At 70.9% G+C, this 57,671-nt stretch carries 49 protein-coding genes (2 of these 49 cut by a window edge); 28 read left to right on the forward strand and 21 right to left on the reverse strand.

Annotated elements, in window-relative coordinates; translation table 11 throughout:
* Positions 1-47 carry the final stretch of a D-alanine--D-alanine ligase family protein gene (locus ACVHNB_RS08120; RefSeq protein ID WP_456227704.1) on the forward strand. 1,126 nt of this gene lie to the left of the window's left edge, so 47 of the gene's 1,173 nt are visible here — the last part of the coding sequence; its start codon lies off the left edge, out of view; it ends in the stop codon at positions 45-47.
* A gap of 241 nt (positions 48-288) precedes the next feature.
* Here ACVHNB_RS08120 and ACVHNB_RS08125 read toward each other — a convergent pair whose 3' ends face one another.
* Both ACVHNB_RS08125 and ACVHNB_RS08130 read right to left on the reverse strand, forming a co-directional pair.
* On the reverse strand, positions 289-786 hold the full coding sequence (locus ACVHNB_RS08125; protein WP_428952080.1) for a DUF3515 domain-containing protein: 498 nt from the start codon (positions 784-786) through the stop codon (positions 289-291).
* A gap of 20 nt (positions 787-806) precedes the next feature.
* The gene (locus ACVHNB_RS08130; protein ID WP_016642988.1) at positions 807-1,040 is read right to left on the reverse strand and encodes an Lrp/AsnC family transcriptional regulator; all 234 of its coding nucleotides are present in this window, start codon (positions 1,038-1,040) and stop codon (positions 807-809) included.
* A 244-nt stretch (positions 1,041-1,284) separates the two neighbouring features.
* Here ACVHNB_RS08130 and ACVHNB_RS08135 point away from each other — a divergent pair, with 244 nt between their 5' ends.
* On the forward strand, positions 1,285-2,268 hold the full coding sequence (locus tag ACVHNB_RS08135) for a thiamine-phosphate kinase (protein ID WP_428952079.1): 984 nt from the start codon (positions 1,285-1,287) through the stop codon (positions 2,266-2,268).
* Positions 2,265-3,212, forward strand: a complete 948-nt coding sequence (gene thiD / locus ACVHNB_RS08140) for a bifunctional hydroxymethylpyrimidine kinase/phosphomethylpyrimidine kinase (protein ID WP_428952078.1) — start codon at positions 2,265-2,267, stop codon at positions 3,210-3,212. Before ACVHNB_RS08135 ends, thiD begins: the two co-directional genes overlap by 4 nt.
* Here the strand turns inward: thiD and ACVHNB_RS08145 are convergent.
* The 3 genes from ACVHNB_RS08145 to rpmB all read right to left on the reverse strand — a co-directional run bounded on the left by ACVHNB_RS08145 (position 3,158) and on the right by rpmB (position 8,083).
* Positions 3,158-4,528, reverse strand: a complete 1,371-nt coding sequence (locus ACVHNB_RS08145; protein ID WP_456227705.1) for an FAD-dependent monooxygenase — start codon at positions 4,526-4,528, stop codon at positions 3,158-3,160. The genes thiD and ACVHNB_RS08145 overlap by 55 nt on opposite strands.
* Before the next feature lie 218 nt (positions 4,529-4,746).
* Positions 4,747-7,752, reverse strand: coding sequence for a BTAD domain-containing putative transcriptional regulator (locus ACVHNB_RS08150; protein ID WP_456227706.1), 3,006 nt, complete (start codon positions 7,750-7,752; stop codon positions 4,747-4,749).
* A 145-nt stretch (positions 7,753-7,897) separates the two neighbouring features.
* A complete protein-coding gene (rpmB, locus tag ACVHNB_RS08155; protein WP_003957616.1) occupies positions 7,898-8,083 on the reverse strand; it encodes a 50S ribosomal protein L28 in 186 nt (61 codons plus the stop codon).
* Between the two features lie 154 nt (positions 8,084-8,237).
* Between rpmB and ACVHNB_RS08160 the strand changes: the two genes are divergently transcribed.
* Positions 8,238-10,046 carry a DAK2 domain-containing protein gene (locus tag ACVHNB_RS08160; protein ID WP_456227707.1) on the forward strand — a complete coding sequence of 603 codons (1,809 nt, stop codon included), beginning with the start codon at positions 8,238-8,240 and terminating at the stop codon, positions 10,044-10,046.
* A 12-nt stretch (positions 10,047-10,058) separates the two neighbouring features.
* Here ACVHNB_RS08160 and ACVHNB_RS08165 read toward each other — a convergent pair whose 3' ends face one another.
* Together ACVHNB_RS08165 and ACVHNB_RS08170 are read right to left on the reverse strand one after the other, a co-directional pair.
* Positions 10,059-12,752, reverse strand: coding sequence for a tetratricopeptide repeat protein (locus tag ACVHNB_RS08165; RefSeq protein WP_456227708.1), 2,694 nt, complete (start codon positions 12,750-12,752; stop codon positions 10,059-10,061).
* Positions 12,749-14,560: an HSP90 family protein gene (locus ACVHNB_RS08170; RefSeq protein ID WP_456227709.1), complete on the reverse strand. Its 1,812-nt coding sequence runs from the start codon at positions 14,558-14,560 to the stop codon at positions 12,749-12,751. Before ACVHNB_RS08170 ends, ACVHNB_RS08165 begins: the two co-directional genes overlap by 4 nt.
* Before the next feature lie 162 nt (positions 14,561-14,722).
* On the opposite strand from ACVHNB_RS08170, the gene recG reads away from it, so the two are divergent.
* The 8 genes from recG to mutM all read left to right on the forward strand — a co-directional run bounded on the left by recG (position 14,723) and on the right by mutM (position 22,157).
* A complete protein-coding gene (recG, locus tag ACVHNB_RS08175) occupies positions 14,723-16,942 on the forward strand; it encodes an ATP-dependent DNA helicase RecG (protein ID WP_456227710.1) in 2,220 nt (739 codons plus the stop codon).
* Positions 16,943-17,034: 92 nt separating this feature from the next.
* Positions 17,035-17,631, forward strand: coding sequence for a 16S rRNA (guanine(966)-N(2))-methyltransferase RsmD (gene rsmD / locus ACVHNB_RS08180; RefSeq protein ID WP_428952071.1), 597 nt, complete (start codon positions 17,035-17,037; stop codon positions 17,629-17,631).
* A 26-nt stretch (positions 17,632-17,657) separates the two neighbouring features.
* The gene (gene coaD, locus ACVHNB_RS08185) at positions 17,658-18,137 is read left to right on the forward strand and encodes a pantetheine-phosphate adenylyltransferase (protein WP_428952070.1); all 480 of its coding nucleotides are present in this window, start codon (positions 17,658-17,660) and stop codon (positions 18,135-18,137) included.
* 91 nt (positions 18,138-18,228) lie between these two features.
* Positions 18,229-19,299 carry an ATP synthase F0 subunit B gene (locus tag ACVHNB_RS08190; protein WP_456228853.1) on the forward strand — a complete coding sequence of 357 codons (1,071 nt, stop codon included), beginning with the start codon at positions 18,229-18,231 and terminating at the stop codon, positions 19,297-19,299.
* A 168-nt stretch (positions 19,300-19,467) separates the two neighbouring features.
* Positions 19,468-20,112, forward strand: a complete 645-nt coding sequence (locus ACVHNB_RS08195) for a YceD family protein (RefSeq protein WP_428957532.1) — start codon at positions 19,468-19,470, stop codon at positions 20,110-20,112.
* A 2-nt stretch (positions 20,113-20,114) separates the two neighbouring features.
* Positions 20,115-20,288: a 50S ribosomal protein L32 gene (rpmF, locus tag ACVHNB_RS08200; RefSeq protein ID WP_030361955.1), complete on the forward strand. Its 174-nt coding sequence runs from the start codon at positions 20,115-20,117 to the stop codon at positions 20,286-20,288.
* Between the two features lie 19 nt (positions 20,289-20,307).
* Entirely contained in the window at positions 20,308-21,096 is a 789-nt protein-coding gene (gene rnc, locus ACVHNB_RS08205; protein ID WP_428952069.1) for a ribonuclease III, read from the forward strand.
* A 191-nt stretch (positions 21,097-21,287) separates the two neighbouring features.
* The gene (gene mutM / locus ACVHNB_RS08210; RefSeq protein WP_428952068.1) at positions 21,288-22,157 is read left to right on the forward strand and encodes a bifunctional DNA-formamidopyrimidine glycosylase/DNA-(apurinic or apyrimidinic site) lyase; all 870 of its coding nucleotides are present in this window, start codon (positions 21,288-21,290) and stop codon (positions 22,155-22,157) included.
* Here the strand turns inward: mutM and ACVHNB_RS08215 are convergent.
* Together ACVHNB_RS08215 and ACVHNB_RS08220 are read right to left on the reverse strand one after the other, a co-directional pair.
* A complete protein-coding gene (locus ACVHNB_RS08215; RefSeq protein WP_428952067.1) occupies positions 22,130-22,510 on the reverse strand; it encodes a winged helix-turn-helix transcriptional regulator in 381 nt (126 codons plus the stop codon). The two genes, mutM and ACVHNB_RS08215, sit on opposite strands and share 28 nt — an antisense overlap.
* 84 nt (positions 22,511-22,594) lie before the next feature.
* Positions 22,595-23,704, reverse strand: a complete 1,110-nt coding sequence (locus ACVHNB_RS08220; protein WP_456228854.1) for a CAP domain-containing protein — start codon at positions 23,702-23,704, stop codon at positions 22,595-22,597.
* 134 nt (positions 23,705-23,838) lie between these two features.
* Here ACVHNB_RS08220 and ACVHNB_RS08225 point away from each other — a divergent pair, with 134 nt between their 5' ends.
* The 4 genes from ACVHNB_RS08225 to ACVHNB_RS08240 all read left to right on the forward strand — a co-directional run bounded on the left by ACVHNB_RS08225 (position 23,839) and on the right by ACVHNB_RS08240 (position 30,122).
* Complete coding sequence (locus tag ACVHNB_RS08225; protein WP_428952066.1) at positions 23,839-24,120, forward strand: acylphosphatase; 282 nt, start codon at positions 23,839-23,841, stop codon at positions 24,118-24,120.
* A gap of 381 nt (positions 24,121-24,501) precedes the next feature.
* Positions 24,502-24,705 carry a hypothetical protein gene (locus ACVHNB_RS08230; RefSeq protein ID WP_428952065.1) on the forward strand — a complete coding sequence of 68 codons (204 nt, stop codon included), beginning with the start codon at positions 24,502-24,504 and terminating at the stop codon, positions 24,703-24,705.
* 220 nt (positions 24,706-24,925) lie between these two features.
* Positions 24,926-28,480 carry a chromosome segregation protein SMC gene (gene smc / locus ACVHNB_RS08235; protein WP_456227711.1) on the forward strand — a complete coding sequence of 1,185 codons (3,555 nt, stop codon included), beginning with the start codon at positions 24,926-24,928 and terminating at the stop codon, positions 28,478-28,480.
* 217 nt (positions 28,481-28,697) lie between these two features.
* Positions 28,698-30,122: a sugar porter family MFS transporter gene (locus tag ACVHNB_RS08240; protein ID WP_428952063.1), complete on the forward strand. Its 1,425-nt coding sequence runs from the start codon at positions 28,698-28,700 to the stop codon at positions 30,120-30,122.
* Positions 30,123-30,209: 87 nt separating this feature from the next.
* Here ACVHNB_RS08240 and ACVHNB_RS08245 read toward each other — a convergent pair whose 3' ends face one another.
* Positions 30,210-31,184, reverse strand: a complete 975-nt coding sequence (locus tag ACVHNB_RS08245; RefSeq protein WP_456227712.1) for an LLM class flavin-dependent oxidoreductase — start codon at positions 31,182-31,184, stop codon at positions 30,210-30,212.
* A 57-nt stretch (positions 31,185-31,241) separates the two neighbouring features.
* Entirely contained in the window at positions 31,242-32,690 is a 1,449-nt protein-coding gene (locus ACVHNB_RS08250; RefSeq protein ID WP_428952061.1) for a cytosine permease, read from the reverse strand.
* A gap of 185 nt (positions 32,691-32,875) precedes the next feature.
* Here ACVHNB_RS08250 and ftsY point away from each other — a divergent pair, with 185 nt between their 5' ends.
* Positions 32,876-34,093: a signal recognition particle-docking protein FtsY gene (gene ftsY, locus ACVHNB_RS08255; protein ID WP_428952060.1), complete on the forward strand. Its 1,218-nt coding sequence runs from the start codon at positions 32,876-32,878 to the stop codon at positions 34,091-34,093.
* A gap of 104 nt (positions 34,094-34,197) precedes the next feature.
* Here ftsY and ACVHNB_RS08260 read toward each other — a convergent pair whose 3' ends face one another.
* Positions 34,198-34,866 carry a bifunctional DNA primase/polymerase gene (locus tag ACVHNB_RS08260; RefSeq protein ID WP_456227713.1) on the reverse strand — a complete coding sequence of 223 codons (669 nt, stop codon included), beginning with the start codon at positions 34,864-34,866 and terminating at the stop codon, positions 34,198-34,200.
* A gap of 461 nt (positions 34,867-35,327) precedes the next feature.
* On the opposite strand from ACVHNB_RS08260, the gene nsdA reads away from it, so the two are divergent.
* From nsdA to ffh, 5 genes are all read left to right on the forward strand, one after another.
* Positions 35,328-36,809 carry a transcriptional repressor NsdA gene (gene nsdA / locus ACVHNB_RS08265; RefSeq protein ID WP_428952058.1) on the forward strand — a complete coding sequence of 494 codons (1,482 nt, stop codon included), beginning with the start codon at positions 35,328-35,330 and terminating at the stop codon, positions 36,807-36,809.
* 319 nt (positions 36,810-37,128) lie between these two features.
* Positions 37,129-38,478, forward strand: a complete 1,350-nt coding sequence (locus tag ACVHNB_RS08270) for an ammonium transporter (RefSeq protein ID WP_428952057.1) — start codon at positions 37,129-37,131, stop codon at positions 38,476-38,478.
* Positions 38,475-38,813: a P-II family nitrogen regulator gene (locus tag ACVHNB_RS08275; RefSeq protein ID WP_266596273.1), complete on the forward strand. Its 339-nt coding sequence runs from the start codon at positions 38,475-38,477 to the stop codon at positions 38,811-38,813. The genes ACVHNB_RS08270 and ACVHNB_RS08275 overlap by 4 nt, the downstream gene beginning before the upstream one ends.
* 31 nt (positions 38,814-38,844) lie before the next feature.
* Positions 38,845-41,373: a [protein-PII] uridylyltransferase gene (locus tag ACVHNB_RS08280; RefSeq protein ID WP_456227714.1), complete on the forward strand. Its 2,529-nt coding sequence runs from the start codon at positions 38,845-38,847 to the stop codon at positions 41,371-41,373.
* Between the two features lie 204 nt (positions 41,374-41,577).
* On the forward strand, positions 41,578-43,137 hold the full coding sequence (gene ffh / locus ACVHNB_RS08285; RefSeq protein ID WP_428952055.1) for a signal recognition particle protein: 1,560 nt from the start codon (positions 41,578-41,580) through the stop codon (positions 43,135-43,137).
* Positions 43,138-43,222: 85 nt separating this feature from the next.
* On the opposite strand, the gene ACVHNB_RS08290 is transcribed toward ffh, so the two are convergent.
* From ACVHNB_RS08290 to yhfZ, 8 genes are all read right to left on the reverse strand, one after another.
* On the reverse strand, positions 43,223-44,458 hold the full coding sequence (locus tag ACVHNB_RS08290; RefSeq protein ID WP_428952054.1) for a phosphopentomutase: 1,236 nt from the start codon (positions 44,456-44,458) through the stop codon (positions 43,223-43,225).
* Positions 44,455-45,621, reverse strand: coding sequence for an alanine racemase (locus ACVHNB_RS08295; protein ID WP_428952053.1), 1,167 nt, complete (start codon positions 45,619-45,621; stop codon positions 44,455-44,457). The genes ACVHNB_RS08290 and ACVHNB_RS08295 overlap by 4 nt, the downstream gene beginning before the upstream one ends.
* 6 nt (positions 45,622-45,627) lie before the next feature.
* A complete protein-coding gene (locus ACVHNB_RS08300; RefSeq protein ID WP_456227715.1) occupies positions 45,628-46,758 on the reverse strand; it encodes an aminotransferase class V-fold PLP-dependent enzyme in 1,131 nt (376 codons plus the stop codon).
* Positions 46,759-46,760: 2 nt separating this feature from the next.
* A complete protein-coding gene (locus tag ACVHNB_RS08305) occupies positions 46,761-47,708 on the reverse strand; it encodes a phosphotriesterase family protein (protein ID WP_456227716.1) in 948 nt (315 codons plus the stop codon).
* A 181-nt stretch (positions 47,709-47,889) separates the two neighbouring features.
* The gene (locus tag ACVHNB_RS08310; protein WP_456227717.1) at positions 47,890-49,236 is read right to left on the reverse strand and encodes a YhfT family protein; all 1,347 of its coding nucleotides are present in this window, start codon (positions 49,234-49,236) and stop codon (positions 47,890-47,892) included.
* Positions 49,237-49,253: 17 nt separating this feature from the next.
* Positions 49,254-49,610 carry a DUF2620 domain-containing protein gene (locus ACVHNB_RS08315; protein WP_428952049.1) on the reverse strand — a complete coding sequence of 119 codons (357 nt, stop codon included), beginning with the start codon at positions 49,608-49,610 and terminating at the stop codon, positions 49,254-49,256.
* Positions 49,611-49,642: 32 nt separating this feature from the next.
* Positions 49,643-50,017, reverse strand: coding sequence for a PRD domain-containing protein (locus tag ACVHNB_RS08320; protein ID WP_428952048.1), 375 nt, complete (start codon positions 50,015-50,017; stop codon positions 49,643-49,645).
* A gap of 88 nt (positions 50,018-50,105) precedes the next feature.
* Positions 50,106-51,050 (reverse strand): GntR family transcriptional regulator YhfZ, encoded by a 945-nt coding sequence (gene yhfZ, locus ACVHNB_RS08325; protein WP_428952047.1) that lies wholly within the window; start codon positions 51,048-51,050, stop codon positions 50,106-50,108.
* Positions 51,051-51,173: 123 nt separating this feature from the next.
* On the opposite strand from yhfZ, the gene ftsH reads away from it, so the two are divergent.
* Complete coding sequence (ftsH, locus tag ACVHNB_RS08330; RefSeq protein ID WP_456227718.1) at positions 51,174-53,114, forward strand: ATP-dependent zinc metalloprotease FtsH; 1,941 nt, start codon at positions 51,174-51,176, stop codon at positions 53,112-53,114.
* Positions 53,115-53,150: 36 nt separating this feature from the next.
* Here the strand turns inward: ftsH and ACVHNB_RS08335 are convergent, their stop codons facing one another.
* Complete coding sequence (locus ACVHNB_RS08335; protein ID WP_428952045.1) at positions 53,151-54,014, reverse strand: SAM-dependent methyltransferase; 864 nt, start codon at positions 54,012-54,014, stop codon at positions 53,151-53,153.
* Positions 54,015-54,270: 256 nt separating this feature from the next.
* Here ACVHNB_RS08335 and proS point away from each other — a divergent pair, with 256 nt between their 5' ends.
* From proS to rimM, 5 genes are all read left to right on the forward strand, one after another.
* On the forward strand, positions 54,271-55,686 hold the full coding sequence (proS, locus tag ACVHNB_RS08340; protein ID WP_456227719.1) for a proline--tRNA ligase: 1,416 nt from the start codon (positions 54,271-54,273) through the stop codon (positions 55,684-55,686).
* A 258-nt stretch (positions 55,687-55,944) separates the two neighbouring features.
* Positions 55,945-56,541 carry a hypothetical protein gene (locus ACVHNB_RS08345; protein WP_428952043.1) on the forward strand — a complete coding sequence of 199 codons (597 nt, stop codon included), beginning with the start codon at positions 55,945-55,947 and terminating at the stop codon, positions 56,539-56,541.
* A 199-nt stretch (positions 56,542-56,740) separates the two neighbouring features.
* Positions 56,741-57,163, forward strand: coding sequence for a 30S ribosomal protein S16 (gene rpsP / locus ACVHNB_RS08350; protein ID WP_428952042.1), 423 nt, complete (start codon positions 56,741-56,743; stop codon positions 57,161-57,163).
* A 2-nt stretch (positions 57,164-57,165) separates the two neighbouring features.
* Complete coding sequence (locus ACVHNB_RS08355; protein ID WP_014176063.1) at positions 57,166-57,405, forward strand: RNA-binding protein; 240 nt, start codon at positions 57,166-57,168, stop codon at positions 57,403-57,405.
* An 81-nt stretch (positions 57,406-57,486) separates the two neighbouring features.
* Positions 57,487-57,671 carry the start of a ribosome maturation factor RimM gene (gene rimM, locus ACVHNB_RS08360; RefSeq protein ID WP_428952041.1) on the forward strand. Its footprint extends 373 nt past the window's final position, so the window shows 185 of its 558 coding nt (coding positions 1-185); it begins with the start codon at positions 57,487-57,489; its stop codon lies beyond the right edge, outside the window.

Below are 57,671 nucleotides of genomic sequence, written 5' to 3' on the forward strand. Positions count from 1 at the left end.
ACCGGCTGCTGCAGGCCGCGCTGCGCCGGCCGACCGGGCTTCGGTAGGACTACTTCGCTTCGCGGGCCGCGCCCCGCATCGGTGGCCCGCATTGTCTGGATGCGGGCCGCGCCCCGCATCTTGTGTCCCGAGGCGTGTGCTCAGTCGTGTGCCATGCGTCGGATGCCCCGCGGGTGCGCGCTCTCTGGAGCGCGTGTCGCCGGGCGTGCGCCCTGTCGGGTGCGCGGTGTGTGGGGTGTGTGCGGAGTCTGGGGTGCGTGCGGTGCGCTGCGCGGGGCGCGCGTCGCGTCAGTCGGCGATCCCCTTCGGGATCGCCTTCTTGACGGCCTGCGCCAGATCGACGAGCGGGCCCGCCCCGCCCAGGGAGACCTGCTTCTTGGGGATCGTCAACTCCACATAGGCGAGACGCCCGCCCGTCGTCATGCGCTGCGCGCCGTCGTCGAGCCCCTCCACGACCCACTCCACATCGTCGACCGTCGCGGGCATGCTGCCCTTCTTCAATACCGCGTCCGGCCACGGCACACCGCAGCGCAGTATGATCGCCGGACTTCCCCAGGCCGCGGTCAACTCGGAGTGCGGTTCGGGATCGTTGCGCTCAAGTCCGTCGACCTTCTGCGGCAGCAGTTCGTGCAGATTCCGGCACAGCTTGGTGACCTTCGCGTCCGGGGTGGGAACCGTCGCCGCGGGCGCATCGTCCGTTGAAGCGCAGCCCGAAGCGGCGGCGATCATCAGGGACAGTGCGGGCAACCCGATGGCAAGGCGGAGCCGGTGGCGAAGAGAGTTCACCGGCACAGGGTAGACGGGGGCTAGAGGTGGACGACCGGGCAGGTCAGGGTTCGTGTGATGCCGTCCACTTGCTGGACCTTGGCGACCACCATGCGACCCAGCTCGTCGACCGTGTCGGCCTGCGCACGCACGATCACGTCGTAGGGGCCGGTGACATCCTCGGCCTGTATGACTCCCGGAATCTTTCCGATCAGCTCGGCGACGGTCGACGCCTTGCCTACTTCGGTCTGGATCAGGATGTACGCCTGTACCACGGAACCTCCAGGGCGGCCACGAGGATCATGTGGGGAGAAGGGACGCCACGGTATCGCGTCGCCGCTCGTCGCGGGGAGACCCGGGGTGGCTGTGGCGTACACACCGTGTACACGGCGGCCGCGCAAGGGATCGTGGAGGCACGCCCATGAGGGAAGAAGAGGGCAGGCCCGTGACACAAACCGTACCCATGACAGAGACGGCCCGCGACCGCAAGCAGGCCGGGGCAGAAGGGGCAGTACGCGCATGAAGGGCACCGTCGGCGAGCTGGGGGAGTTCGGACTCATCCGAGAGCTGACCTCGCGGCTCACCACCACCCCGGCCGTACGGATCGGCCCCGGCGACGACGCCGCCGTGGTCGCCGCGCCGGACCGCAGGGTCGTCGCCAGCACGGACGTCCTGCTGGAGAACAGGCACTTCCGGCGCGACTGGTCCACGGCGTACGACGTCGGCCGCAAGGCCGCCGCGCAGAACCTCGCCGACATCGCGGCCATGGGCGCCGTGCCGACGGCCCTGCTGCTCGGCCTCGTGGTGCCCGCAGAGCTGCCCGCGTCCTGGCCTTCGGAGCTGATGGACGGGCTGCGCGACGAGTGCCAGGTGGCCGGCGCCGCGGTGGTCGGCGGCGACGTCGTCCGCGGCGACACCATCACCATCGCGATCACCGCGCTCGGCGATCTGCGCAACCGCGAGCCCGTGACACGCGCCGGCGCGCAGCCCGGCGACGTCGTGGCCGTGACCGGGTGGCTCGGCTGGTCCGCGGCCGGGTACGCCGTGCTCTCCCGCGGCTTCCGCTCGCCGCGCGCCTTCGTCGAGGCGCACCGCCGGCCCGAGCCGCCGTACCACGCGGGCCCCGCCGCGGCCGGGCTCGGCGCGACCGCCATGTGCGACGTGAGCGACGGACTCATCGCCGACCTGGGCCATATCGCCGAGGCCAGCAAGGTCCGCATCGACATCAAGTCCGGGAAGGTGGACGTGCCCTCCCAGATGAACGACATCGGCCAGGCCGTCGGCGTCGACCCGCTGCAGTGGGTCCTGACCGGGGGAGAGGACCACGCGATCGTCGCCACCTTCCCGGCGGACGTGAAGCTGCCCGCCAGATGGAAGGTGATCGGCGAGGTGCTGAACCCCTCGGCCCTGCCCCAGGTCACCGTGGACGGCGCGCCCTGGACCAGCAAGGGCGGCTGGGACCACTTCGGGGACGACTTCCCCGGTGGGGAGATCGAGTCGTGACCGCCTCCACCACCGCGCCGGTACGAGTGCTGACCGTCGCCGGGTCCGACTCCGGCGGTGGCGCCGGGATCCAGGCCGACCTGAAGACCATGCTGGCCCTGGGCACCCACGGCATGAGTGTCGTCACGGCCGTCACCGCCCAGAACTCCCTCGGTGTGCAAGGAGCCTGGGAGCTGCCGGCGGAGGCGGTGCGCGCCCAGTACCGCAGCGTCGTCGACGACATCGGAGTCCAGGCCGTCAAGACGGGCATGCTGGCCTCGCCCGAACTCGTCGAATGCGTCGCCGAGTTGCTCGCGGGCACCGATGCCCCCGTCGTGATCGACCCGGTCGGGGTGTCCAAGCACGGAGACTCGCTGCTCGCCGCGTCGGCCCTGGACTCCGTCCGTACGAAGCTGCTGCCGACCGCCACCGTCGCGACCCCGAACCTCGACGAGGTGGCTCAGCTCACCGGTGTGCAGGTCGAGTCGGAGGACGGGATGCGGCGTGCCGCGGCGGCGATGCTCGCGTACGGGCCGCGCTGGGTGGTGATCAAGGGTGGGCATCTGCGTTCCGATGACGGGCATGCGCGCTCCGGTTCTGCGTCTGCATCTGTGTCTGCTCCTGCACCTGTGTCTGTTTCTGCTTCCGGTCCGGGTGGGGGCGGTTCCGTGGCTGGGGGATCCTCCGAGGCCGTGGATCTGCTGACCGACGGATCCGAGGAGCATTGGCTGCGTGCCCCGCGGCACGACAACCGCCACACCCACGGAACGGGCTGCACCCTCGCCTCCGCGATCGCGGCCCAGCTGGCCAAGGGGCAGTCCGTCCCCGAGGCCGTGCGCGCGGCCAAGGAGTACGTGACCGGGGCGATCGCCGCCGGATTCGCACTCGGCGGTGGGATCGGGCCCGTGGATCACGGCTGGAGGTTCAGGGCGGCCGCCGGCGTCGACTCGCCGGCCAGGCCGTAGTCCTTCAGCGCCAGATTGCTCGCCGCCTTCTCCGTGATGCGCTTGAAGAAGCCCGCCAGGAGACGTGAGCTGAGCATCCGGTACGCCCGGTCGCGGCTGCGGATCTTCTTCTCGGTGGGCGGGGCGAGGAACGGGCCCGCGTTCCCGGAGAGCTTCTGGCAGCCCTTCGCGTACTTCGTTATCCCCGCCTCGAAGGCCGCGAACGCGGTGCGGTGATCGCCGCGCGCCGCCACCAGTTCGCCCGTCAGGACGTAGGCCGACACCAGCGCCGTGCCGGTGCCTATGCCTCCCATGGTGGCGCCGTACCCCGCGTCGCCGAGCAGGACCACCCGGCCCTGCGAGAGCCGGTCCATGTGGACCTGGGCGATGGCGTCGAAGTACAGGTCGTCCGCCGTGTCGAGCGCGTCGAGGATCTGCTCCACATGGGGCCAGGCCATGCCCCGCAGCTTCTCGGCGACGATGCGCTTCTGCTGGTCGACGTCCTTGCGGTCGTACGTGAGCTGCGGTGACCGGAAGACCACGGCGGCGCCCGCCCGGTCGGCGTCGCCGTCGTAGTTGCTGATCATCGCGGTGCGGCCCGGCTCGGTGTACAGCCGGGCGGTACGGTCCAGGCCCAGGTGATTGGGCATGTCGAACCCGGCGACGTAGTGGTCGAAGAACCGCAGGTACCGGGACTCGTCGCCGAAGACCAGTCGCCGTGTGTTCGAGTGCAGGCCGTCCGCGCCGACGATCAGGTCGAAGGCGCGGGGAGCGCCATGGTCGAACGTGACGTCGACGCCCGAGGCCGTCTCCGTCAGGGTGGCGATCGAATCGCCGAAGACGTAGACGACGGTGTCCTTCGTGCGCTCGTAGAGGAGTTTGGACAGGTCGCCGCGCAGGACCTCGACATCACCGCTCATCAGATGCGCGGGCAGGTCCACGCGCTCGCTGTCGTCCGCGTCGACGATGGTCTGGTGGCCCATGTCGGTCCGGATCCTGTGCAACTCGTCCCAGATGCCCATGCGGGTGAGGACGGTGCGGTGGACGTGGCCGCGGAAGTCGACCGCGAAGCCGCCTTCGCGCAGGGCCGGAGCCTTCTCGACGACGGTGACGCGAGCGCCCTGACGGGACAGCCAGAAGGCGATCGCGGGGCCGGCGACGCTGGCGCCGGAGACCAGGACGTCGAGGTGGGCGAGCGCGTCGCCGACGGACTCGGGCTTCGACTCGGGCTTGGGCTCGGACTCGGGCTTGGGCCGGGGCATGGCCTTGTGCGTGGCGGTGGTCGGGAGGCTGTCGGTGGCCCGGTGATTGCCGGTGGTGCGTGTCTGCTTCGTCATGGCAGTGAGCTTGCGGTCCGGCGCTTACCGTTCGCTGACCACTCGCTGACCGGGCCTTACCGGAACGTGCCGGGCCTTGCTGGGGCTTGCCGGGAGTCGGGCGTGTGCCGGGTGAGAGAGGGGGGTGGGGACGGGGCGGGAAGCTGTGAGCGGGGCGGGGCAGGGCGGGATCGAGCTCGAGCTGGGGGAGGTGAGGGCCTCGGCGACCGGTCAGCGCCCTAAGACTCGCGGACGGCGTCCTGCCGCAGGCTCCCGCCCAGCGCGAAGGCCTTCTTGTAGACCTCGGGCGCGAGCATCCGCCGGATCCGGCGCTCGACCGGGGTCACGTCCGGGTCGTCCACGATCAGCTGTCCGCGCAGCGCCGACGCGGCGCCGAGGAGTGTCGCGGCGCGCTCGGGCTCGACCGCCCGGGACGCCAACGCCTCGGCCACCTGCGCGACTTCGAGTCCTTGCGTCTGGGCGCCCGTCGACAGCGTGCGGGCCTGCGCGAACCACTCGTCCGCCTCGTCCGCACGTCCCTCCGCGAGGGCCACGCGCCCCAGTCCCAGGAAGATGTGCACGGTCTGGCCGACGCTGTACCAGGAGCGTGCGCTCGTCTCCAGGGCCGCCTCGTAGTGCTCGCGCGCACGGGCCGTGTCCCCGGACAGACGCGCCGCGTCGCCCATGCCCCACAGTGCCCCCGCCACCTTCTCGGGCGCGCCCGCGACCCGCGCCAGCTCGCCGGCGCGCGTGAAGTCCGCGGTCGCCTCCTCGTACGCACCGCTGCGCAGCAGGACGGCGCCGCGCCGGCACAGCAGGTCGGACGTCTCCTCGGGCGCAGCCAACTCCCGTGCGTAGTGCAGTGCTTCGTCGATCAGTTCCAGTGCGCGGGTCCGCTCGCCGCGCCAGTCGGCGTACATGCCCAGCTGATCGAGGGAGTTGGCCATGCCCCACCGGTCGCCGGTCTCCCGGAAACCGGCCAGGGCCTGGGCGAACAAGGCCTCCGACGCCGCCGGGCGCCCCGCGAACTGCTCCTGGAACCCGAGGCCGACGGCGAGCAGCGCCCGACCCCACGGATCGCTCCCCACCTGGGCGTGCACTCGCTCGTCCCGGGATCGCTCGGGCCCGACGGCGAGCGTCCACAGCACCACCGTGAACGGCAACCTCAGCTGGCGGTCGATCGAGGCCAGCACCCGGTCCGCGCACGCGAGCCGGGCCTCGTCGCCGTCCCCCATGACGGCGTTGAGCCCGCACAACGCGTACTCCTCCTCGATGCCCGGCGGCGGCTCCGGCCCCACCGCGTCCATCAGCTCACGGGCGAGATCCACGCGCTCGCCGGCCAGCCCGTGCAACCGCCAGAACCACGACAGGGCCGCCATGAGGCGCAGCCCGTCGGACGGGGCGGCATCCAGGCAGTGGCGCAGCGCAGCATCGAGATTGCCCCGCTCCGTCGACAGCCGCTCCAGCCAGGGGAGTTGATCGCGCCCGCGCAGCCGTGGCTCGGCCTCCTCCGCGAGCCGCAGGAAATACGCGGCGTGCGCGTCACGCAGCTCCCGCAGAAGGGGATCCGGCAGCTGCTCGGCGCAGAAGGCACGGATCGTCTCCAGCATCCGGTACCGCCCGTCGGACGCCTCCAGGAACGACTTCTCCGCGAGGGAGGCCAACAGATCCTCCGGGTACGGGATGCCGCACACCGCCTCCACCGCGTCCAGCGTCGCGCCCCCGGACAGGCCCCCGCCCGCGAACACCGTCAGGCGGCACGCCAGGTCCCGCTCCTCCTGGTCGAGCAGCTCCCAGCTCCACTCCACGACGGCCCGCAGCGTGCGATGCCGGGGTGCCTTGGTGCGATCCCCGCGCGACAGCACCCGGAAGCGGTCACCGAGCCGCTCGGCCAGTTCGTCGACCGTGAGCGTACGCAGCCGGGCCGCGGCCAGCTCGATCGCCAGTGGCAGCCCGTCGAGGGCCGCGCAGATGCCGTCGATCGCCGCCACGCGCGCGTGCTCGTCCCCGTCGAAACCGGGCCGGACCGCCGCCGCCCGGTCCCGGAACAGCTGGGCCGCCGGGCCCGCCGCGAGGGGCGGCACCGGACACAGCACCTCACCGGTGATGCCGAGCGCCTCCCGGCTCGTCGCCAGGATCCGCAGGCCGGAGCAGGTGCCCAGGAGCAGCCCCGCCACCTGGGCCGCGCCCTCGACCAGGTGCTCACAGTTGTCGAGCACGAGCAGCAGCTCACGGCCTTCGAGCGCGGCCACGAGCCGCTCCGTGGCCTCCTCGCCCTGCGGGCCGCGCAGCCCCTCGCGCACACCGAGCGCGGTGAGGATCGCGTACGGGATCCCCGTGCCAACGGTGAGCGGCGCCAGCTCCACGTAGCAGACGTCCGCGTGGGCCCGCCCCGCCTCGACCGCGAGCCGTGTCTTGCCCGCGCCGCCGGGCCCGGTCAGCGTCACCAGACGAGCGCCGGCCAGCAGCGCGTCGATCCGGGCCAGTTCCTCTGCCCGTCCCACGAAGCGCGTCAACTGCGCGGGCACCCCGCGCTGTCGCACGGGCTCCCGCCCCCGCAGCAGTTCCAAGTGCAGCGCCGACAGCTCCGGCGACGGGTCGGCGCCCAACTCGTCCGCGAGGACGCGCCGCGCCTCTTCGTAGACGCGCAGTGCCTCAGCGGGCCGCCCCGCCGCGTGCAGCGCGCGCATCAGCAGCCCGTACAGGCGCTCGCCGAGCGGATACCGCGCGATCAGCTCGCGCACCTCCGCCACCAGCTCCGCGCCGCCGCCCAGTGCCAGGTCGGCCTCGATCCGGTCCTGCACGGCCCCGAGGCGCAGCTCGTCCAGCTTCGGCAGGTCGTGCGGCGCCGGACCGCGCCACAGGCCGAGCCCCTCCCTCAGAAGCGCCGCCGCGCGCGCGTGGTCTCCCGCGCCCAGCGCCTGCCCGCCCTCGCGCGCGAGGCGCTCGAAGCGGTGCACGTCGACCGAGTCCGGGTCGACGACCAGCCGGTATCCGGCCGGCCCCGTCTCGATCTCCAGGCCGAGCCGCTTGCGCAGCCGGGAGACCTGCGACTGCAACGCGTTGGCCGCGTTGGCCGGCGGGGTCTCGCCGTACAGGCCGTCGATCAGACGCTGCACCGAGACCGTGCGGTCGGCGTCCAGGAGCAGCGCGGTCAGCAGCGCACGCGGCCGTGGCCCCCCGGCGTCCAGGGGGCTGCCGTCAGAGGCCCGCACATCGAGGGGGCCGAGAATGCCGAACCGCATGCGCAGAGTCTGGCAGCCACCACCGACAGTCATGCCCGGGACGGAGATCTTGAGCCCGTCCCGGTCGCGGGCACACGAAAAAGCCGGCCCCCGAGGGGACCGGCTGATTCAAGCAACCAGCGAGGTGGCCGCGCTACGCGAAACGTCAGCGCGAGACCTTGCCGGCCTTGATGCACGAGGTGCAGACGTTGAGCCGCTTCGGCGTCCGCCCGACCACTGCACGCACACGCTGGATGTTCGGGTTCCAGCGACGGGACGTACGGCGGTGCGAGTGCGAAATGTTGTTGCCGAAGCCCGGCCCCTTGCCGCAGACGTCGCAGTTGGCAGCCACGGGTCACTCCAAAGACTTCAGATGCACTTACGGTTGATCCCGGCATGCCGGGATCAAGATCAGAGGATCTGAGTGGCGGTGCCAGGGGAGAGCCCGATGGATATCGGGCAACCGGAGCAGCATACAACGGCTGCTTCGGTACAACGAAACTACCATGGCTGCCCGGGCCGCTGCCCCGGACCCCGGACCAGGCCCCTTTCCTGACGGCCTCCTGGCGGGGTCTACTCTGCGAGGCCAGTCCAGCTGCTCAAGGGAGGCGCAGGTGCCGCATGTGCTCGACGTCGTCGCGGTGCGCGCCTGGTGTTCACTCGCCCTGGAAGCGCTCGGCCGGGACCGTGCGGAGATCGACGCGATCAACGTGTATCCCGTGGCCGACGGGGACACCGGCACCAATCTCTATCTGACCGTCGAGTCCGCGCATCAAGCCGTCGAAGCCGTCTTCGCGGGCCTGGAGGCCGGTCCCGATCCGGTCGTCCCCACGCTGCCCGAAGTGATGCGCGCGATGGCTCACGGCGCGCTCATCGGTGCCCGCGGCAACTCCGGAACGATCCTCGCGCAGCTGTTGAGGGGCATGGCCCAGGTGCTCGCCGACGGTGCGGGCCGTGACGCAGATCACGGCTCCGGGGCCGACGCGGGCGCACTGCGGCTCGCGCTGCGCCGGGCCGCCGAGTCCGCGCGCGAGGCGGTCGCCCACCCCGTCGAAGGCACGGTACTCACCGTCGCGACGGCGGCCGCGGACGCGGCGTCGGACGTCGGTGACGGGGACTGCGGCGCTGTGGCCCGCGCCGCATATGAAGGCGCGTGCGCGGCGCTCGACGCGACGCCCGGGCAGCTGGCGGTGCTGGGCCGCGCCGGCGTCGTGGACGCGGGCGGGCGCGGTCTCGTCGTGATGCTCGGCGCGCTGAGCGAGGCCGTCTCCGGGCACACCACACCACTACGTGGCCGGGAAGACGGAAAGAAGCACGCGCGCGTGGACGCAGCCGTGGCCACCGAGGAAGGCACTGACGGCGTCCCCCTTGAATGTGTGGAGGAGCACGGCGCCGCCGGGCCCGCCTTCGAGGTCATCTACCTTCTCGAAGCCGACGACCGGGCCGTGGCCCGGCTGCGGACCAGGCTCGACGCTCTGGGCGACTCGCTGGTGGTGGTCGGCGGGGACGGTCTGTGGAACGTCCACGTGCACGTCGACGACGCGGGCGCGGCCGTGGAGGCGGGTGTCGAGGCCGGACGGCCCTACCGCATCCGCATCACGCACTTCGGTCTCGGTGACGCCCACGCGGCCTCGGCGCCGCCGCGCGAGCGGGCACAGCGGGCCGTCGTGGCCGTCGTACCGGGCGACGGTCTGGCGGGGCTGTACACGGAGGCGGGCGCGACGACCGTGCCCGACCGGCCGGGCGAACCGCCGGCCAGCGGTGAGCTGGTCGACGCGATCCGGCGTGCCCACGCGCGTGAGGTGGTGCTCCTGCCGAACGACGCGGAGCTGCGGCACACCGCGGCGGCCGCCGCCGAGCAGGCCAGGTCCGAAGGGGTGCGGGTCGCCCTCATCCCGACCCGGTCCGCGGTGCAGGGCATCGCCGCGCTCGCCGTGCACGAACCCGACCGGCGCTTCGACGAGGACGTCGTCGCGATGACCTCGGCCGCCGGAGCGACCCGGTACGCCGAACTGGCCGTCGCCGAGCGCCAGTCCTGGACCATGGCCGGCATCTGCCAGGCGGGCGACGTCCTCGGCCTCATCGACGGCGACGTCGCCGTCATCGGCGGCGAGGTCCCGGCGACCGCCCGCACCGTCCTCGACCGGATGCTCGCGGCCGGCGGCGAACTCGTGACGCTCGTCCTGGGCGACGAGGTTCCCGACGAGGTCGCGGACAGCCTCGAGCAGCACGTCCGCGAGACCTACCTGGCCGTGGACACCGTGGTGTACCGGGGCGGGCGGCAGTCGGCGCTGATGCTGATCGGCGTCGAGTAGCCGCCCGCCGGCCTACTCGGCGAGCGCCGCGCGGGCCTCGTCCCGCCGCTCCGTGTCGCCCGCCTCATCGAACGCGGCGGCGGCGCGCTCCAGTTGGACCGCGCGCTCCGCGTCGTCGCGCCGGTCCAAGAGCTGCGCGAACTGCCGGTGCGTATGGCCGAGCTCGGACAGCAGTGCATCCCGGTCGACGTCGTCCGAGGACAGCGCCTCCTCGCAGGCGCGGATCGACGCCGTCATCAACTCCCGCTCGTCGTCCGCCGACGCGGAGTCCAGCCAGGCACGCGCGCGCAGGCACCGCACCACCGCGTACACGTGCCCGAGGGAACGCCACAGCTCACCCGCGCGCGTGTAAGCACGATCCGCCTCTTCGGGGCGGCCGGCCCGGTCGAGGGCGTCCGCCGCCAGGTTCGCCAGCATCGCGTGGTCGCGCTGCTCGGGCCAGTGCTGGGCGATCTCCGCCGCCTTCAGCCAGGCCTCGGCGGACTGCAGGTGCTCGCCGAGCGCGCGGGCGCAGTCGCCGAGCCACCACTGGGCCTGCACGATCGCCCCGTCGCCGTGGTCCTCGGCGGTCAGGTCGAGCAGCGCCGACTCCAGCACCTCGGCCGCCTCTGCCATGCGCTCCTCGCGCAGCAGGTGGCCGCCCAGCTGGAAGCGCGCCCAGGCGCCGAACCCGGCGTCCCCGTCCGCCTCGTCGGCCCAGTGCGTGGCCTCCAGAGCGTGCGCGGACGCGGGCCCGAACTGCTCGGTGGCGGCCAGCACGTCGGCGAGCCGCAGATGCAGCTGCGCCGCGCCCGACGGGTCCAGGTGCCCCGCTCCGTGCTCCAGCGCCGCCCGGAGCGCCCGCTCGGCGCCCGCCGCGTCGTCCCGCTCCCGCGCGAGCCCCGCGAGGCGCACTTCGCAGTCCACCGCCAGCCAGGGGCGCCCCGCCGCCACGTGTGCGGCCGCGGACTCCTCGTACAGCACCGCGGCCGTCTCCGGGTCGCCGCGGTGCACCGCGATGTCCCCGAGCATCGACCGTGCCGACGCCGCCTGAGAGACGAGCCGGGGTACGTCGGGGAACGGTTCCGTGAGGGCGAGCAGTTGGTGGACGCACTCCTCGGCCGCAGCGACCTCGGCGTCCCCGGAGTGGGCCTGCAGCAGGATGCGCGCGCGGCACGCCAGGACGGCCGCGGCCGGACGGGCCGTCGTGGCGTCCAGATCCTTCAGGGCGCCGCGCACCTGCTCGTACGGCTCCTGGATCGCGGCGACGGCTTCAGCGCTCCGTCCCGCGACCGAGAGCGCGTAGGCGCCACGCGCGCGTGCCGCCCTCGCCTCGTCCGGCGCGCCGGCCGCCTCGTACAACTCGGCCGCCCGCGCGAACAGTTCGGGCGCCTCCTCGGCTTCCATCGCCGTGTAGTCGGCGATCTCCGCACGGTCGTGGTCGGTCAGCTCCAGGCCCTCCGACTCGGCGGCCCGCGCGGCCGCCTGCCAGGCGCGGGCCGCGGCGGGGCCTCCTTCGGCCTCCGACAGCCGTCGCGCCTCGGCCACCAGGGCCGCCGCGTCCACGGTCGCTTCCGCCGGGGGCGCGGCGACGGGCTTCGACGGCGCCGTCCGTACGACCCGTACGCCCAGTGGCAGGCGCTCCAGCAGGGGCTGCTGGTCCATCCGCTCCCGGACCCGCGTGCCCACGCGCGCGGTGCCGTTGCGCTCGTCGAAGCGGGCCGCGATGGCCAGTGCCTCCACGCGCGCGTGGACGGCGAGTTCGGAGGCCGTCCAGGCGCGGCCCGCCGGCCCGGGAACACTCTGCTCGCCCAGACCCAGCGCGACCAGCCGGTCCATCACCAGGGCGGTCACGGCGAGGAAGTCCATCAGGCCCTGCGGATTACCGCTGTCCGTGAAGTAGGCTGGCCGCTCCGCGAGCAGTTCGAGCGCCCGCGCCTCGTTCCCGGTCAGGGCGCAGAACTCCACGTGCGACGCGAAGGCGCCCCGCATCGACTCCATGGGCCGGACGAGACGGTAGCCGCGCAGGTGGTTCGCGCGGGCCTCCTCGACGCGCCCCAGGCGCAGCAGGGGAAGCAGCGAGGCGGGGAGCGTGGCGTGCGGCTCGTGGGCGCACGTGAACTCGCCCTCCAGCACCGGCCCCCACAGCTCCAGCGCCCGCTCGTCCCGGTGCAGGGCCGACTGCCGCTCGCCCTGCCCGTTCAGCTCGCAGGCATGGCAGTCGGCCATGTCGTCGCGGTCGGCCGCCAGCCAAGCGTCGTACGCGCGCGTGGCCCGCTCCTCGTCGCCTATGTGGTCCGCGACGTAGAACTCGCTCATACGGACGGCCCGCTCGGAGTGACCCGCCACCCTGTAGCGGTGCTCCATCTCTCCGAGCCACTTCTCTACGGAGGCGAGCGGAATGTGCGGCTGATGCAGCATGCCGCCGGACATCCACTTGAAGACCCAGTGCAGCGAGTGCGTCTCGTAGGCGTCGAAGTCCTCGGGGCGCTCGTCCCACATGCGCAGCAGACGCGCGAAGGGGACGAACATCTTGTCCTTCTCGGAGCTGTAGTTGTACATCTGCAGCTGATGGCCGAGCGCCTCGATCACGGCGAGCGGGACGCCGAGCTTCTCGGCCTCGGCGAGCAGCTGCTCCGCGCGGGCGCCGCGGGCCGGGCCCTCGGGCTGCGCCGCGTTCTCCGCCATCGCCCGGCGCAGCGCGTCCAGGTCCGTGCTCGCGTTCATCGGATGTCGTCCTTTCCGGTGCCGGGATGGGTGGCCCACTCCAGGAGGCCGATGAACGAGCGGTTCAGGAGCGCGGAGTCGGCGGGGCGCAGCGGGCGCTGCGCCATCAGGAGCGCCTGCCCGTACAGAGCCTCGGCGGCCGTGCCGATCAGCTCCGGGTCGGACAGCGAACTCACCCTGCGGATCAACGGGTTGAGGTGGTTGAGCACGAGCCGCGCGCGGGGGGCGCTGCCGCGCAGCGAGCCGAGGATGCCCGCCCACAGGTCGTCCGCCTGGGCCTCGGCGTCCGCGCGTGCCTGCTCGTGCCGGGCCGCCCGGTCGTCCAGATGCAGTGCCGGCACGGTGAGGGGATGGAAGGCGCGCAGGGCGACGTCACAGCCCAACGGGTCGAGCCTGGCCCGCGCGGCCGCCAGGAAGGCCGACAGGGCCAGCTCCTCGGCCGGGTCGACGGCATCCAGGTGCGCGGTCACCGTGTCCGCGTCCAGTTCCGAGACGGCCGTGCCCGGGCGCACCGACGGCAGCGCCTCGACCAGATCGGCGTCATACGTGTAACCGCCGTTGACGACCCCGATGCCCTGCGCGGAGGCGATCGGCGCGACCTGCCGGTACTCCTCCACGGTCCGGGTGAAGTGCACGACCGGGTGTCGCTGGGCGAACTCCTCCAGGGAGAGCTGCCCGTCCGTCGTCTCGAACGGCAGCCAGGGAAGCATCGTGCGCAGCATCTCCTTGTCGTGCCGCGCAAGGGACTTGACCCCCAAGTGGTGCACGGACAAGAAGGCCGCGAGGCGCTCGGGATCACCGGCCGCCAGCGACGTCAGCCACTCCCGGATGCGCTCGCCCAGGGCCTCCCGGACGGCGGCCAGGGTCTCGTCCTCGTAGAGCGACTCGCGCGACGCCGTGGGACGCAGGCTGTCCGTGTCGATCACGCAGCGCACGAAGAAGGCCCAGTCGGGCAGCAGTTGCTCGGCCCGGTCGGTGAGCAGCATGCCCTTGAGGTGGACCCGGTGCCCCGCGCGCTGCGCCGGGCTGACCGCCTGCGGCAGCACGTGGGCGACTCCCCGGATCCCCGCGAGCGGCACCTCCAGGTCGATCGAGTCCAACGGCGTGAAGCCGAACAGCTCGTGACAGTGGCGGGCCAGGGCCACCCGGCGGGCGGCCGGGCTGGGATACGTACGGCTCCAGACGGCCGGCAGGTCCGTGACCGCCGCGTCCCCGACCCGCACGTCGTACGGCAGCATCGAGCCGAAGTCCCGGGCCAGGGACAGGACCCGCTCCTCGGTCAGCCAGTCGGCGGCGCCCGCCCGGGCCTCCAGGTGCACGGTCGTGCCGGGCTCCGCGCGGGCCGCGTCCGGGAGCGTACGGACCGAGTACGAGCCGTCGTCGCGGGCCGTCCACTCGACCGGCGGCGCGTCGGGCGTGCGCGCGCTGCGGCTGACCACACGGATCCGCTCGGCCACGACGAAGCAGGCGAGCAGGCCGATGCCGAACTGCCCCAGGAAGTCGGCACGGGCCGACTCCAGGCCGTCGCCGCGCTTGGAGCTGCGGCCGATCGTCGCGAGCAGGCTGTGCACGTCGGCCTCGGTCAGACCGATGCCCGAGTCCTCGACGCGCAGCGACCCGCCCTCGGCGAACAGGCGCACCGTGGCGGGGGAGTCGGGCTGCTCGGCACGGCGGGCCGTGACGGCGTCCACCGCGTTCTGCAGCAGCTCGCGCAGATAGACCTTCGGGCTGGAGTAAAGGTGATGGGAGAGGAGGTCGACGAGACCGCGCAGGTCGACCTGGAATGTGTGCGGTGTCTGTGAGTCCATCGTCGCTGCGCCGGTGGGGGGACGGGCGACGGCGCGGGTCGGGCGGTCCCACGAGAGGTGACCGCGATCAAGGGCCGGAGCCGGTCATCCTAGGGCCGGAGAGTCCCTTGTGACCAGCGGTTTTCAGGGATGTTCGCGGGATTGTCAGTGGTGTGGTGTGCAATGGATCTCGTGCCCGTGCTCGAAGAACCACTGAAGAAGGTGCTCGGTCCTCCCACCGCGAAGGTGATGGCCGAGCACCTAGGCCTGCACACCGTCGGTGACCTGCTCCACCACTACCCGCGCAGATACGCGGAGCGCGGTGAGCTCACCGCGCTCGCGGAGCTGCCGCTCGACGAGCACGTCACGGTCGTCGCCCAGGTCGCGACCGCCCGCGTCCTGAGGTTCAACGGCGGGAGCGGACAGCGCCTGGAAGTCACCATCACCGACGGCAGCGGACAGCTCCAGCTCGTCTTCTTCGGCCGGGGCATCCACAAGCCGCACAAGGACCTGCTGCCCGGCACGCGCGCGATGTTCGCGGGGAAGGTCGGGGTCTTCAACCGCAAGATGCAGCTGGCGCACCCCGCGTACCAGTTGCTGAACGCCGACTCCTCGCAGGACGCGGCCGAGGCCGTCGGCTCCTGGGCGGGAGCGCTCCTGCCGCTCTATCCGGCCACTGCCAAGCTGGAGTCCTGGAAGATCGCCAAGGCCGTCGACCTGGTGCTCCCCAGCGCCCAGGAAGCCGTCGATCCGCTGCCCGAGGCACTGCGGGAGGGCCGCGGCCTGGTCCCGCTCACCGAGGCGCTGCTCAAGATCCACCGGCCGCAGACCAAGGCCGACATCGCCGACGCGCGCGCCCGCCTCAAGTGGGACGAGGCGTTCGTTCTCCAAGTCGCCCTCGCCAGGCGCCGGTTCGCGGACACCCAGCTCACCGCCGTCGCGCGCGTGCCGAAGCCGGACGGACTCCTCACCGCCTTCGACGCGAAGCTGCCGTTCACGCTCACCGACGGCCAGCAGAAGGTCTCCAAGGAGATCTTCGACGACCTGGCCACCGAGCACCCGATGCACCGGCTGCTCCAGGGCGAGGTCGGCTCCGGAAAGACGATGGTGGCGCTGCGCGCCATGCTCGCCGTCGTCGACGCGGGCGGTCAGGCCGCGATGCTCGCCCCCACCGAGGTCCTCGCACAGCAGCACCACCGCTCAATCACCGAGATGATGGGCGAGCTGGCCGAGGGCGGCATGCTCGGCGGTTCGGAGCACTCCACCAAGGTCGTGCTGCTCACCGGTTCCATGGGCACCGCAGCGCGCCGTCAGGCCCTGCTCGACCTGGTCACCGGCGAGGCCGGCATCGTCATCGGCACGCACGCGTTGATCGAGGACAAGGTGCAGTTCCACGACCTGGGACTGGTCGTCGTGGACGAGCAGCACCGGTTCGGCGTGGAGCAGCGCGACGCGCTGCGCTCCAAGTGCAAGCAGCCCCCGCACCTCCTGGTCATGACCGCGACGCCGATCCCGCGCACAGTCGCCATGACGGTCTTCGGCGACCTGGAGACCTCCGTTCTCGACCAGCTTCCGGCCGGCCGCTCGCCGATCGCCAGCCATGTGGTGCCCGCCGCAGACAAGCCGCACTTCCTGTCCCGCGCGTGGGAGCGCGTCCGGGAAGAAGTGGGCAAGGGGCATCAGGCGTACGTCGTCTGCCCCCGGATCGGCGACGACGAGGACGAGAAGCCCAAGAAGGGCGGCAAGAGCGCGGCCAAGAAGCAGTCCGCCGAGGACGAGGCGGAGAAGCGGCCGCCGCTCGCCGTGCTCGACGTGGCCGACGAGCTGGCGCACGGCCCCCTCCAGGGCCTCAAGGTCGAGGTGCTGCACGGCCGGATGCAGCCCGACGACAAGGACGCCGTGATGCGCCGCTTCGCCGCCGGCGAGACGGACGTCCTGGTGGCGACGACCGTCATCGAGGTCGGGGTGAACGTGCCGAACGCGACAGCGATGGTGATCATGGACGCCGACCGCTTCGGCGTCTCGCAGCTCCACCAGCTGCGCGGCCGCGTCGGCCGTGGCTCGGCGGCCGGCCTGTGCCTTCTGGTCACCGAGATGCCCGAGGCCAGCCCCGCCCGCGCGCGCCTGGGCGCCGTCGCCTCCACGCTCGACGGCTTCGAGCTGTCCCGTATCGACCTGGAGCAGCGCCGCGAGGGCGACGTGCTCGGACAGGCCCAGTCCGGAGTGCGTTCCTCCCTGCGGATGCTCGCCGTCATCGAGGACGAGGAGATCATCGCCGAGGCGCGCGAGGAGGCGACCCGGGTGGTCACGGCCGACCCCGACCTGGAGCGCCTGCCCGGCCTGCGCACGGCGCTCGACGCACTCCTGGACGAGGAGCGTGAGCAGTACCTCGACAAGGGCTGAGACACTGATCGGGGGCAGACCCCGCCGACCCCACCGGTCGGGACGGGCCTGCCACCGAAAAGCCGACGAGTGACAAGCCGACAAGGACCGAGATGACCCGCGTGATCGCCGGGCGCGCCGGCGGACGCCGCCTGGCCGTGCCGCCGGGCAACGGCACCCGCCCCACCTCCGACCGCGCGCGCGAAGGCCTCTTCTCCACCTGGCAGGCGCTGCACGGCACGCTCGACGGCACCCGCGTCGCCGATCTGTACGCGGGCTCGGGAGCCGTCGGCCTGGAGGCCCTGTCCCGCGGCGCCGCGCACGCCCTGCTCGTCGAGGCGGACGCCCGGGCGGCCCGCACCGTCCGCGAGAACATCAAGTCCCTCGGCCTTCCCGGAGCCGAGGCACGTACCGGAAAAGCGGAACAAGTCGTCACCGGTCCGCCCCCGGCAACGCCCTATGACCTGGTCTTCCTCGACCCTCCGTACGCCGTCTCGGATGACGATCTTCGCGAGATTCTGCTCACACTCAGCGCTCAGGGCTGGCTCGCGGACGAAGCGCTCGTCACCGTTGAACGCAGTACAAGAGGCGGCGAATTCCAGTGGCCCGACGGGTTCGAGGGACTGAGGTCCCGTCGTTACGGCGAGGGCACGTTTTGGTACGGTCGCGCCGCCTTGAACACCACCCTCACGTGCGACGACGCACGATGACCGGACCGGAGAGCGAGGGACTTCCCGTGCGCCGCGCAGTCTGTCCCGGGTCGTTCGACCCCATCACCAACGGCCACCTCGACATCATCGCCCGAGCCTCCAAGCTGTACGACGTGGTGCACGTCGCGGTGATGATCAACAAGTCCAAGCAGGGCCTGTTCACCGTCGACGAGCGGATCGAGCTGATCCGCGAGGTCACCGCCGAGTTCGGCAACGTGGAGGTGGAGTCCTTCCACGGCCTCCTCGTCGACTTCTGCAAGCAGCGCGACATTCCCGCCATCGTGAAGGGCCTGCGTGCCGTCAGCGACTTCGACTACGAGCTGCAGATGGCCCAGATGAACAACGGCCTCTCGGGCGTGGAGACCCTCTTCGTCCCCACCAACCCCACCTACAGCTTCCTGTCCTCCTCGCTCGTCAAGGAGGTCGCTGCCTGGGGCGGAGACGTGTCGCACCTGGTCCCGCCACTGGTGCACCGGTCGCTGACCGAGCGCCTGCCCAAGAAGTGACACCCACGCACCAGTTGGGCATACAGTCGTCCCGTCCGTCTCCAACCCCCGTGTCACCCCGGTGACAAGACGAGAGAGTGGCGAGCACACGGTGGACGTGCAGAAGAAGCTCGACGAGATCGTCGCCGCGGTCGGCAGTGCCCGATCCATGCCCATGTCGGCCTCGTGCGTGGTCAACCGCGCCGACCTGCTCGCGATGCTCGAAGAGGTGCGCCAGGCGCTGCCCGGCTCCCTCGCCCAGGCCCAGGAGCTGATCGGCGGCCGCGAGCAGATGGTCGAGCAGGCCCGCGCCGAAGCCGAGCGGATCATCGAGACCGCGCACGCCGAGCGCGGCTCCCTGATCTCCGACACCGAGATCGCCCGCCGCTCGCAGAACGAGGCGGAGCGGATCCTCACCGAGGCCCGTCAGGAGGCCGAGGAGGTCCGCGCGGAGGCCGACGAGTACGTCGACTCCAAGCTGGCCAACTTCGAGGTCGTCCTCAACAAGACCCTCGGCTCGGTCGGCCGCGGCCGCGAGAAGCTCCTCGGTACCGGCCCCGGCACGGACGAGCAGGGCTACGAGGACGAGGACGCCCCCGAGCGCAGCCACGACCCCGAGACGCTCCGCCGCGACGCCGACGCCTACGTCGACACGAAGCTGGGCGCCTTCGAGGCGGTCCTCGCCAAGACCCTCGACGCCGTCGGCAAGGGCCGGCAGAAGCTGCACGGGCGCATCGCCAGCGACGACCTGGGCGCGTTGTCGATGGACGGCGACGGCGTTTCCCAGCCGCACACCAGCGACGCCGACTACCTGGCGGGCCTGGCGGAGATCGGCGGCCAGGACCCGGACCCGCGTCCGGAGCCCGCTGCCGCCCCGCAGATCCCGGCCCAGCAGCCGGTCGAGGCGTACGCCCAGCAGCAGGATCCGTACGCGTACCAGCAGCAGTACGGTCAGCAGGATCCGTACGCCGCGTATCAGCAGCAGGACCCGTACGCGTACCAGCAGGCACAGCAGGATCCGTACGCCGCGTATCAGCAGCAGGACCCGTACGCGTACCAGCAGCCGCAGCAGGACCAGCAGGCCCAGGCCGGCGCGCTCGACGAGACCAGCCTCTTCGACACGAGCATGATCAACATGGATCAGGTGCGGGAGTACGAGCGCCAGTACGAGCAGGGCCGCTGACGCCTGCTCGCCGGGGCCGCCCCTGGGGTGGCCGGGACCGGATTGGGCCGAGAGCGAAAGGTCCAGTACCCTGGTTCTTCGGTCGCGCGTACACGTGTGATCCCCAGCTGCCCGGAAGGCTCGCGGCGGCAACCCCATGAGTTTCGAAGATCGAAAGCAGGACCAGCCCTGAGTACCCACCTCGACCACCGCAACCCACTCGTGTTCGATACGCACGAGCTGGGTCGGCGTCCTGGTGCCATGCAGCGGCTGTCCCGCACGATCGACGCTCCCCGGGACTTCGGTATCCAGGGAGTCATCGAGGTGCCGGAAGGCGCCCCGGTGGAGCTCGACCTCCGTCTGGAGTCGGTCATGGAAGGGGTGCTTGTCACAGGCACCGCCCGTGCATCGGCGAAGGGGGAGTGCGTAAGGTGTCTGGAGCCGATCGGCCTCGACGTCGAAGCGGACTTCCAGGAGATGTTCTCGTACCCTGACGCCGACGACCGTGGCCGTGTCCGCACGGAACCGGTCGACGACGCCGAGGAAGACGAGGACAGGCTCTTTCTCGAGGACGGTCTGTTCGACCTCGAGACCGTGCTGCGTGATGCGGTGGTGCTCGCACTGCCGATGCAGCCGGTGTGCCAGGACGACTGCGAGGGACTGTGCTCCGAGTGTGGAGTGCGGCTCGCGGACGAACCGGGACATCATCACGACGCCGTCGACATCCGTTGGGCGGCTTTGCAGGGACTCGCTGGATCCATCCAGGACGGCGAGAAGGACGAGATGAGCGGCGCCGAAGCGGAAGCGGGCGTCGACGAGAAGCAGGAGAAGTAGCCGTGGCTGTTCCGAAGCGGAAGATGTCGCGCAGCAACACGCGCCACCGCCGGTCGCAGTGGAAGGCTGCGGTCCCCACCCTGGTTTCGTGTGAGCGTTGCCAGGAGCCCAAGCTGCAGCACATCGCGTGCCCCGCTTGTGGCACCTACAACAAGCGCCAGGTCCTCGAGGTCTGAGCGGCTGGTGAGAGGCTCTATGTCTGACGCCAAGAAAAAGGCGGACACCACAGCCTCGTCCCACACGCTTCTGGAAGGGCGGCTCGGGTACAAGCTCGAGTCCGCCCTTCTGGTGCGTGCGCTGACGCATCGCTCGTACGCGTACGAGAACGGCGGACTGCCCACGAACGAGCGGTTGGAGTTCCTCGGTGACTCCGTGCTCGGCCTCGTGGTCACCGACACGCTCTACCGCACCCACCCCGACCTGCCCGAAGGCCAGCTGGCCAAGTTGCGGGCCGCGGTGGTCAATTCGCGTGCACTGGCGGAGGTCAGCCGCGGGCTGGACCTGGGCTCCTTCATCCGGCTCGGCCGGGGCGAAGAGGGCACGGGCGGCCGGGACAAGGCGTCCATCCTCGCCGACACCCTCGAAGCGGTGATCGGCGCGGTGTATCTGGACCAGGGACTGGACGCGGCGGGCGAACTCGTCCACCGGCTGTTCGACCCGTTGATCGAGAAGTCCTCGAATCTGGGTGCCGGCCTGGACTGGAAGACCAGTCTCCAGGAGCTCACGGCGACCGAGGGGCTCGGCGTTCCCGAGTACCTGGTCTCCGAGACCGGCCCGGACCACGAGAAGACCTTCACTGCTGCCGCCCGCGTCGGAGGCGTCTCGTACGGCACCGGCACCGGCCGCAGCAAGAAGGAAGCGGAGCAGCAGGCCGCCGAGTCCGCATGGCGTGCGATTCGCGCCGCGGCGGACGAGCGGGCCAAGGCGGCGGCTTCGGCCGCGGCCTCCGAAGGGGCGGCCGCCGACACCGCCCCTGGCGCGTAACCGCTCAGCTTCCTGCGCCCGTCCCCACTGGCTCCGGCCGGTGGGGACGGGCGTTTTTTCGGCGGCCGGCCTCTGGGCGTCGTGCTCCACGTGCGGCTTCATGGGGGCTGGTCGCGCAGTTCCCCGCGCCCCGCCGCGGCGCGATACGCTCCCCGGACCCCATCGCATCCGCCCCCTTACGGAGGACCCCCGTGCCAGAGCTGCCCGAAGTAGAGGTCGTCCGGCGCGGCCTCGCCCGGTGGGTGGCGCACCGCACCGTCGCCGACGCGGAGGTCCTGCACCCGCGCGCCGTACGCCGCCACATCGCGGGCGGCGACGACTTCGCGCACCGCCTCAAGGGGCAGCGGATCGGGGAGCCGAGTCGGCGCGGCAAGTACCTCTGGCTGCCCCTGGAGACGACCCACATGTCGGTGCTCGCGCACCTCGGCATGAGCGGCCAGCTCCTGGTCCAGCCGCACGAGGCCCCGGACGAGAAGCACCTGCGCATCCGCGTCCGCTTCGCCGACGACCTCGGCACCGAACTCCGCTTCGTCGATCAGCGCACCTTCGGCGGGCTGTCGTTGCACGAGACCGCCGAGAACAGTGCGGACGGTCTGCCCGACGTCATCGCGCACATCGCCCGCGACCCCCTGGACCCGCTCTTCGACGACGCGGCCTTCCACGACGCGCTGCGCAGGAAGCGCACCACCATCAAGCGCGCCCTGCTCGACCAGTCGCTCATCAGCGGTGTCGGCAACATCTACGCGGACGAGGCGCTCTGGCGGGCGAAGCTGCACTACGAGCGCCCCACCGCCACGCTGACCCGCCCGCGCACCGCCGAACTCCTGGGCCACGTAAGGGACGTGATGAACGCGGCGCTCGCGGTGGGCGGCACGAGCTTCGACTCCCTCTACGTGAACGTGAACGGGGAGTCGGGCTACTTCGACCGGTCGCTCGACGCCTACGGACGCGAGGGTGAACCCTGCCGGCGGTGTGCCACGCCGATGCGCCGCCGGGCCTGGATGAACCGGTCCAGCTACTACTGCCCGCGCTGTCAGCGCGTCCCGCGCGTCTCGTCGTAACGCTCGCGCGCCACCAGGACGTCGTCCATCCGTCCCTCCACGAAGTGGATGAGGCTCAGCAGCCGGTCGGCCACCTCGCGGCCCAGCGGCGTCAGTTCGTAGTCCACACGCGGCGGATTCGTCGGCTGGGCCTCACGGTGCACCAGACCGTCGCGCTCCAGCGCGTGCAGTGTCTGGGACAGCATCTTCTCGCTCACCCCGTCGACGCGACGGCGCAGCTCGTTGAAGCGGAGCGAGCCCTCGTGCAGCGCCCCGAGGGTGAGCGCGCCCCAGCGGCCGGTGACGTGCTCCAGCGTGCCGCGGGACGGACACGCCTTGGAGAACACGTCGTAGGCGAGGTCGATTGAGTCCATCCTTCGAGCATACTCTCGCGCAGCGCAACCCCATAGGTGGCGCTATCGAAAAGATAGCGCCACCTATAGGTGCTCAAGAAGGGCTCAGAAGCCGAAGTCCTGCGTCCACCAAGGACCGCCGGACCCGAAGTGCACACCCACACCCAGGGTCTTGTAGTCGCAGTTGAGGATGTTCGCCTTGTGGCCGGGACTGTTCATCCAGGCGTCCATCACGGACTGGGCGTTGGCCTGGCCGCGGGCGATGTTCTCGCCGCCGAGGTCCGTGATGCCGGCCTTCTTGGCGCGGTCCCACGGCGTCGCGCCGTCCGGGTCGGTGTGGTCGAAGAAGTTCCGCGCGGCCATGTCCTCGCTGAACGCGGTCGCCAGCGAGGCGAGGCCGCTGTCGGCGGTCACGGGGGAGCAGCCGACCTTGGCCCGCTCCTGGTTGACGAGGGTCAGCACCTGAGCCGCGGCCGCGCTCTCCGACGAGGTGGCGGGTGCCTTCTCAGCGGGCGCCTGCGTCTTCTCGGGAGCCTGGGTGGAAGGGCTCGCGCTCTTCGTCGTGGTGCCGCTGCCGGAACTCTTGGAGCGGGACTCCTGCGGCGTCTTCGAGGGCTCCGCGGACGGCTTGGCCGACGCGGACTTCGAGGGCGACACCGAGGGCGTGGCCCGCTCGGTGTCGCGGCTCGCGGACGACGGGGCGCGATCCTCGACCGCGCCGTCCGTGCCGCCCTGCGCCTCGACGGTGGGGGAGTCGGCGGCCTGCACCTTGTTCCCGCCGTTGTCGCCGCCGAGCTTGTAGTTGTCGGCGCCCGGGATCAGCCCCGACGCCACCGCGACCGCGCCCAGGGCGACGGCGGCGGAGACACCGAGCAGACCGGTGCGGACCGGGACGCCGCCGCGCTTCTTGCGCCGGTGCGACCGACCGCCCTGCTCCTGGCCCGACCCGCCGGCCGAGGATATGGAGCCGTACAGGCCGGTCACGGTCTCGTCGTCGTGCGGGGAGTACGGCGAGTGCCCGAAGGGGGCGCGCGCGTGCCCGGCGGGCCCGGCGGCGTGCTCGTACGGGTACTCGCCGTAGTACGACCCCGCCTGACCTGCGCCGTACGTCTCGCCGTATGCTTCGGCGTGCACGTCCTCGGCGTAGGTCTCCGGGGTATCCGCGGCGCGGCCCGTGGCGGCGCGCCCGGCGGCGGAGCGTCGGTGGCGTCCCATGTCCTGGCCTTCCTCGTCCTCGCGGTCGTCGATGTGACTCACCCGTACGAGTGAGGCTCATCGGTCCGCGACGGTACCCCAAGACGCAAGGGGACGAAGTGCTCCGAGTGCAATTGGCCGGTTAGCGTGCACCCATGAACGAAGACGTACGGCTGACCGCGTGGGTGCGAGGACGCGTCCAACGTGTGGGTTTTCGGTGGTTCACCCGTGCCCGAGCCATGGAGATCGGCGGCCTGAGTGGTTTTGCTCTCAATTTGGACGACGGCCGCGTCCAGGTCGTCGCCGAGGGGTCGCGCGCCGGATGTCAGCAACTGCTCGACTGGCTCCACGGCGACGACACACCCGGCCGCGTCGACGGTGTCACTGAGATCTGGGACACGCCCCGTGGCGGTTACGACGGGTTTGCCATTCGCTGAACCGTCGCCGCAGGCGGGGCCGGGTGCACCCGGGGAAGAGATGCCATGGGCAACTGCTCCCGGCAGAAACGCCCTGGTGGTTGCCAAGGCGGGGCGCTCGTGGGAGGCTCCGGGGTACGGATGATCGCTACGCCCCCAGGGTCCCGAAGGTCAGGCCGCGCCGGACGATTCACGGCGCGAAGCCCCCGGGTTGCCCGCCAATACGGGGCGTGATCGTGTTGACCGTCAAACTTTTTGGTGAGACTCTGGAATCCCCGCGCACCTTAGCTGTTTGGCATGTAAGAACGGCAGCACAACAAGAAGTGCCAAGCACCGCGGGTGCGATTCCCTCACGACCCACCACCGCTTCGGTCGGTCACTCAGTGTGGAGGACCACTCATCATGGCAAAGGCGCTTCTCGGTTACGTCGGCGGCAGCGACCCGCGACTCCTCGCCGAGATGCGACGGCTCCAGCAGCGCGTCCAGGATCTGGAATCCGAGCTCGGCAGGATCCAGGCTGAGAACGACGCGCTCGCGGCTGCCGCTTCTCACGACTCTCTCATCGAGAGCATCGACGTACCCCAGGCGGAGCCTGCGCTCACCTGACCACGCCCAGCGACGCGCGTGAGCAGGCTGCTCGTATCAGCCGCTTGACAGAGATATGCAAGGGACGCTTCGGCGTCCCTTCTTTCTTGCTCCCTGTGCCTCGATCTTCACGCCCCCGCGCACCCAAGCGTTTTCTTAACGTCTGATGTGCCCTGCACTTTCATGAGCGAAACCGCGGGTTCATGGAGTGAGACAGAGGTGCCGGGTAGAGTCCGACGGCGTGCACCTCAAGGCTCTGACCCTGCGCGGGTTCAAATCGTTCGCCTCGGCCACCACGCTGCGGTTCGAGCCGGGCATCACCTGCGTCGTGGGGCCCAACGGCTCGGGCAAGTCCAATGTCGTGGACGCCCTCAGCTGGGTCATGGGCGAGCAGGGCGCCAAGTCGCTGCGCGGCGGCAAGATGGAGGACGTCATCTTCGCCGGCACCACCGGCCGCCCCCCGCTGGGCCGCGCCGAGGTGTCGCTGACCATCGACAACTCCGACGGCGCGCTGCCCATCGAGTACGCCGAGGTCACCATCACGCGGATCATGTTCCGCAACGGCGGCAGCGAGTACCAGATCAACGGCGACACATGCCGCCTCCTCGACATCCAGGACCTGCTGTCCGACTCCGGTATCGGCCGCGAGATGCACGTCATCGTCGGCCAGGGCCAGCTCGACGGCGTGCTGCACGCCGACCCGATGGGCCGCCGCGCCTTCATCGAGGAGGCCGCGGGTGTCCTCAAGCACCGCAAGCGCAAGGAGAAGGCGCTGCGGAAGCTGGACGCGATGCAGGCCAACCTCGCCCGCGTACAGGACCTGACCGACGAACTGCGGCGGCAGCTGAAGCCGCTGGGCCGGCAGGCCGCCGTCGCCCGCAGGGCCGCCGTCATCCAGGCCGACCTGCGCGACACGCGGCTGCGGCTGCTCGCCGACGATCTCGTACGGCTGCGGGAGGCGCTCAGCGCCGAGGTCGCCGACGAGGCCGAGCTGAAGCGGCGCAAGGAAGCCGCCGAGGACGAGCTGAAGAAGGCGCTGCTGCGCGAGGGGCACCTGGAGGACGAGGTGCGGCAGCTGACGCCCCGGCTGCAGCGGGCGCAGCAGAGCTGGTACGAGCTGTCGCAGCTCGCCGAGCGGGTGCGCGGCACGATCTCGCTGGCCGACGCGCGCGTCAAGAGCGCCACCTCCGTCCCGACCGAGGAGCGGCGCGGGCGCGACCCCGAGGACCTGGAGCGCGAGGCCGCCCGGGTGCGGGAGCAGGAGGCCGAGCTGGCGGCGGCGCTCGAGGCGGCGCAGATCGCGCTGGACGAGACCGTCTCCCACCGGGCCGAGCTGGAGCGTGAACTGGCGGTCGAGGAGCGCCGGCTGAAGGACGTCGCCCGCGCCATCGCCGACCGCAGGGAAGGGCTCGCCCGGCTTCAGGGCCAGGTCAACGCGGCCCGCTCCCGGGCCGCTTCCGCGCAGGCCGAGATCGACCGGCTCGCCGTCGCGCGGGACGAGGCGCAGCAGCGGGCCGTCGCCGCGCAGGAGGAGTACGAGCAGCTCAAGGCCGAGGTCGACGGGCTCGACGCCGGGGACGAGGAGCTCGTGACGCAGCTGGAGGCCGCCAAGGCCGCGCTCGCCGGTGCCGAGTCCACGCTCTCCGCGGCCCGTGAGGCGGCCACGTCCGCGGAGCGCAAGCGGGCCGCTGTCGCCGCCCGGCACGAGGCGCTCGCGCTCGGGCTGCGCAGGAAGGACGGTTCGGGCGCGCTGCTCGGAGCGAAGGAACGATTGACCGGGGTGCTCGGGCCCGCCGCCGAGCTGTTGTCGGTGGCGCCGGGGTTCGAGGTGCCGGTGGCGGCGGCGTTCGGCGCGGCGGCCGACGCGATCGCCGTGACCACGCCCGCCTCCGCGGCGGACGCGATTCGCCTGCTGCGCAAGCAGGACGCGGGGCGGGCCGCCCTGCTGCTGGCCGGGGAGGCCGCTGCCGCGCCCGCCGCACAGCCGCCGGGCAGTCCGCCGCACGCCGCCGAGCTCGTCCGCGGTCCCGCCGAGCTGATGCCCGCCGTGCGGCACCTGCTCCGCGACATCGTGGTCGTCGGGACGCTGGAGGACGCCGAGGACCTGGTCTACGCGCGGCCCGAACTGACCGCGGTGACCGCCGAGGGGGACCTGCTCGGGGCGCACTTCGCGCAGGGCGGGTCCGCGGGGGCGCCCAGCCTGCTCGAAGTGCAGGCGTCCGTCGACGAGGCGGCCGCCGAGCTGGAGCACCTGGCGGCACAGTGCGAGGAGCTGGCCGAGGCACAGCACTCGGCGGTCGAGCGGCGCAAGGAGTGCGCCGTGCTCGTCGAGGAGTTGGGGCAGCGGCAGCGGGCCATAGAGCGGGAGCGCTCGGGCCGGGCGCAGCAGCTCGGGCGGCTCGCCGGACAGGCGCGCGGCGCCGCGGGCGAGGCCGAGCGGAGCGCCGCGGCGGCGGCCCAGGCGCAGGACGCGCTGGAGAAGGCCGCCATGGACGCGGAGGAGCTGGCCGAGCGGCTCGCCGTGGCCGAGGAGCAGCCCGCCGACGAGGAGCCGGACACCTCCGCGCGTGACCGGCTCTCGGCGGACGGGGCCAACGCCCGCCAGACGGAGATGGAGGCTCGGCTCCAGGTGCGTACGCACGAGGAGCGGGTGAAGGGGCTCTCGGGGCGGGCCGACTCGCTCGACCGGGCCGCCCGCGCCGAACGCGAGGCACGCGCGCGTGCCGAGCGACAGCGCGCCCGCCTCAAGTACGAGGCCGCCGTCGCCGAGGCCGTGGCGTCCGGTGCGCGGCAGCTGCTCGCGCACGTCGAGGTGTCCGTCACGCGGGCCGACGCGGAGCGGACGCTGGCCGAGCGGGCCAAGGGCGAGCGGGAGCGGGAGCTCGTCGCGGAGCGGGCCCGCGGCCGCGACCTGAAGGCGGAACTCGACAAGCTCACTGATTCGGTCCACCGCGGCGAGGTACTCGGTGCCGAGAAGCGGCTGCGGATCGAGCAGCTGGAGACCAAGGCGCTGGAGGAACTCGGTGTGGAACCGGCCGGGCTTGTCGCGGACTACGGTCCCGACCAGCTCGTGCCGCCCTCGCTCCCCGCCGAGGGTGAGGAACTGCCGGAGGACCCGGAGCACCCGCGCAACAAGCCGCGGCCGTTCGTCCGTTCGGAGCAGGAGAAGCGGCTCAAGTCCGCCGAGCGCGCGTACCAGCAGCTCGGCAAGGTCAATCCGCTGGCCCTGGAGGAGTTCGCGGCGCTGGAAGAGCGCCACAAGTTCCTCAGTGAGCAGCTGGAGGACCTGAAGAAGACCCGGGCCGACCTCCTTCAGGTGGTGAAGGAGGTCGACGAGCGCGTCGAGCAGGTCTTCACCGAGGCGTACCGGGACACGGCGCGCGAGTTCGAGGGCGTCTTCAGCCGGCTGTTCCCGGGCGGCGACGGACGGCTGATCCTGACCGATCCCGACAACATGCTCACGACGGGCGTGGACGTCGAGGCCCGCCCGCCGGGCAAGAAGGTCAAGCGGCTGAGCCTGCTCTCCGGCGGCGAGCGATCGCTGACCGCCGTGGCGCTGCTGGTCTCCATCTTCAAGGCGCGGCCCAGCCCGTTCTACGTGATGGACGAGGTCGAGGCCGCTCTGGACGACACCAATCTGCAGCGTCTCATCCGCATCATGCAGGAGCTGCAGGAGGCCTCGCAGCTCATCGTGATCACGCACCAGAAGCGCACGATGGAGGTCGCCGACGCGCTGTACGGCGTCTCCATGCAGGGCGACGGCGTGTCGAAGGTGATCAGCCAGCGGCTGCGCTAGTCGAGTCCGGCTCCCTAGCAGTCTTCAAGTCTTGAATTCAAGGCGACACTCCTGTGCCCAAAAACTCACAGCAGTTGAACTATTGACTTCGAAACTTGAAGGCATAGTCTCTGCAACGTTGCTTTTACCTTCAGGTGGTGGGCGGCGCGATGTTGTGCGCCACTGGAAGGGCTCGCCCCCACCCCCGGCAGCGAAGCCGGTGGCCCGAGGAGTACACGTGACCAGCACTTCGGCACCTCAATCAGGAGCCCGGGAAGCCCAGCCCGATCACCTCGGGCACGTCATCTTCATCACGGCGGCGGCCGCGATGGGTGGCTTCCTGTTCGGCTACGACAGCTCTGTGATCAATGGCGCGACCGTCGCCATCCAACACAAGTTCGACGTGAACGCCGATGTGCTCGGCTGGATCATCGCGTCCGCGCTGCTCGGCTGCGCGGTCGGCGCGGCGATCGCGGGCCGGATCGCCGACCGCATCGGGCGTATCCGCTGTATGCAGATCGCCGCCTGCCTCTTCGCGATCAGCGCCGTCGGCTCGGCCCTGCCGTTCGCGGCCTGGGACCTGACGATGTGGCGTGTCATCGGCGGCATCGGCATCGGTATGGCGTCCGTGATCGGCCCCGCCTACATCGCCGAGGTGGCCCCGCCCGCGTACCGCGGCCGGCTCGCCTCGTTCCAGCAGGCCGCCATCGTCATCGGCATCGCCGTCTCCCAGCTCGTCAACTGGGGCATCCTGAACATGGCCGACGGCGACCAGCGCGGCAAGCTCGCCGGTCTCGAGGCCTGGCAGTGGATGCTCGGTGTCATGGTCATCCCGGCCCTCCTCTACGGGCTGCTCTCCTTCGCGATCCCCGAGTCGCCGCGCTTCCTGATCTCCGCCGGCCGCGAGGAGCAGGCCCAGAAGGTCCTGACCGAGGTCGAGGGCACCGGCATCGACGTCCACGCGCGCGTGGCGGAGATCAAGGCCGGCATGCGCAGCGAGCACAAGTCGACGTTCAAGGACCTGCTCGGCGGCAAGTTCGGCTTCCTGCCGATCGTCTGGATCGGCATCTTCCTGTCGATCTTCCAGCAGCTCGTCGGCATCAACGTGATCTTCTACTACTCGAACCAGCTGTGGCAGTCGATCGGCAAGGACCCGTCCAGCTCGTTCCTGTACTCGTTCGAGACGTCGATCGTGAACATCATCGGTACCGTCATCGCGATGATCTTCGTCGACCGCATCGGCCGCAAGCCGCTCGCGATCATCGGCTCCGCCGGTATGGCGATCGCCCTGTTCACCTGTGCCTGGGCCTTCTCGTACCGGACCGGCTCCGGCGACAACGTCTCGCTGCCGAACGCGCAGGGCCTGACCGCGATCATCGCGGCCAACGCCTTCGTCCTCTTCTTCGCCCTCTCCTGGGGCGTGGTGGTCTGGGTGCTGCTCGGCGAGATCTTCCCGGGCCGGATCCGCGCCGCGGCGCTCGGTGTGGCGGCCTCGGCCCAGTGGCTGGCCAACTTCGCCATCACCAAGACCTTCCCGAGCATGTCCGAGTGGAGCCTGACCGGCTCGTACATCATCTACGGCGCCTTCGCCACGATCTCCATCCCGTTCGTGATGAAGTTCGTGAAGGAGACCAAGGGCAAGGCCCTGGAGGAGATGGGCTGACGCCCGCTCCTTCCCCGAAAGACCCGGGGAGATGGGTCAAGTCCCCGCTGCCATCTCCCCGCTGCCGTCACCGCCCCGGCTCAGGACCTACGCGTCCTTGAGCCGGGGCAGTACGTTTTCGCAGAACAGCTGCAGGCTGCGCCGGCCCTCGTCGAGCGGCATGCCGCCCGACAGCGGGTGCAGTACGTAGTTGTCGAGGCCCTGCGTCAGGCACTCGTCGGGCGTGAGGATCCGGTACACGCCCTCGGCGCGCAGTTCCTCGACGCTCGACGCGGCCGACTTCACCGCCGACTTGATGTCCCCCGACTGCCAGGACGCGTACGTCCGCGCCTCGTGCAGGAAGTGCGTGCCGTACTCGGCCCAGGTGCGGTCCGGGTCCTCGGACAGGTGCAGCAGCGGCGTGGTCCTCGCGGGCATCATGGTCCAGCCCTCGGTGCCGTACTCGGCGAGCCGCTCCTTGTAGTACGCGTCCAGCTCCGGCAGATGCGCGCTCGGGAAGAACGGCAGGCCGAGCCGGGCCGCCCGGCGCGCGGCCGCCTGCGAGGAGCCGCCGACCAGGAGCAGCGGGTGCGGCTGGGTGAACGGGCGCGGGGTGACGCGGACCCGGCGCCCGCGGAAGCTGAACTCCTCACCCGACCAGGCCTTCAGCAGCGTGTCGAGCAGCTCGTCCTGGAGCTTGCCGCGCCGCTTCCACTCCACGTCGAACTGCGCGTACTCCTCCGGCCGGTAGCCGATGCCGGCCACCGTCACCAGACGGCCGCCGCTCAGCAGATCCAGTACGGCGATGTCCTCGGCGAGGCGGAGCGGATCGTGCAGCGGGCCGATGATCGCGGAGACCGTGACCGCGATGCGGCGCGTGGCGCCGAGGACGGCGCCCGCGAAGGTGAACGGCGAGGGCAGCCAGTTGTTGGCGACGCCGTGGTGCTCCTCCGTCTGCACCGTGTCGACGCCCCGGTCGTCGGCGTAGACCGCCATCTCCACCGCCGCCCGGTAGCGGGCGCTCAGTGACTCGGGCGTACCGGCCGGGTCGACCAGATTGAACCGTACGACGGACACGGGCATACGACCGTCCCCCTTCACGCGGGCTTCGTGTGAAGGGGGACGGTAGCTGACGGGGCGTCAGACAGCCAGGGTCGTGGACTCCTCGACGGCGTCGTCCGGCGCCGTGGTGGTGTCCGCAGGCTTCGGCAGCGCGAGGTACAGCAGGCCCGAGACGACGATCGTGACGACCCAGCCGAGGCCGTACTCGCCGAGGAAGTTGTTCGTGGCGAGCGGGCCGGTGAACCAGTCCGAGGACGTGAACATCAGGCCCGCCACCAGACCGACCGCCCAGGCGATGACGGCCGCGGGGGAGAAGCCGCCCTTGTACCAGTAGGCGCTGGTGCGGGTGGTGTCGATCAGGGCCGCGGCGTCGTAGTGCTTGCGCGTGAACATGTCCGCGCCGAAGACGCCGACCCAGGCGGAGAAGGCGACCGCGAGCAGCGACAGGAAGGCGATGAACGAGCCCATGAAGCTGGTCGCGACCAGCATCAGGATGCCGCCGAAGACCAGCGAGATCACCGCGTTGACCGAGACGGCCCAGTGGCGCGGGACCTTGAAGCCGAGGGTCTGCGCGGTGAAGCCGGCCGAGTACATCGACATGGCGTTGATCAGCAGCATGCCGACCAGGGCGATCAGCAGGTACGGCACCGCGATCCACATCGGCAGGATCTCGCCGAGGAAGGAGACCGGGTCGGCGGCCGAGGCCAGGTCCGGGGTCGAGACCGCCATCACGGCGCCCATCAGGACCATGGGCAGGACGACGATGCCGGCGCCGCCGATCGAGTTGCGCACGATCGCCCCGGAGGAGGCGGTGCGCGGCAGGTAGCGCGTGAAGTCGGGGGAGGACGGGATCCAGCTGACGCCGCCCGCGGCGATCATGCCGATGCCCGCGACCATCAGCGACATCTTGCCCGCGGGCCGGTCGAAGACCTCCGACCAGTCGGTGTCGATGATCAGGTAGACGAGCACCAGGGCCGTGAAGAGGCCGAAGAGATACGTCGCGTACTTGTTGCACTTCTGCACGGCGTTGATGCCGAGCCCCGAGATCGCGAACGTGGCGACCACGAAGCAGAGCAGCGTGACGATCACCAGGAAGTCGTTCTGCTGGACCCCGAACAGGATGTCCAGGACGGTCAGTACGGCGTACGCACCCGTCACCGCGTTGATCGTCTCCCAGCCCCAGCGCGCGACCCAGATCAGCGAACCGGGCAGCAGATTGCCGCGCTGCCCGAAGACCGCGCGGGACAGGGCCATGCCGGGGGCGCCGCCGCGCTTGCCCGCGATACCGATCAGACCGACGAGGCCGTACGACACGACGGGCGCCGCGACCGCGACGACGAGGGCCTGCCAGAAGTTGAGCTTGTACGCCACGACGAGGCTCGCGCCCATCGTGAGCAGCAGCACGCTGATGTTCGCCGCGACCCAGGTCGGGAACAGCTCCCGGGTCTTGGCGGTGCGCTCGGCGTCGGGGACGGGCTCGATGCCGCGCGTCTCCAGGGTGCCTTCGGACTCGGCGGTCTTGCTCATGCGGTGGGGTTCCGTGCCTCTGTGGGGTGGGGCGGGCGAGGGGGGATGCGCTGGACTCTACGCGCGTTGACGCACTCTCTTCCATCGTACTTTAGTCCGAGTAATGCCCTCCAGAGACGTTTGTCCTTTGGAGGAATGTACGACTACGGCCCTGCCGGAGCCTCATGGCTGATACTGGACGGGTTATGGAAATCGTCATCCTTGCTGTAGTCATCGCCGTGGTCGTGATCGGCGCGCTCGGCGGGCTCGTGGTCGGCAGCCGCAAGAAGAAGCAGCTGCCGCCTGCGCCGCCCTCGGCGCCCGACATCACCGCCGCCCCGCCCGCCGAGCCGCACGTCGGCGACGAGGCCGAGACGCCGCGCGACGAAGCGCGGCGCACGATCGAGGAGGTCGACCTCCCGGTCGCCGAGCCGGTCGAGGAGGTCACCGAGGAGGAGCCGCCGGCGCCGGCGGCTCCCGAGATCGAGGTGCCGGAGCCGACCGCGGGCCGCCTGGTGCGGCTGCGCGCCCGGCTGTCCCGGTCGCAGAACGCGCTCGGCAAGGGGCTGCTCACGCTGCTGTCCCGCGAGCACCTCGACGAGGACACCTGGGAGGAGATCGAGGACACGCTGCTCACCGCCGATGTCGGTGTGCAGCCCACGCAGGAGCTCGTGGAGAACCTGCGCGAGCGCGTGAAGGTGCTGGGCACGCGCACCCCGGACGAGCTGCGCGGCCTGCTGCGCGAGGAACTGCTGAAGCTGCTCGTCCCCGAGTTCGACCGCTCCGTGAAGACGGACGGGAACGTCGACGGGGCCACGCCGGGCATCGTGATGGTCGTCGGCGTCAACGGCACCGGCAAGACCACCACGACCGGCAAGCTCGCGCGCGTGCTCGTCGCCGACGGCAAGAACGTCGTGCTGGGGGCTGCAGATACGTTCCGCGCGGCCGCCGCCGATCAGCTGCAGACCTGGGGTGAGCGGGTCGGTGCGCGCACCGTGCGCGGGCCCGAGGGCGGCGACCCGGCGTCCATCGCCTTCGACGCCGTCAAGGAAGGCATCGAGGCGGGCGCGGACGTCGTGCTCATCGACACCGCCGGCCGGCTGCACACCAAGACCGGCCTGATGGACGAACTCGGCAAGGTCAAGCGCGTCGTGGAGAAGCACGCGCCGCTCGACGAGGTGCTCCTGGTGCTCGACGCCACGACCGGGCAGAACGGCCTGGTGCAGGCCCGGGTGTTCGCCGAGGTCGTCGACATCACCGGCATCGTGCTGACCAAGCTGGACGGCACGGCCAAGGGCGGCATCGTCGTGGCCGTGCAGCGCGAACTCGGTGTGCCCGTGAAGCTGGTCGGTCTCGGTGAGGGGCCGGACGATCTGGCGCCGTTCGAGCCCGAGGCGTTCGTGGACGCGCTGATCGGCGAGTAGTCGCTCCCCGCGGCGCGGGTTCACGCGCCGCGGGGGCTGTGTTCGTGGGGAACTGCGGGGCCGTTGTGGCCGTGCGCAGTTCCCCACAACCGTTTCGGGGCGCCTTACGCGCAGGGCGACCGATGCGCCACGTAGGCCAGCGTCCCGAGGAGCAGCCGCGCCTGCGGCGGTTGCGTCGCGGTGTCCAGGGACGGGGCCCGCAGCCAGGTGGCCGGGCCGAGGCCCGAGCGGTCCGAGGGCGGGGCCGTGATGTACGCGCCCGGGCCCAGGGCGTGCAGGTCGAGGGTCGCGTCGTCCCAGCCCGTGCGGTAGAGCAGGGCCGGGAGTTCGGCCGCGGCGCCCGGTGCCACGAAGAAGTGGGCGCGGCCCTCGGGGGTGGCGATCACCGGACCGAGGGGGAGACCCATCCGCTCCAGGCGGATCAGGGCACGGCGCCCCGCCGCCTCCGGGACGTCGATGATGTCGAAGGCGCGGCCGACCGGAAGCAGGACCGAGGCGCCGGGGAACCGGCCCCAGGAGTCCGTCACTTCATCGAGGGTGGCGCCGGCCGGCACGACCACCGAGGGGTCGAGCGGGTGGGCGCCCGGAGCCGGGCAGTCCGGCCTGCCGCAGGAGCACTCGGATCCCGCGGCGCGCGCGCCCGGCACCACGTCCCAGCCCCACAGCCCGGTGAACTCCGCCACCGTGGTGCAGTCCGAAGCGCGGCCGGACGTGCGGCCACGGCGACGTGAGCCGGAGCGCATGTCGCGGATGCCGCCGATCGTGAAGCCCATGCCCCCTCCAACGGGTCCTGCGCGCCGGTGGTTACGAGGCGGGATCGGATCGTGACCCAGTGTGCCTGCCGCCCTGGTCGAGACGGCGCCGAGTCGCGTCCGGGGTGGTGCGCCCGGTGTCGCGCGCCTCGGCGTGCACCGCTTCGCCTACTTCCGGCTGTCCTATGTCAAGTGAATCGTGTGTGGCCGTCCCTGAGTTCATTCGAAGGGGTGGCGAATGGTGGCGTTTCCAGGTTCGCCCTCGCCGGAGGGGTGATCGTAGGATTACTTTCAGTGCACAAGCCGTGAGGGTAAGTGCACCCGTGGGTATGCCGCAGGCAAGTCGGTTTCCTGTTCGAGGAGTGACAACCGCCGGACGGGAGCCTGTAGTTGACGGCATCCTGATAGGGCTTGCGGACAAGAGTGGCCGACAGGTCTTGACGTTGAGCGTCTTGGATGAGTTCAGGGATGGGGGCGTTCCAGTGGGCGGCAGCGGCGGAAGCGTGACGAACGCTGAGAAGCGCCCGAACGAGCTGCTCGGTTCGTGGTTCGTGCGCAGCGGCTGGTCGAAGGGCGAGCTGGCGCGCCAAGTGAACCGGCGGGCACGGCAGTTGGGTGCGAACCACATCTCCACCGACACCTCGCGTGTACGGCGTTGGCTCGACGGGGAGAACCCGCGCGAGCCGATCCCGCGCATCCTCAGCGAGTTGTTCTCCGAGCGGTTCGGCTGTGTGGTCGCCGTCGAGGACCTCGGACTGCGGGCCGCGCACCAGGCGCCCTCCGTGTCCGGTGTCGACCTGCCCTGGACGGGGCCGCAGACCGTCGCGCTCATCGGCGAGTTCTCGCGCAGCGACCTGATGCTCGCGCGCCGCGGCTTCCTCGGCAGTTCGCTCGCGCTCGCCGCCGGGCCCTCGCTCATCGAGCCCATGCAGCGCTGGCTGGTGCCCAGCCCCGGCGGCGCGGCATCCCGGCCCGAGCCCGAGGCGTCGGCCCAGCGCCGTGGGAACCGGCTGTCCAAGCCGGAGCTCGACCTGCTGGAGTCCACCACCGTCATGTTCCGCCAGTGGGACGCCCAGTGCGGTGGAGGCCTGCGCCGCAAGGCGGTTGTAGGACAACTGCACGAGGTCACCGACCTCCTTCAGGAACAGCAGCCCGAGGCGACCATGAAGCGCCTGTTCAAGGTCGCGGCCGAACTCGCGGAGCTGGCCGGGTGGATGAGCTATGACGTGGGCCTGCAGCCCACCGCCCAGAAGTACTTCGTCCTCGCCCTGCACGCCGCCAAGGAGGCGGGCGACAAGCCGCTGGGCTCGTACGTCCTGAGCAGCATGAGCCGCCAGATGATCCACCTCGGCCGCCCCGAGGACGCCCTGGAGCTCATCCATCTCGCCCAGTACGGCAGTCGCGACTGCGCCAGCCCGCGCACCCAGTCCATGCTGTATGCGATGGAGGCCCGCGCGTACGCGAACATGGGGCAGCCCGGCAAGTGCAAGCGCGCCGTGCGCATGGCCGAGGACACCTTCACCGACGCCGACGACTGGGACGACCCGGACCCCGACTGGATCCGCTTCTTCTCCGAGGCCGAACTGCACGGGGAGAACAGCCACTCGTTCCGTGATCTCGCCTACGTCGCCGGCCGCAGCCCCACCTACGCGTCGATGGCCGAACCGCTGATGCAGCGGGCCGTCGAGCTGTTCGGGAAGGACGCCGAGCACCAGCGCTCGTACGCACTCAACTTGATCGGCATGGCCACGGTGCACCTGATCCAGAAGGAGCCCGAGCAGTCCACCGTCATGGCGGAGCAGGCGCTGGGGATCGCCAGAAAGGTGCGCTCCGAGCGGGTCAACACCCGCATCCGCAAGACCGTGGACACCGCGGTGCGCGACTACGGAGACGTCGCCGAGGTCATCCAGCTGACCGATCAGCTGGCCCTCCAGCTGCCCGAGACCGCGGAAGCGGCGGTCTGACACCCCCAGAAACTCCGGCCGCGGCCGACCGTCCCGAAACAGCCCGACTCGGCTCCCCCATGCCAGGTCATCGAGGACGGACGGCCGCGGCCGGTCTGTCGTGGCGACGCTTGGTTGCGTCACGATAACGATCGACACAGCCGCCATCCGGCATTTCATGCACGCGTAACACCCATGACCTCTTCGTCACTGCGGCGAAACATCGAGGGGCGTCCACGGAAACCGCGCTGGGCCAAAGTCTGGCGCATAACCGGCCCACCCCTCATGACCGCTTCAGGCTTCGCCCGCACGGGGCCGTACCAACGACGAGGAGACGCCGATGGCACCTGCCGCCATCACGCTCGCCGCAGAGGCGCCCAAGCTCTCTGCCGCGAACACAGGCTTCATGCTGATCTGTTCCGCTCTGGTGATGCTCATGACGCCGGGCCTGGCCTTCTTCTACGGAGGCATGGTCCGCGTCAAGAGCACCCTGAACATGCTGATGATGAGCTTCATCAGCCTCGGGATCATCACGATCCTCTGGGTGCTGTACGGCTTCTCCGTCGCGTTCGGCACGGACAAGGGGTCGCTCTTCGGCTGGGACGGCGACTACGTCGGCCTCAGCGGGATCGGACTGACCCAGCTCTGGGACGGCTACACCATCCCGATCTACGTCTTCGCCGTCTTCCAGCTGATGTTCGCCATCATCACGCCCGCCCTCATAAGCGGTGCCCTCGCGGACCGCGTGAAGTTCACGGCGTGGGCCCTGTTCATCGCCCTGTGGGCCACGATCGTCTACTTCCCGGTCGCGCACTGGGTGTGGGGGACCGGCGGCTGGGCCTTCGACCTCGGCGTCATCGACTTCGCCGGTGGCACGGCCGTCCACATCAACGCAGGTGCCGCAGCGCTCGGCGTGATCCTCGTCATCGGCAAGCGCGTCGGCTTCAAGAAGGACCCGATGCGGCCGCACTCGCTGCCGTGGACGATGCTCGGCGCCGGTCTGCTGTGGTTCGGCTGGTTCGGCTTCAACGCCGGCTCGTGGCTCGGCAACGACGACGGCGTCGGCGCGCTGATGTTCGTCAACACGCAGGTCGCCACCGCCGCCGCGATGCTCGCCTGGCTCATCTACGAGAAGCTCCGCCACGGCGCGTTCACCTCCCTCGGCGCCGCCTCCGGCGCTGTCGCCGGCCTCGTCGCGATCACCCCCTCCGGTGGTGCCGTCTCGCCGCTCGGCGCGATCGCCGTCGGCGCCATCGCCGGTGTGCTGTGCGCCATGGCCGTGGGCCTCAAGTACAAGTTCGGCTACGACGACTCCCTCGACGTCGTCGGCGTCCACCTGGTCGGCGGCATCGTCGGCTCCCTGCTCATCGGCTTCTTCGCCACCGGCGGCGGCCAGTCCGACGTGGCCGGCCTCTTCTACGGCGGCGGCCTCACCCAGTTCTGGAAGCAGTGCGCCGGTGTCGGCGGTGTCCTCGCCTACTCGCTCATCGCCTCCGCGATCCTCGCCTTCCTCATCGACAAGACCATCGGCATGCGGGTCAGCGAGGACGACGAGGTCGCCGGCATCGACCAGGTCGAGCACGCCGAGACCGCGTACGACTTCAGCGGCGCGGGCGGTGGCACCGCGGCCCGCACGGCCGTGCCCTCGCCGGTCGCCGCTCCCCAGGACACGAAGAAGGTGGACGCATGAAGCTCATCACCGCGGTCGTCAAGCCGCACCGGCTCGACGAGATCAAGGAAGCCCTCCAGGCCTTCGGCGTCCAGGGCCTGACCGTGACGGAGGCCAGCGGCTACGGCCGCCAGCGCGGCCACACCGAGGTCTACCGTGGTGCCGAGTACACCGTCGACCTGGTGCCCAAGATCCGCATCGAGGTGCTGGTCGAGGACGACGACGCCGATCAGCTGGTCGATGTCGTGGTGAAGGCCGCACGAACCGGCAAGATCGGTGACGGCAAGGTCTGGGCGGTCCCCGTCGAGACGGCCGTGCGGGTCCGGACCGGCGAGCGCGGACCGGACGCGCTGTAACCGATTCGACGGACGGAACGGGAGTCGCTGGGTGACGAGTGTGAACGACGTACGGACCGAAGCATCGGACGACAAACCCAGCGGCTACGCGGCGGCCCGGCTGCGCCTCCTCCAGGGAGGGGCGCAGTCCGGGCCGCCGCGCCGTTCGGCCCTCGCCGAGCTGACCGACGACTGGCTGACCGAGCTGTTCGGCGCCGGAACAGGGGGAGCGGGTGTCTCGCTGGTCGCCGTCGGCGGATACGGCCGCGGTGAACTCTCGCCGCGCAGCGACCTCGACCTGCTGCTCCTGCACGACGGCTCGGTCGACCCGGGCGAGATCGCCGCGCTCGCCGACCGCATCTGGTACCCGGTCTGGGACCTCGGCCTCGCCCTGGACCACTCCGTCCGGACGCCTTCGGAGGCACGCAAGACCGCCGGCGACGACCTCAAGGTGCAGCTGGGACTGCTCGACGCCCGGCACATCGCGGGCGACCTCGGCCTCACCGCAGGCCTGCGCACCGCCGTCCTCGCGGACTGGCGCAACCAGGCCCCCAAGCGGCTCCCGGAACTGCGCGAGCTGTGCGAGGAACGGGCCGAGCGCCAGGGCGAGTTGCAGTACCTGCTCGAACCCGATCTGAAGGAGGCGCGCGGCGGACTGCGGGACGCGGTCACGCTGCGGGCGGTGGCCGCCTCGTGGCTGGCCGATGCCCCGCGCGAGGGGCTCGCCGACGCCCGGCGCCGCCTGCTCGACGTGCGGGACGCACTGCATCTGACGACCGGCCGCGCCACCGACCGGCTCGCCCTCCAGGAGCAGGATCAGGTCGCCGCGGAGCTGGGCCTGCTCGACGCCGACACCCTCCTGCGTCAGGTGTACGAGGCGGCGCGCACGGTGGCGTACGCGAGTGATGTGACCTGGCGCGAGGTCAGCCGGGTCCTCAAGTCCCGCTCCGTACGCCCCCGGCTGCGGGCCATGCTGGGCGGCAAGCCCGCGCCCGTGGAACGGTCGCCGCTCGCCGAGGGCGTCGTCGAGATGGACGGCGAGGTCGTGCTCGCCCGGGCGGCCCGGCCCGAACGGGACCCGGTGCTTCCGCTGCGGGCTGCCGCCGCCGCGGCGCAGGCCGGCCTTCCGCTGTCGCTGCACGCGGTCCGGCGGATGGCCGCGGCCGCCCGGCCGCTCCCCACCCCCTGGCCCGCCGAGGCCCGCGAACAGCTCGTGACGCTGCTCGGGGCCGGCCGGACGACGGTCGAGGTGTGGGAGGCGCTCGAGGCCGAAGGACTGATCACCCGGCTGCTGCCGGACTGGGAGCGGGTGCGCTGCCGGCCGCAGCGCAACGCCGTGCACACCTGGACCGTCGACCGGCACCTCGTCGAGACCGCCGTACGCGCCTCGGCACTGACCCGGCGTGTCGGACGGCCCGACCTGCTGCTCGTGGCGGCGCTGCTGCACGACATCGGCAAGGGCTGGCCCGGGGACCACTCGGTCGCCGGCGAGATCATCGCGCGGGACGTCGCGGCGCGGATCGGCTTCGACCGGGCCGATGTCACGGTGCTCGCCTCCCTCGTACGGCACCATCTGCTGCTCATCGAGACCGCCACCCGGCGCGACCTGGAGGACCCGGCGACCGTACGAGCCGTCGCGGACACCGTCGGCTCGGTCGGGACGCTGGAGCTGCTGCACGCGCTGACGGAGGCGGACGCGCTGGCCACGGGCCCCGCCGCGTGGTCGTCGTGGCGCGGATCGCTGGTGGCCGATCTGGTCAAGCGGGTCTCCGCGGTGCTCGCGGGGGACAACCCTGTCGACATCGACGCCGCCGAGCCCACCGCCGAGCAGGAGCGGCTCGCGCTCGAGGCGTTCCGCACGGGTGGGCCGGTGCTCGCGCTGCGCGCGCAGACGGAGGCGGTACCCGCGGAGTCCGCGCAGGAGTCCTCCGACGCGGCCGCCCCGGAGCCGCTCGGCGTCGAACTGCTCATCGCCGTGTCGGACCAGCCCGGGGTACTGCCCGCGGTGGCCGGCGTGCTCGCGATGCACCGGCTGGCCGTGCGCACGGCCGAGCTGAGATCCCTGTCGCTGCCCGAGGAGTGGGCCCGGACGGCGGAGCGCTCTGCGGGCAAGGGCCAGGACCGTCCCGAGAGCGGTTCGGTACTGCTGCTGAACTGGCGGGTCGCCGCCGAGTACGGCTCCCTGCCGCAGGCCGCCCGGCTCCGTGCCGACCTCGTACGGGCCCTCGACGGATCCCTCGACATCGCGGCGCGGCTCGCCGAGCGGGACGCGGCCTACCCGCGGCGGCGCGGCGTGGTGGCGCCGCCGCCCCGGGTCACCGTCGCGTCGGCGGGATCCCGGCTCGCGACCGTCATCGAGGTGCGGGCCCAGGACGCGCCGGGCCTGCTGCACCGGATCGGGAGGGCGCTGGAGGTCTCCGGCGTGCAGGTGCGCTCCGCGCATGTCTCCACGCTGGGTGCCAACGCCGTGGACGCCTTCTACGTCACCGGGCCCGAAGGGGCGCCGCTGCCGTCGGAGGAGGCGGTGTCGGTGGCCCGGTCGCTGGAGAGCGCACTGCAGACAAGCCCCACCGGCGCGTGAGGAGCGGGGTCCGGGACCGGGCCCCGCGGCCTCTCGCCGTCGCCGATCGAGGATCCGCCGACGGATCCGGGCCCTTCCTGGCGGGCCCGGCCGGGCGCGTGGCCCCCGGCCCTCCTGACGGGGCGCTGACCCAATCCGTGGCGACCGATACCCTGGAGGGCGACCTGTCCGTAGAGCCACCCGACCCGAGGATTCGCGACCGCCGTGTTCGACACTCTTTCCGATCGCCTCGCAGCGACATTCAAGAATCTCCGCGGCAAGGGTCGCCTCAGCGAGGCGGATATCGACGCCACGGCGCGCGAGATCCGGATCGCCCTGCTGGAAGCCGACGTGGCGCTGCCCGTCGTCCGCGCGTTCATCAAGCAGGTCAAGGAGCGTGCGGCCGGTGCCGAGGTCTCCCAGGCGCTGAACCCCGCCCAGCAGGTCATCAAGATCGTCAACGAGGAGCTCATCGGCATCCTCGGTGGCGAGACCCGCCGCCTGCGCTTCGCCAAGACTGCACCGACCGTGATCATGCTCGCGGGTCTGCAGGGTGCCGGTAAGACGACCCTCGCGGGCAAGCTCGGCCACTGGCTCAAGTCCCAGGGCCACTCCCCGCTGCTCGTCGCCTGCGACCTGCAGCGCCCGAACGCCGTGAACCAGCTCAGCGTCGTCGCCGAGCGCGCCGGCGTCGGCATCTACGCCCCCGAGCCGGGCAACGGGGTGGGCGACCCGGTCAAGGTCGCCAAGGACTCCATCGAGTACGCGAAGTCCAAGGTCTACGACGTCGTCATCGTCGACACCGCCGGCCGCCTGGGCATCGACCAGGAGCTGATGCAGCAGGCCGCGGACATCCGCGACGCGGTCTCGCCGGACGAGGTCCTGTTCGTCGTCGACGCGATGATCGGTCAGGACGCGGTCAACACGGCCGAGGCGTTCCGCGACGGCGTCGGCTTCGACGGTGTCGTCCTGTCGAAGCTCGACGGTGACGCCCGCGGTGGTGCCGCGCTGTCGATCGCGCACGTCACCGGCCGCCAGATCATGTTCGCCTCGAACGGCGAGAAGCTGGACGACTTCGACGCGTTCCACCCGGACCGGATGGCGTCCCGCATCCTCGGCATGGGCGACATGCTCACGCTGATCGAGAAGGCCGAGCAGACCTTCTCGCAGCAAGAGGCCGAGAAGATGGCCTCGAAGCTGGCCTCCAAGAAGGGCCAGGACTTCACGCTCGACGACTTCCTGGCGCAGATGGAGCAGGTCAGGAAGATGGGCTCCATCTCCAAGCTGCTCGGCATGCTGCCGGGGATGAACCAGATCAAGGACCAGATCAACAACCTCGACGAGCGCGACGTCGACCGCACGGCCGCCATCATCAAGTCGATGACCCCGGCCGAGCGCGCCGACGCCACGATCATCAACGGCTCGCGCCGGGCCCGTATCGCCAAGGGTTCCGGAGTCGAGGTCAGCGCGGTCAAGAACCTGGTCGAGCGGTTCTTCGAGGCCCGCAAGATGATGTCCCGCATGGCCCAGGGCGGCGGCATGCCGGGGATGCCCGGCATGCCTGGGATGGGCGGCGGTCCCGGCCGGCAGAAGAAGCAGCCGAAGAAGGCCAAGGGCAAGCAGCGCTCCGGCAACCCGATGAAGCGCAAGCAGCAGGAGCAGGACGAGGCCGCTCGGCGCGAGGCCGCCGCTCAGGCGGGCGGCGCGCTCGGCCTGCCCGGCGCCGACCAGCAGGGCGGCAAGGACTTCGAACTCCCCGACGAGTTCAAGAAGTTCATGGGCTGACGTCATGGGTCGATGACCTTTCCGTACGCGGAGGGGTGAGGGGCGCTCGCTGCTGCGGGCGCCCCTCACCCCTGTCCGGAGGAGGTCAGGCGGCCCGCGTGGCGGCCTCGCGTATCTCCGTGCCGTTGGCCAGGCCCGTCGGGTCGAGGCCGAGCGTCGCCGCGGCCGTGGCGCCCACGTCGGCCAGGCTCCTCGCGTCCGGCATCCGCTCCACGCCCGCTGCCTCGGGACGGTGGATCAGCACGGGGACGTACTCGCGCGTGTGGAAGGCGTGGCCGATCGTCGGATCGTTGCCGTGGTCACCGGTGACGATCAGCCGGTCCCCGGGCTCGGACAGCAGGGACAGCAGTGCCGCGAGGCCCGCGTCGACCTGCTCCAGGATCCGGCCGTAGCGCTCCACGTCCTGCTGGTGCCCGGCGAGGTCGCTCTCCTGCACGTTCGCCACGACCAGCGCGTCGCCGTCGGCCCGCACCGCCTCCAGCGTGTGCGCGAGGACCTCCGCCGTGTCCACGGCAGGGCGCCGCACCGCCGCCTCGCAGGCCAGGATGTCCGCCGCCTTGCCCACGAGCGTCACCGGGATCCCGGCCCGCGCCGCCAGGTCGGGCAGCTGCCGGGTGTGGTCCGACTCGGCGCCCAGGTGCTGCACCTGGAGCCCGCCGTTGCGGTAGAAGCCGGTGGCCGGGGTGTCCAGGCCGACCGTGCCGCCGTCGCCCGCGCGCACGAACGTGCTCAGCCGGTCGTCCGCGTGACCGCCCACCGCGATGACCCGGGCGACCGGCGCGATCGCTCGTACCGTCCGGGCGATGGCCAGGATGCCGTCGAATCCGATGGCGTCGAGCCGGCCCGACGCGTTCCAGTTGATCCCCGGGTCGGCCTCCAGGTTGTCGTGCACGAGTACCGCACCGTCGACCACCAACAGGGGCTTGCCGTCGAGCAGTTCGACCCGGTGGCCCGCGTCCGTCAGGGCACGCGTCACCCGGTCCAGGTGCTCGGCGAGCCGGGCCACCGTCACCCGGCTGAAGTCCGCGCCCATCATCGTCTGGTGCCCGGCGAACGTGTCCGCTCCCGGATAACCGAGCGCGGCCCGCCCCACGGCCACCGGCAGATGGGTGCGCCGGGCCAGGTCGGGGTGCGGGTGGACCAGACCGAGACCGAGTGCGCCGAGCACGGGCAGCCGCAGCGGTCTGCCGAACGCCTGTCGGCACCGGTCGAGCACGTGCCCGCAGGTGTCCGCGGCCGTGTCGCCGGGGCGCAGCGCTCCCGCGTCCGGCATCGCACCGACGCCGAATCCGTCCACCACCACGATCACGGTCTTGCTCATGACACGGCCTTCCCTTGGGCGTCGTACAGTCCGACGAGGCGGGGCGCCCCGGTCGAGAGGCCGCCCACGACCGCGACCGTCGAGCGCGTCACGAAGATCTGCGTACGGAACGCGAGCAGCGCGGTGTCGCCGAGCCGGACGTCCGCGCCCGCCTCGGGGGCGTCGAGCAGCCGGTAGTAGTCGATGTTCTCCGGCGGCGCGGTCTGTACCGGCAGGCGCAGTCCGGTGCGGGGGAGCAGTGCGGACTTGATGTGGGAACGCGGGTAGAAGCCGCCTCCCTGGACCGCGGGCCGGCCGTCGGCGAGGGTGTGCGCGATCTCCGTGACGTACACGTACGCGGGCTTCTCGGGCTGGCCGAGATCCCGTGCGTGCAGCGGGGTGGTGCCCGTGAGGGAGTGGCCGGGCTCGCCGTGGGTGGCGCCGAGCTCGGCGAGCAGCGGGAGCGTCGCCATGGACGTGGCGCTCGGGGCGCTGAGCTTGAGGTCCTCGTGTCCGCGTGCGGCCAGCGCCTGCCGTGCCTTGAGCGCGATGTCGAAGTTGGGCGTGGGTCCTGGCATGCCCGTCGCCGGGTCGCACAGGACGCACGGGAACGCCGTGACACCGGCGATCCGCACCCCGGCGAGCCCCTCCACCGCCTCGGCGAACCCGTCGATCCCGGCGAGCGGAACACCGCCTTCCTGCCCGGGATAGACGGTGCCTTCCGCCCCTTCGAGGCGGATCAGCACGTCCTGTACGAAGCCGAGTTCACGCGCGGCCTCCGACACCGCTCGCGCGTTCGCCAGGTCGTACACGGTCACCGTCTCGGGGCGCCATGCCAGCATCTCGGGCAGCGCGCGGTGCGGGATCTGGACCAGGTGCCCGAGGTTGCCCGCCTGTGCGCCGGCCGCGTGCAGGGTGCGTGCCTCGGGCGGATCGATGGCGGCGTACTTCGGGATGTGCCGGGCGATGGCCTTGATCAGCTCGGGGTTGCGGCCGAGCTGCTTGACGACGAACCAGAGGGTCAGGCCCAGCCGCTCGGCCTCCGCGGCGAGCAGGGCCGCGTTGCCCTCGATCGCGTCGAGGTCCATCACGTAGGTGTCCGGAGGGATCGCGCCGCGTCGGTGGAGATCGGCCGCAGCGTCGATCAGTTCGGGGTTGCGGGTGATCAGACTGTCGAGGAACACGGTCGGTCAGTCCTTGCTGAGTTCGTGGAGCGAGCGGCGCAGGATGTCGACGACCAGGTCGGCCCCCGCGCGCATCGGGTTGATCCGGACCGTCCAGTCGGCGAGCTCCGGGGCGTCGTCCAGGGAGGAGCTGGACATGCGGTAGAAGAGCGGCGCGATCTCGTACCGGGAGTTCGAGCCCACCGGATAGGGCGCAGCTCCGAATCTCGCCGCCACGGCAGGCAGTTCCCGGGCCACGGGCCGGTCGAGTCGTACGAGGAGGCAGCGGTCCTGTGCGTTGGCGATCCGTACCTCGGCGACACCCGGCACCTCACCGGCCGCGAGACGTTCCGCCACTTCTGCCCCGACCCGCGACTGAAGCGCCCACATCACCGGCACGTGCGTGAGGGACCGCAGCGCGTCGAGCGCCTGGTGGCCCTGGACCTGGCCGCCGCCCGAGTAGTTGTCCGCACGTACATGCTCGACGAGGTCGCGGGCGCCGACCACGACCCCCACGCCCTCCGGGCCGTGCAGCTTGAACAGGGAGAAGCAGGAGGCGTCGGCGCCCAGTTCGACACCCGAGGCCGGTACGCGCATCACCGCGTAGTTGTCGTCGACGACCGTGCGCACTCCGGCCGCACGGCAGGCGGCCAACACCTCGCCCGGGTCGTACGAGTCACCGAGCCGCTGACGCGTGTGCTGCACGTACGCCCAGCGGAACCGGCCCGACCCGAGGGCCGCGCGCAGCGCGTCGGCGTCGTTGAAGTCGACCTCGTGCGTCTGCACGCCGAGCCCGCGCAGGGTGACCTCGGTGGTGCGGTAGACGGGCGCGCGGTGGATGAGCAGGGGATCACCCGCGCTCACCGCCGCACTCAGCGCGGCTCGGATGGCGCCCGTGCCAGCGCCCTGGACGAGCGCGGCGTCCTCGGCGCCGAGGAAGTCGGCGAGCACGGCCTCCACCTGGGCGGTGGTCCTGGGCCGGCCGAGGCCGGGCACCACGCCCGCGTCCGCCGCGAACAGCTCGGCGCCCTCGAAGTGTGCGGCCGTGCATTCGAGGAGCCGGAACTGCCGGGCCGCGGCCTCCTCGACGGGAACGGTGGCGAGCGGGTGGGTCGGCGGCAGAGAGGGGGAGTGCACGGAGGAGTTCTCAGGAGGCATGGTCAGATCTCCTCGGTGTCGGCGCCGGTCAGGAAGCGCAGCGGATTGCGCCGTGTCATGAGGTCGATGAGGTCGTCGTCCATCCCGGCGGCCCGCAGCCGTGGCAGGAACGAGCGGAACAGATGCCCGTAGCCCTGACCGCCCTCCGACTCCAGATATCCGTGGCGGGAGATGTCACAGCTGAGCAGGACACGGTCCGCGTGCCCCGCCTCGATGAGGCCGATCAGCAGCCGGAGCCGTGTGTCGTCGCTCTGGTAGCTCTCCTTGCCGACCGTGTCGAAGGCGACGTACGCACCGCTTGCCGCCAGCTCCTTGTGCACGGCCGGATCGTCCAGGAGGTCCTGGTGACCGATGGAGACGCGGTGCGCGGGCAGCCCTTCCGAGGTGAGCAGCTCCAACTGGGCGAGGCCGCCGTGCCCGAGCTGGGCGTGCGTGGCGACGGACAGACCCGTGGTGGCGGCGGCCCGGGCGGCGGCGCGCAGCGACCGGGTCTCGGGCTCGCTCGGCACGTCGCCGTGGCTGCCGACCTCGCCGAGGACGCCGGGCCGGATGCCGGTGGTGCCGAAACCGTCCTCGATCTCGCGCACGAGACTCGCCGCGAGCTGCTCGACGCTCGTCGAGGCCAACTCCGGGGTGTGGAACGGCTCGTAGTACCAGCCGGTGGCCGCGATGACCGCGACCCCCGTCGCTCGCGAGATCACGGCGAGTGCGCGCGGGTCGCGCCCCATCCCGCGGCAGGTCAGCTCTATGACGAGGGAGAGGCCGAACTCCTCGCGCAGTGCGGCCAGTTCGGCGGTGACCGCCGGGCCGTGCCGCTCCGCGTCGAGGACCGCGCCGCCGTCTCCCTCGACGTCCAGGTCCAGGACGAGGTGCTCGTGGGAGAGGGCGGGGCCGCGGACGGCCTCGTAGGAAAGGGGTCCCGTGACGGTGTGGAGGGTGGGAGTGTGCATGGTGGGGGGTGTTCCTTTCCGGCGTACTGGCCCGAGGGGGCCGGGTGGTGCTGTCGGCCTCGGTCGGCGGCCGCTCACTTCCTCAACGGACCGCCTTCCGCACGAGTTCCACGGAGAGTGACGAAAGTGGGGGAGAATTTCACAGAGCGTGAATTCTCTGCTCGCTGACGGCCGCGGTCGTTCACGCCTTGATCGGGGTGAACAGGTCGAGCCAGTACAGGACGTTGAGCAGGATGCCGCCGACGATCACGGCCGCGGGCGCCGCCGCCATCCGCACGACCGGCCGGCCCATCGCCTCGTTGAGCAGGTACAACCCGCCGACGATGAGGATCCCGAGCCCCGCTCCCATCGCGTTCGCCGCCATCAGCGAGCCGAACAGGATGGCCAGTTGCAGCGTGTCGGTGATCGCGCTGCGCAGGTGCTCCGACGAGTCGCGCACGCTCGGCAGCTTGCCGAGGAACTTGCCGATGTACGACAGGGCGAGGACCTCGACCGCGAAGACGAGGGCGCCGACCACGGCCGCGAGGATCGGGTTCGGCATCAGGTAGCCGATGGGGTAGACGAGCGTGAAGCCCGCGATGCCGTACGCGCCGGAGGCCAGGGCCGTCGTCGCGATCAGCGGGATGAAGCCGAAGACGCGGTAGAAGTCGACCTGGGCCGCCTCCCCGTACTGCCCCTTGGCGATCAGGAAGCTGGTGGCCTCGCCGCCGCCGAATATGTGCATCTGCGCCAGGACGCAGACGCCCGCGCCGAGCACCATGAACAGCGGCAGGTACTTGCGCAGCCGGGCCGCGCTCGCGCTGAACAGCGAGGCCATCGGGTCGTCGGCGAGCGCGATCTCCTCGACTCCGTTCGCCCGGTCGGCCTTGCGCTGCTTGAGGTCCTTGGCGACCGCGAGGCCGATCAGCATCAGGACACCGACGGCCATGGCGATGGCACCCGCGAAGACGTTCGGCCACAGCTTCATCGTCATGACGACGAGAGCCAGTTCGGCCACGGCCGCGATCCCGCCCCACTTGCGCCCGAACTGCTTGGTGATGGCGAGCACCGGGAACAGCGTGAACAGGAACAGGATCGGCGTCGACATCTGCTGCATCGCCGTCAGGAAGTCGACGGGCAGGTCGTGCGCGAGATTGTTGGCGCCGTTCAGACCGAAGACGACGACCGCGCCCCAGGCCCCGCCCAGGATCGGCGCGAGCCACTTCTTGGGCGCCAGGATGCCCAGGATGTCGGTGGGCAGGAACACCAGCCACGGGTTCAGGACGCCCGTGGACAGGGCCATCGGCGCGCCGAGTCCGAAGATGAAGCCGGCGGACAGGCCGAAGGAGACCGCGGTGGTGGCGCTGCGGGTGGACCGCCCCTGGATGAAGTCGAGCATGAAGGGGCGCACGCCGTCGTTGAAGACGGCCAAGGCCATGTGCGAGATGAACGCGGTCAGCGCGCACAGGGCGATCACGGTGAGCTGCTGGGCGAGCGTGAAGTCGAGGTTCGCGCCGACGGCCAGGACGGTGTCCGGGGAGGTGTGCATGGCGGTGTCCTACGTGCCTACGAGCGGGCGGCGATCGCGCGGGCGATGAGCGGCGCGATCCGGTCGATCTGGTCCATGGAGAAGCCGAACACCTTCTTGCCGTCGGCCAGCAGGGAGCTGACCTCCTCCTCGGTGGGCACGGCGCGGCCGAAGGTGTGGCAGGCGGCCTGCCCCATCAGGCCGACGAGCACGCCGAGAGAGGCTCCGGCGCCGGTGTGGCAGGTGCCCAGGAAGTAGTCCGCCTGTCCGGCGCGCAGCTTCATCGCGGCATCCATGTCGCTGGAGACGGTGACCTCGACGCCGTCGAGGCCCAGCTCCTTGACGGTGTTCGCCACGTCGACCTTGCCGACGCCGCCGGTGAGGATCTTCGTCATGGCTGGTTCCTTCTTTCTGTGGTCCGTGGGACTCAGTGGGTGGGCTGCTGTGCCAGTACGGCGAGATGCATGGCCAGGAAATTGATCTCCGACTCGGGCAGGGTCGCCCCGAGCTCGGCGCGCGCCCGCGCGGAGACACGACGGGCGCGTTCCACGGCCTCGGGGTGGTCCGCGAGCTCGGCGGCGACCTGTTCGTCCGTGAGGAACTGCTCGATCGGCGCGCCGTCCAGGAGTCGGTTGAGCGCCATCATCAGATGGCTGGTCAGCATCCCGGCGCTCGCCTCGGTGACCGTGCGTCCCTCGTCCTCGAGCGCCGCCAGTTCGGCGGCCACGAAGTCGGCGACCTCCGGCCTGACCTGGCCGCTCTCGCGGAACAGCCGCATGCGGAGGGCTAGTTGATCGTCCATGGATCCTCCCTGTCGAGACAGTAACCGGGATTTTGGATTCTGAGTCGGGCCGTAGGTCCCGAAGATCGGGACCCGCGACGGGCCCACGTCAGTACGAAGGGATGCGATCGCCTCGCAGTACCTCGGACTGCAGCTGTGCCACCTGGGACAGGTCGAGGGCGTCACGCACTGCGGACAGCGCCTTCGCGCCCTCGGTCCTGCCGATGATCGCCGCACTGGAATTGCGCAGTGCCAGATCGCGGGTGACCTCGTCGCCCAGGGGGAGCACGTCCACTTCCATGCCGAGCCGGCCCTGCACCTCGTCGAGGTTCCAGACGGTGGCATCGGCCTGGTTCTGCGCGAACAGGTCGCGCAGCTGCATGTACGACGACTCGACCCACTGGATGTCGCCGCGTCCCGCGAACGCTCGCTCGGCCAGCATCCGCTGGTCCTCCGAAGCGTGGTCGACGGCGACGCGCAGGCCGGGGGCATCCAGGGACGCTCCCTCGCGCACGAGGAAACCGTGCGCGCCTACATAGGTGGCCGGTCCCAGGTCGGCGACGAGCGCCAACTGGTCCTTGTGCTGCTCGACCAGCCCGTCGGCGGCGAGTCGCGACAGAACCACCAGGTCGACCTTGCCTTCGAGGAGGGCGGCGGTACGGTCCCCGGCGCCTCGCATGAAGGTGATGGCAAAAGGCGTTCCCGCGTCTTCGAAGGCGGCGCGCAAGCCCGTGGCCAGACCTTCGTAGCGGCGTGAATAGGGGAGCGGCATCGCGGCCAGCAAGGTGCCGAGCCCGGAGAGGCGCCACAGTATGGCGCGGTCCGAGCGGACCAGGAAGGTCCCCAGATGGCCCCGGGCGGCGGTCTCGATGCCGCCCGCCTCCTCGAGGAGGCGCAGTGCCGCCTGCACGGTTCCGTTCCCGCAGCCCAGCTCCTGGGCGAAGTCCTTCACGCGCGGCAGGCGGGTGTCCGGCTCGTGGCCCATGAGGAGAACCGCGAGCTGCCGGGCCGCGAGGCCGTTGCGCGTAAGGAAGCGATCGTCGAAACCGTTCACGAACAAGACAGTAACCAGGATTCTGGATACTGGCAAGGGTCCGGGATCTGTGCGGTCATGGGCCCAAGGCTCATGGGCCCAACACGGCGCTCGACGGCGGCAGGCGGCAGGAGGAGAGCAGGCGTGGCGAACCCCGTACCCCCGCGCGATCGGACCGATCAGCCCTGGCGCTCCGAAGGGGCACCGCCACCGCCGCCTCCCCAGAGCCCCAAGCGCAAGATGCCCGGCGGCTGGGGCGGGCTCATCCTTACGGCCCTGATCGTCTACCTCATCGCCAACCTGGTCCTGTCGTTCTTCAACGAGGGCGACGAGCCCACGATCTCGTACACCGAGTTCAGCAAGCAGGTCGCCGACGACAACGTCACCAAGATCTACTCCAAGGGCGACGCGATCCAGGGACAGCTCAAGAAGGAGCAGCCCACTCCGGACGGCAGCGACAGCCGCAGCAAGAACTACACGAAGTTCACGACGCAGCGGCCGTCGTTCGCCGACGACGACCTGTGGGCGAACCTGGAGAAGCACAAGGTCACCGTGACCGCGGAACCGGTCGTCCAGGAACGCAGCTTCCTGTCCAACCTCCTCATCTCGCTCGCCCCGATGCTGCTCCTCGTCGTCCTGTGGATCTTCATCGCGCGGCGCATGAGCCAGGGTATGGGCGGCGCGGGCGGCATGCTCGGGCGCAAGCAGCCGCCCAAGCCGGTCGAGCTGGAACCCGGCAAGAAGCGCACCACCTTCGAGGACGTCGCCGGCATCGACGAGGTCGAGGGCGAGCTCAACGATGTCGTCGACTTCCTCAAGAACCCCGACGCCTACCGCAAGATGGGCGCCAAGATGCCGCGCGGCGTGCTGCTCGCGGGGCCGCCCGGCACCGGTAAGACGCTGCTCGCGCGCGCGGTCGCGGGTGAGGCCGGGGTGCCGTTCTTCTCGGCCTCCGCTTCCGAGTTCATCGAGATGATCGTCGGCGTCGGCGCCTCACGCGTCCGGGAGCTCTTCGCCGAGGCCCGCAAGGTCGCCCCGTCGATCATCTTCATCGACGAGATCGACACCATCGGCCGCGCTCGGGGCGGCGGCAGCGGCATGGGCGGCCACGACGAGCGCGAGCAGACCCTGAACCAGATCCTCACGGAGATGGACGGCTTCACCGGCTCCGAGGGCGTCATCGTCATCGCCGCCACCAACCGCGCCGACGTCCTGGACCCCGCCCTCACCCGTCCCGGCCGCTTCGACCGCGTCGTCAACGTCGCGCCGCCCGACCGCGGCGGCCGCGAGGCCATCCTCAAGATCCACTCCCGGGAGATCCCGCTCGCCGACGACGTGGACCTCGCCCAGGTCGCGCGTACGACACCGGGCATGACCGGCGCGGAACTCGCCAACCTCACCAACGAGGCCGCCCTCCTCGCCGTCAAGCGCAAGCAGAAGGAGGTCACCCAGACCGACCTCTCCGAAGCGCTCGAGAAGGTCCAGCTCGGCGCCGAACGGCCGCTGGTGATGCCCGACGAGGAACGCCGCCGCACCGCCTACCACGAGAGCGGCCACGCGCTCCTGGGCATGCTCCAGCCCGGCGCCGACCCGGTCCGCAAGATCACCATCGTGCCGCGCGGCAGGGCACTGGGCGTGACCCTGTCCACCCCGGATGCCGACAAGTACGCGTACACGGAGGAGTACCTGCGCGGCCGCATCATCGGCGCCCTCGGAGGCATGGCCGCCGAACAGGTCGTCTACGGAGTCATCACGACCGGGGCCGAGAACGACCTCGAACAGGTCACCAACATCGCCCGCGGCATGGTCGCCCGCTGGGGCATGAGCGAGAAAGTCGGCCGTCTCTCGGCGCTCCCGAACGACGCCCAGCAGGCATACGGGCTCGCCGCCGCCCCTGACACCCTCGACACGATCGACGGCGAAATGCGCCGCATCGTAGACGAGTGCTACCAGGAGGCGTGCGACAAGCTGCGCGAGAACCGCCACAAGCTGGATGCTCTGGCCGGCGCGCTGCTGGAGAACGAGACCCTGGAGGAGGCCGACGCGTACCGGGTCGCCGGCATCACACGCCTCACCAAGGACTGATCACGCCTCACCCGGAAGCGATCCGGAGCGCGTCGTTCACGGCGTACGGGCTATCAAGTACCGGAAGACGTTGGGCATCCACACAGTGCCGTCCTTGCGCACATACGGTTGCAGCGCCTCCGTCATTTCCTTGTCCACCTGTGCCGAGTCCGTGGCGGCCACCGCCGCATCGAACAGCCCGGTGGACAGCAGGCCGCGCACCGCGCTCTCCGTGTCCGCGTATCCGAAGGGGCACGCCACGCGCCCCGAACCGTCGGGCCGCAGGCCGGCCCGCTGAGCCACTTCTTCCAGGTCGTCCCGCAGTGCGGGCCGCCAACTGCCCGCACGACGTAGAGGGTCGGCGAGTTTTGTGGCCACCCGTAGGACGGACGATGTGGTGCAGCGCTCCGGCGGACCCCACCCGACGAGCGCGACCGTGGCACCGCGCTCCGCCAGCGGCGTGGCGCTCGCCAGAAGCGTGGACAGACCGTCGGCGTCCCCGGCCGTGCAGCCGACCGGCTGGAAGGCGGTGATCAGGTTGTACAGGGGCGCACCCGGCTGGGCCACCGTCATGCCGTCCGCGCCGCCGTCCGTCAGCTGGATGTCCGTGGGATCGCGCCGCTCCCCGGTGGCGGGCAGCAGCCGGTCCCTGGCGAGCGCCAGGCGGTCGGGTTGCGCGGGTTCGACGCCCGTCACCGCCGCACCGCGCGAGGCCGCCATGAGCAGGGCGAGCCCGGAACCGCAGCCGAGTCCGAGGAGTCGCGTGCCCGAGCCGACCTCGAGCCGCTCGTACACCGCTTCGTAGACGGGGACCAGCATCCGCTCCTGGATCTCTGCCCAGTCACGCGCGCGTGCGCACAGATCCGCGCGCTGCACAGGTGCCGCGTGGGGAAGGCGTCGCCGCACGAGCGTAGGTGTCATCGAAAGTGCCCCAATCCGCCGAGAGATGCCGAGAGTTGTCGCTGTGGTGTGTCGACCGTGTTCGCGCGCTGCTCGCACTCCCCCCGTATGTCAGAGAACTCCGCATCGTCCGTCACGTCTAGGGGGTCTTTGGCAGGCGCGCCGACAATGCCTACGTGCACCGTCGTGCGCCCCCAGCGAGCGCCCCGCGGCGGGCGGGGGCATCCGGGCGAAAAGGATTCCCGTGCCCGGCAACCCGCGCCGTAGCATGCGCGACATGGCCAAAGCACCTGTTCTCACGCCCCAGGCGGAAGACTTCCCGCGCTGGTACCAGGACCTGATCTCCAAGGCCGAACTGGCCGACAACGGACCGGTGCGCGGCACGATGGTGATCCGACCGTACGGCTACGGCCTGTGGGAGCGGATGCAGCAGGACATGGACGCGCGCATCAAGGAGACGGGTACGCAGAACGCGTACTTCCCGCTCCTGATCCCGCAGTCCTACCTGGCCAAGGAGGCCGACCACGTCGAGGGCTTCGCGCCCGAGCTGGCCGTGGTCACGCACGGCGGCGGCAAGGAACTCGAGGAGCCCGCCGTCGTCCGCCCCACCTCCGAGATGATCGTCAACGACTACTTCTCCAAGTGGATCCAGAGCTACCGCGACCTCCCGCTCCTCATCAACCAGTGGGCCAACGTGGTGCGTTGGGAGCTTCGCCCGCGCCTGTTCCTGCGGACGACGGAGTTCCTGTGGCAGGAGGGCCACACGGCGCACGCGACGTACGAGGAAGCGCGCGACTTCGCGGCACGGATCCACCGGCACGTCTACGCGGACTTCATGGAGAACGTCCTCGCCATGGACGTCGTCCTGGGACGCAAGACCCCCAAGGAGCGCTTCGCGGGTGCCATCAACACCCTCACCCTCGAAGGGATGATGAGCGACGGCAAAGCCCTCCAGATGGGCACCAGTCACGAGCTCGGCCAGAACTTCGCCAAGGCCTTCCACACCCAGTACCTGTCCAAGGAGGGCAAGCAGGAACTGGTCTGGCAGACCTCCTGGGGCTCGACGACCCGCATGATCGGCGCCCTGGTGATGATGCACGGTGACGACAACGGGCTGCGGGTGCCGCCCCGGCTCGCCCCCATTCAGGTCGTGGTCCTCGCCATCAAGGGCGACGAAGCGGTTCTCGCCAAGGTCCGCGAGATCGGCGACACCCTGAAGGCGGCCGGCCTCCGCGTCCAGGTCGACGACCGTACGGACACCCCCTTCGGGCGCCGCGCGGTCGACTGGGAGCTGAAGGGTGTCCCCGTACGGGTCGAGGTCGGACCCCGCGACCTGGAGAGCGGCACCGTGATGCTCGCCCGCCGCATCCCCGGCGGCAAGGAGGCCGTGGCCGCCGACGCCCTGGCCGGGCTGCTGCCGACCCTCTTCGAAGAGGACCAGGCGCTCCTCCTGAAGCAGTCGCGGGAGCGCCGCGAGTCCCGTACGAGCGAGGTCACGACCGTCGAGGAGGCCGTGGAGGCTGCCAGTGCCGGCGGTTGGGCACGCATCCCGTGGGCCACGCTCGGCGAGGAGGGCGAGGCGAGGCTCGCCGAGCACGCGGTGTCCGTGCGATGCCTGCTCGCCGCGGACGGGGCGGTGCCCGACGCCGATGACGCACCCGGTAACGTCGCGGTCGTGGCACGCGCCTACTGAGCGACCCTCAGTCGTGGCGGAAGCGGCCGAAACGCCCCTTGCGCACGACCGACCGGAACGCCCCGGCGCGAGCGGGCCACCTACGCGCCGGGGCGTACGTGTTACTACGCACCACCTTGGTGTGAGCTGTGCGTCTTCTCCGTAGATCAGCGCACCCGCCCTCGTCCGGACGCATGAGCGGCAACTGACTGGTACGTGCAAATTATTTGGGATGCCCCGGAATAGGAACACAGAGGCACCCCGGCTCGTTGTCACGACGTGAGCACGACACCACCTGTTCTCGCCGCAGAGCTGGCAGGGGCGTGGGCCGACATTCAGCGGCACCACCCCGAACTGCCGGATCTTGCCGCGCCCGAATCCCTGATCGGGGAGTCGTCGTCCGCGTGCGGACACGAGCTCTCCTTCGAGCGACTCCTCCATGAGGCAGTCCATGGCATCGCTGCCGCGCGCGGAATCCGTGACACATCACGCGCCGGCCGGTACCACAACCGTAGATTCCTGACCATCGCCGAGGAGTTGGGCCTCGACCATCCCGAGGAGCCGCACCCCAGCAGCGGCTTCTCGCTGGTCACGCTGAACTCCGAGGCCAAGCAGCGCTACCGGCAGACGATCGAGCGGCTCCAGCGCGCCCTCAAGGCGCACACCGTCGCGACCGCCGCGGACACCAAGCGGAGCTTCCGCGGCCCGGCCGCGCGGCACGGCTCCTCCGGGGGCGGTGTCCGGGTCAAGGCCGTCTGCGACTGCGGCCGCAACGTCCGCGTCGTACCGTCGGTGCTCGCCCAGGCCCCGATCATGTGCGGCGGATGCGGCAAGCCGTTCCGCATCCCGGAGGTTGTCGGCGCCGCCGTGGGCTGAGGGCCCGGTGCCTGGTGGGGCGGCCGTACGCCGGTTCGGCCGCCCCCATGACGTATGGCACAATGGCTAGCTGTACTCGACAGTCGCATAGGACCCCTCTCTCCTCCGGCTGACGCGTCCATCGGGCACTCGGGTACCGCAACCCCACGCGGCAATCTCGCCGTGCCCACCCACGTCAAGACCAGGAGACACCACTCCCGTGGCAGTCAAGATCAAGCTGAAGCGTCTGGGCAAGATCCGTTCGCCTCACTACCGCATCGTCGTCGCCGACTCCCGTACCCGCCGTGACGGCCGGGCCATCGAGGAGATCGGTCTGTACCACCCGGTGCAGAACCCCTCGCGCATCGAGGTCGACTCGGAGCGCGCGCAGTACTGGCTGGGTGTCGGCGCGCAGCCGACCGAGCCGGTTCTCGCCATCCTGAAGCTCACCGGCGACTGGCAGAAGCACAAGGGTCTGCCGGCCCCGGAGCCGCTGAAGGTCGCCGAGCCCAAGAAGGCCCGTCCCTCCTTCGAGGCGCTGGCCACGGCCGACGAGCCCAAGGGTGAGGCCATCACCCAGAAGAAGAAGGCTGAGAAGAAGGACGAGGCCGCTGAGGCTGCGTCCGAGTCGACCGAGGCCTGAGCATGCTCGAGGAGGCTCTTGAGCACCTCGTGAAGGGCATTGTCGACAACCCCGACGACGTGCAGGTCGCCTCGCGCAACCTGCGCCGTGGGCGCGTTCTCGAGGTCCGGGTCCACCCCGACGACCTCGGCAAGGTGATCGGCCGCAACGGCCGCACCGCGCGTGCTCTGCGTACCGTCGTGGGCGCCATCGGCGGCCGCGGTGTCCGCGTCGACCTCGTCGACGTCGACCAGGTTCGCTGACAAAGTTGAACACCGGCTCGGGCCGGGGAGGGCTTACGAGCCGTCCCCGGCCCTAGTCGTATGACAGGAGAGTTACCGATCGTGCAGTTGGTAGTCGGGCGCATCGGTCGCGCCCACGGCATCAAGGGCGAGGTCACCATCGAGGTGCGCACCGACGAGCCCGAGCTGCGGCTCGGCCCCGGTGCGGTGCTCGCCACCGACCCCGCCGCCACGGGCCCGCTGACCATCGAGTCCGGCCGCGTCCACAGCGGCCGCCTGCTGCTGCG

Source organism: Streptomyces sp. YJ-C3 (genome assembly GCF_053891275.1).

Bases quoted from the DNA above. Each gene is read 5' to 3' on its own strand.
- proS (WP_456227719.1), top strand. From the start codon at position 54,271: ATGGCCAAAGCACCTGTTCTCACGCCCCAGGCGGAAGACTTCCCGCGC.
- ACVHNB_RS08170 (WP_456227709.1), bottom strand. From the start codon at position 14,560: ATGGACTCACAGACACCGCACACATTCCAGGTCGACCTGCGCGGTCTC.
- ACVHNB_RS08275 (WP_266596273.1), top strand. From the start codon at position 38,475: ATGAAGCTCATCACCGCGGTCGTCAAGCCGCACCGGCTCGACGAGATC.
- recG (WP_456227710.1), top strand. From the start codon at position 14,723: ATGGATCTCGTGCCCGTGCTCGAAGAACCACTGAAGAAGGTGCTCGGT.
- ACVHNB_RS08260 (WP_456227713.1), bottom strand. From the start codon at position 34,866: ATGGGCTTCACGATCGGCGGCATCCGCGACATGCGCTCCGGCTCACGT.
- ACVHNB_RS08145 (WP_456227705.1), bottom strand. From the start codon at position 4,528: ATGACGAAGCAGACACGCACCACCGGCAATCACCGGGCCACCGACAGC.
- ACVHNB_RS08335 (WP_428952045.1), bottom strand. From the start codon at position 54,014: ATGACACCTACGCTCGTGCGGCGACGCCTTCCCCACGCGGCACCTGTG.
- ACVHNB_RS08315 (WP_428952049.1), bottom strand. From the start codon at position 49,610: ATGACGAAGATCCTCACCGGCGGCGTCGGCAAGGTCGACGTGGCGAAC.
- ACVHNB_RS08355 (WP_014176063.1), top strand. From the start codon at position 57,166: ATGCTCGAGGAGGCTCTTGAGCACCTCGTGAAGGGCATTGTCGACAAC.
- rsmD (WP_428952071.1), top strand. From the start codon at position 17,035: ATGACCCGCGTGATCGCCGGGCGCGCCGGCGGACGCCGCCTGGCCGTG.
- ftsY (WP_428952060.1), top strand. From the start codon at position 32,876: ATGGAAATCGTCATCCTTGCTGTAGTCATCGCCGTGGTCGTGATCGGC.
- ACVHNB_RS08300 (WP_456227715.1), bottom strand. From the start codon at position 46,758: ATGCCTCCTGAGAACTCCTCCGTGCACTCCCCCTCTCTGCCGCCGACC.
- ACVHNB_RS08160 (WP_456227707.1), top strand. From the start codon at position 8,238: ATGGCTGCCCGGGCCGCTGCCCCGGACCCCGGACCAGGCCCCTTTCCT.
- ACVHNB_RS08165 (WP_456227708.1), bottom strand. From the start codon at position 12,752: ATGAACGCGAGCACGGACCTGGACGCGCTGCGCCGGGCGATGGCGGAG.
- ACVHNB_RS08270 (WP_428952057.1), top strand. From the start codon at position 37,129: ATGGCACCTGCCGCCATCACGCTCGCCGCAGAGGCGCCCAAGCTCTCT.
- ACVHNB_RS08135 (WP_428952079.1), top strand. From the start codon at position 1,285: ATGAAGGGCACCGTCGGCGAGCTGGGGGAGTTCGGACTCATCCGAGAG.
- ACVHNB_RS08290 (WP_428952054.1), bottom strand. From the start codon at position 44,458: ATGAGCAAGACCGTGATCGTGGTGGTGGACGGATTCGGCGTCGGTGCG.
- ACVHNB_RS08320 (WP_428952048.1), bottom strand. From the start codon at position 50,017: ATGGACGATCAACTAGCCCTCCGCATGCGGCTGTTCCGCGAGAGCGGC.
- ACVHNB_RS08250 (WP_428952061.1), bottom strand. From the start codon at position 32,690: ATGAGCAAGACCGCCGAGTCCGAAGGCACCCTGGAGACGCGCGGCATC.
- ACVHNB_RS08245 (WP_456227712.1), bottom strand. From the start codon at position 31,184: ATGCCCGTGTCCGTCGTACGGTTCAATCTGGTCGACCCGGCCGGTACG.
- ACVHNB_RS08230 (WP_428952065.1), top strand. From the start codon at position 24,502: ATGGCAAAGGCGCTTCTCGGTTACGTCGGCGGCAGCGACCCGCGACTC.
- ACVHNB_RS08150 (WP_456227706.1), bottom strand. From the start codon at position 7,752: ATGCGGTTCGGCATTCTCGGCCCCCTCGATGTGCGGGCCTCTGACGGC.
- ACVHNB_RS08220 (WP_456228854.1), bottom strand. From the start codon at position 23,704: ATGGGACGCCACCGACGCTCCGCCGCCGGGCGCGCCGCCACGGGCCGC.
- rnc (WP_428952069.1), top strand. From the start codon at position 20,308: ATGTCTGACGCCAAGAAAAAGGCGGACACCACAGCCTCGTCCCACACG.
- ACVHNB_RS08225 (WP_428952066.1), top strand. From the start codon at position 23,839: ATGAACGAAGACGTACGGCTGACCGCGTGGGTGCGAGGACGCGTCCAA.
- ACVHNB_RS08310 (WP_456227717.1), bottom strand. From the start codon at position 49,236: ATGCACACCTCCCCGGACACCGTCCTGGCCGTCGGCGCGAACCTCGAC.
- ACVHNB_RS08305 (WP_456227716.1), bottom strand. From the start codon at position 47,708: ATGCACACTCCCACCCTCCACACCGTCACGGGACCCCTTTCCTACGAG.
- ACVHNB_RS08215 (WP_428952067.1), bottom strand. From the start codon at position 22,510: ATGGACTCAATCGACCTCGCCTACGACGTGTTCTCCAAGGCGTGTCCG.